Below are 56,850 nucleotides of genomic sequence, written 5' to 3' on the forward strand. Positions count from 1 at the left end.
GTGTGGGCGAGGTCGAGATCGCCGTCGCTGAGTACGTCGAATGGTTCAACCACCGCCGCCTGCACGGCGAGATCGGACACGTCCCACCCGTCGAGTACGAGAGCGCCTACTGGTCGACCCACACCGTCACCAGCTACCGTGAGAACCCGGTCCCCGCAAACGCTGGAACCAACTAACCGAGCCTCCAGCAAACCCGGGGCGATTCAGACCGGCCGGCGAGCGTTACGTCGAGTGACGACGTCGCCATCGGCAAGACCCCCACCAGGCCGGCCACTGCGAGAATCACCGCACCAACCGTGAGCCCGCCCGCCGCCAGCGTCAACGGCGGTAGCGCGATCCGGTCGTCGGCGGAGATCACGAAGTATGCCGCCGCACCCACCATCGCGATCAGGGCCCACAAGACACCGATCACGTCGGTGCCGACGTCACCGCGCAGATCGAGCACGAGTGCGAGACCTGCCAGCGCAATCACCGCACCCATGATGGTCAGCCGCCCGGGGCGTTGGCGGTGACGCAGCCACATCCAACCGATGACGGCCACGGGTGCGGTGTACTCGATCAGCAGCGCGACCCCCACCTGTAGGTAGGTCACCGCGTAGAAGTAGGCGAGCTGGCAGGTGGCCACGGCGAGAGCGCCGTAGGCGAGCAGGATCGGCCATGCGTGGCGCAGCGCACCCCAGCGGCCGCGCAGTGCGACGACTCCGGGAACGAGAAGAATCGCCGCGCCGAGCGCGATCCGTACGGTCACGGTGGCGCCGGCGGTCCACCCGGCATCGATCATTGCCCGGGCGAGCACGCCGGACAACCCGAAGGCGGCCGAGGAGCCCAGGCCGAGCACCAGACCCGTCGACGTGCGTGACCGGATTGTCACGACACCGGTCGGCGTGCATCATGCCCGGTACGGGGACACCATTGGCTCATCGGCACAATGTAGCGAAGCCGACGGTGCGGGCGAACCTTGTCACAGGGCGAGCGTGCACATCGGCACGACCGGTCAGCCGAGCGGACTCAGTGCGTCGGACGTTGCCGCGAGTTTCCCCGATTCGTGATCGCGCAGCAACGATGCGACGGTTTCGGCGGAGTCGGTCTTGTTGGTGCCGATGAAGCCCGAGGGACCGCGCTTGATCCACCCGGTCACGTACATGCCGGGGCGGGGCACACCGTCGTCTACGACGCGGCCGGCATCGTGCGGGATGACGCCGCGGACGTCGTCGAAAGGCAGGCCCGCGATGGCCACGCCGCGATATCCGATCGACGTGAGAATCAGCGATGTGTCGATCGATTCGGAGACGCCGGTGGGTTCGACGGCCCCGGAATCTCCGATGCGTGTGTGGTCGGTGACGAGGCCGCTGACGTGGCCGTCGGGGCCGAGGCGGACCGCCGACGGCGAACGGTGAAAGGCGAGCCGGATGCGAGGTCCGTCACCGGGTGGCCGACCGGCCACCTCTGCCAACACTTCCAGTTTCGCTCGCGTCGTCGCGTCGTCGACGACCAGGTCGGCCGCCGAGCCGAGATCGGCGGGGTCGATGACCACGTTGACGCCGGTGTCGACCAATCCCACCAGCTCGGGCAGGGTGAATGCGGCGTGCGCGGCACCGCGGCGACCCAGCACCACCACTTCGTCGATCGCGGAGTGTCGCAGGGCCGCCAACGCGCGCCGCGAGATCGTGGTGTCGGCGAGAGACGCCGGATCGGCCGTGAGGATTCGGGCCACGTCCAGGGCGACGTTGCCGTTGCCGATCACCACGGCCCGTCGGCTGGAGAGGTCCACATCGAGATCGGCGTGATCGGGATGGCCGTTGTACCAGCCGACCAGCGCGGTTGCGCTCAGGACGCCTGGGGCGTCGGCATTCTCGATGTCGAGCCGCCGGTCGGTGGGCGCGCCGCCGGCCCAGATGACGGCCTGATGACGGCGCTGTAGTGCATCCAACGTGACGTCAGCCCCCACGGCGACGTTGAGCCGGATGTCGCAGCGCGGTTCGCGTGCGATGTCATCAAACAGTCTCATCACCGATCGGGTGGCGAGGTGGTCGGGTGCCACCCCGAAGCGGGCCAGGCCGAACGGGCGGTCCAGACGTTCGTAGATGGTCACCGAGACCTGTGGATGCCGCAGCAACTCGTCGGCCGCGTACATCGCCGACGGGCCGGAGCCCACGATGCCCACCGACAACGGCGCATCGACACTCAGTTGCCTCGGCTTGCTGATGGGGGCCAGTGGGAGTCGTTGCGCGGTGTCGACCGGGAAGCGGACGGCATCTGCGGCGGGCCCATCGAAGTGGGCGGCGTTGATGTCGGCGAACCGTGCCTGTTCATCGGGGAGTCGATGGCCGGGCACGATGGCGCTCACCGGACATGCGCTCACGCAGGCACCACAGTCGACGCACGTCGACGGATCGATGTAGAGCATCTCCGAGGTGCCGAACCCGGGCTCCTCGGGAGTGGGATGGATACAGTTCACCGGGCATGCGTAGACACACGAGGCATCTCCGCAGCACGCCTGTGTGACGACGTGAGGCATTTCGGTTCCGTTGCAGCAGTGGGCGGGTGCGGTATCAGGCCGCGGTGTAGGTGGGCTCGCTGCGGAACCGTGACGGGCGTCCGCCGATACCCAGCAGCTTCCACAACAGGCGCGAGACGGGGTTCATCAGCCCGCACTGCTCGCCGAGCATCCGGACATCGCCGAATACGTTTCGTAGGAACTGCTTTGACTCCGGTGACCGCCAGAAGATGTCGCGCATCACCTCATTCGGGATGTCGAAACGCCGCTGGAACGACCTCGGCGGCACCACGATGGCACCGCACAGGATGCGCATGGTGAGCGGGAACATCAACGACAGCAGGAATCGCTGGACGCGACCCTTCTGCGGCACAGTCTCGCGCAGGAGGTGGTGCGCGAAGGAGATGTGGCGGGCCTCCTCAGCGACGTGCAGCTGCATCACCGCGGCCATGGTCGGATGCAGGTTGGCGCGCGTGCGTAGGAAATCTTTCTGGATGTGGTCGATCGGTTCCTCGCCGCCGAGCACACCGAAGAAGAACACCGTCGGGAAGATCGTCGACGCCAGAGGTACCAGCGGCGAGATCAGGCGATAACCGATCTTGGCGCCGGGCACGTCCATTCCGGAGCGGTTCACGAACTCCTGGAACATCAGGGTGTGATTGCACTCCTCCTTGGATTCGTGCGTGGTGTAGCGGAACTCCTTGGCGCCATTGGGCAATTTGAAGCTGTACTGCATGAGGCCGCGGATCAGAATCGATTCGAACTGCAGTCCGACCTTGGCGACATTGGCCTGTCGCCACATGCCGATCTCGATCTGCTTGTCGCGGGGTAGCTGCTGGTACCAGGGGTGTCGACCGACCGGGTCGACCTCGGCGGACAGAATCCAGCGCTCGTCATAGGGCACGATGGCCATCTCCGGGGAGTCCCAGTCGATATCGATGTAGGGGTCGAAATTCCGATGCACTGACGCGCTCGACAGGTCGTCGAGCACCTGTGTGTAGTCGTCTGCCGGCGCCTGGGGGGCCTCGGGGACGTAGGTGGCGCCGATGCGGTCGATGGCGTTCGTCATGATGGCTGCGGGTCCTTTGCGTGCTCAGAATCCTGCTGTCCGGGTCGGTTGACCAAGATCTCGACTCAGGTGGCCGAGAGCTCGGTCAATGGTTTCTGAACGTAGTTCGACGGCAGGTATATGTCAACATTCAATGTCACAATTCGCAATGGCACTGCGTGCCGCACCGGCATCGGCGATGCTGCGACAGGATGGTCGGCATGGAGAAAATCCTGTTCGTGATCCTCGCGGTGCTCGGCATTGCCGCCGCGCACGTCATCGGCCCGCGGATTCGCGTGGCAGCGCCATTGCTGCTGGTCGTTGCCGGCGCCATCATTGGTGTGCTGCCGTTCGTGCCGGAAGTAGAGGTCGATCCGGAATGGATCCTGATTGGCGTGCTACCGCCACTGCTCTACTCGGCGGCGGTGTCCATGCCGACGATGGACTTCCGGCGAGACTTCGCGGCGATCAGTGCGATGTCGGTGGTGCTGGTGGTCATCAGTTCGGTGGTCTTGGGTGTCTTCTTCGACCAGATCATTCCCGGCGTGGATCTGGCCACCGGGATCGCGTTGGGGGCCATCGTCTCGCCGACCGACGCGGTCGCGACGTCGATCGCCAAACGACTGGGCGTGCCTGGTCGGGTGATCGCCATCTTGGAGGGTGAGAGCCTGCTCAACGACGCCACCGCACTTGTGCTGCTTCGGGCTGCGGTCGCGGCAACCGCTGCCGGTTTCTCGTTCGGTCACGTGGCCGTCAGCTTTCTCTGGGCGGTCATCGCCGCGGTGGCGATCGGTGCCGTAGTCGGTTGGGGAAACCTCTGGGTTCGGCGCCGGGTCGGTGACGCCACCGTCAACACCGCGATCTCGTTCACAGTGCCCTATCTGGCTTACCTGCCGGCCGAGGAGCTCGGGGCCTCCGGGCTCGTCGCGGCGGTCACCGCCGGCCTGATCACCGGTGCCGGCGCGGTCCGCTACCTCTCGCCCCGTCATCGGGTTTCGGACGCGCAGAATTGGCGAACGGTGGAGTTTCTGGCCGAAGGTGGGGTCTTTCTCTTGATGGGGTTGGAGTTGTGGGCTCTGTTGGTCGACGTCCGTAATGACCACGGCGGCATCGTCACAGCTGTCTGGATCGGGTTGTCGGCGCTGGCCATGACCGCGGTGGTGCGGGCGCTCTACGTGACCCCGCTGATCGTATGGCTCGACCGGGTCGCACGTCGACGTACGGCAATGCGGCCATATCTGGAGAACATGGACGCCTCCATTGTCGAGAAGTCCCGCCGGGCGGCCGCAGATGGCACCGGGGTCGCGGCCACCAGTGCCGAGCGGGGACGACGGCCCTCGCTACGGTTCGGTCGGGCAAAACGGAACCGGGCGAGAGCCGAACAGCTGTCGACGGCCGCATTCGCCGAGAACCCCGAATCGGCGCAGCGGGTGCGTGACCGGATCACCCGTGCCATGGCCGATATCGACTACTACACCGCCTCGCCGATGGGCCCCAAGGAAGGCGCGATCATCGTTTGGGCCGGGATGCGTGGTGTCGTGACCCTGGCGGCAGCGCAGACCCTCCCGGCCGACACTCCGTCGCGAGAACTGTTGGTGCTCATTGCGTTCGTGGTCGCTGCGGCCTCGCTGATCGTGCAGGGTGGAACTCTCGGTTGGCTGATCCGGGTGCTGCGGTTGGCTGATGTGTCCGACGACCGCGCGGCCGAACGCACTCGCCTGCATGCCGAGTTGTCGCGGACTGCGTCGGAAACCCTCGCTAGATCCGATGTCGCGGGACGCTTTCCCTGGATTCGTGAACGGATCGAGAAGATGGAACGCCAGGCCGATGCCGACGACACCGTCATCGGCACCAACCTGGCTTTTCGGGCCGCGTTCGAGCAGACCCGCCGCGAGGTCATCGACGCTCAGCGGGAAACCCTCATGCGTATGCGGTCGACCGGCACCTACCACTCCAACCTGCTGAGTCACGAACTGGCGCAACTCGACGCGGAGGAGATCAGTCTGGACATGCGCGTCGACGACGATTGAGCTCGCAGTCAGCGTCGGGTGTCGTAGGGCAGTAGGGCCATTTCCCGGGCATTGCGGATCGCGGTGGCGACCTGGCGCTGTTGTTGGGGGGTCAGGCCGGTCACCCGGCGGCTGCGGATGCGTCCTTTGTCGGACAGGAACTGTCGGAGCAGGGCCACATCCTTGTAGTCGACGGGGTTGTTGCCGTCGACATGGATGCCGTGACCGTGCAACAGATTGCGCGCGCGTTTCGTCGGGATGTCTCGGGACGGTCGAGTTGGTTTGCGGGCCACTGTGTTACCTCGGGTTCGAATGGGTGATCACCAGCTGGACTTCTGGATGCCGGGGAGTTCGCCCCGGTGGGCGAGTTCGCGGAAGCGCACCCGGGAGAGCCCGGCCTTGCCGATGTAGCCGCGGGGGCGTCCGTCGACGGCATCGCGGTTGCGCAGCCGCGTCGGACTCGCATCGCGGGGTAGTCGCTGCAACCGGCGCTGGGCGTCTCCCCGTTGCCGGGGGGACGACGTCGACGCGGCGATGGTCCGTTTGAGCTCGGCGCGGGTCTGCGCATACCGGGCGACGATCTCGCGCCGTTGTCGGTCGCGGACGATCTTGGACTTCTTGGCCATCAGCGGTCCTCTCGGAAGTCGACGTGCTTGCGCACGACTGGGTCGTACTTGCGCAACACCATCCGGTCGGGGTCGTTGCGCCGGTTCTTGCGCGTGACGTAGGTGTAGCCGGTGCCGGCCGTCGACCGCAGCTTGATGATCGGTCGGATCTCGTTGCGGGCCATCAGATCTTCTCTCCGCGCGCACGGATCGTCGCGAGAACCGACTCGATTCCGACCTTGTCGATGGTCTTGATTCCCTTGGCGCTCACGCGCAGGGTCACGTAGCGGCCCTCGCCGGGCACGTAGTAGCGCCGGCGCTGGATATTGGGGTTCCACCGCCGCGACGTGCGGACGTGCGAATGTGACACCTGTTTGCCGAACCCGGGTTCGCGGCCGGTCACCTGACAGCGTTGGGACATTGAGGTGCTCCTCTCGTGCTATTGGAAATGATTGGCGTTTGTGTGGCTGTCACGGTACCGTCGGTCTCGACTAAATGGAAATTGTTGTCAAGAAGGTGGTAGACGGTGAACGACGGAGGACCGGCTCGGCGACGTGGCGCGCCATCGACGACCGACGAGCGGACGCCGATCGTGCTCGTGACGGGGCTTGAGGCGGCGGCGGTATCGCGGGTCGGGGATGCTCTCACGGGTGAGATGAGTTTGGATACCGCAGGGACCGTCCTGGTGCATCACGACTTCTCGCACGTCGCTGACGGCAGGGTGGCTCGGCTCATGAGCTGGGTTGACCCGGATGGGCGGCGACGCGAACGGACAATCGGCGTCGAACTCGCCCACGGATGCGTGCCTTGCACGCTTCGTGAGGATCTGCTCCCGCTGTTGCGCAGGCTCCATCGACGTTCGTCGGTGCGCCGGATCGTGTTGACCCTGGATCCGATCCTCGAACCCGAGCGCATCGCCTGGGCGATCGACGAGGTCGTGGTCGAGTCAATGCCCGGCTTCCTCGACGGTCCGGCATCGCGTGATGTCCGGATCGAGGCGACGATAGCCTGCGTCGCCGAGCAGGATTGGCTCGAATCGGCAACCGGCGACAACACACTCGCCGAGGCCGGGTTCGATCATGTCGACGACGACCGCACGCTGGCGCAGGTGGCAGTCGGCCAGGTGGCATTTGCCGACGCGCTCGTGGTGGCGGGCTGCGATCGGGCAATGCGCGACGCGTGGGAGTCCGCGCGGTTGACCGCTGTGCTCAAGCGGCTCGCCCCGAACGCACCCATCATGATCGAGTTGCCGCAGCGTCCGGTGACGACGATTCTCCTCGAACGCCTGCTCGCCGCGGTGGCGCCGATGTCGCGCCGGGGCCGTGTGGACGCCCCACACGACCCGTTGCTGCGCGGCGAGCCGCCACTGGACGCCGACTGCGGCGTGTCCTGGGTGGAATTCCACTCCGAACGGCCCATGCACCCGGGGCGACTGCACGATGCCATCGACGCCCTGCTCGACGGGGTGGTGACCGCACGCGGCAGGCTGTGGATCGCGACCCAGCCCGCAGAGGCCTTATGGCTCGAGTCGGCCGGTGGTGCCCTGCAGGTTGCCCGCGGTGGCGCATGGCTTGCCGCGATGGACGAGTCGGAGGTCGACCGGGAGCCCGCGGAACGACGCGCGATGGCGGCCCTGCGGTGGGACGAGCGCTACGGCGATCGGCACACATCTCTGGTGGCCCTGGTTCATCGCGCAGACGCATCCGAAATCCAGGACGCACTGCGGGATGCGTGTCTGAACGAAGTCGAATTCGCCGCCGGACAGGAGTTCTGGGCGACCCTCGACGATCCGTTCGGCGGATTTCATACCGATCCCTGCGACGATCTCGATCTGACCGACACCGCGACCGTCGACGCCGTGTCGATCACCGACAACACCGACCAACGAGAGGCCTGACCGATGAAACGAGACATCCACCCCGACTACCATTCCGTCGTCGTCCGCGATGCGTCCACGGGTTCGCAGTTCCTCACCCGATCGACCGCCACGTCCGACGATCACGTCGAGTGGACCGACGGCAACACCTATCCGCGCATCACCGTCGACGTGACCAGCGAATCGCATCCGTTCTACACCGGCGTGGCACGCGTACGCGATGTAGCCGGTCGAGTGGAGAAGTTCAACCGGCGCTACCCGAGATACGGTCGCTGACGCCGGCTGGAGAGGCGTCCTGTCTCAGCGAATCTGGTCACGAGGTGATCAGCGGGCCCACCCCGGACAAGAAGAAGATGAACATCGCCAGCAGGAACCATGCGGCGCCCTGCCAGATCTGCCACCGTCCACCGGAGCGCCAACTTCGGTAGGTGCGCCACAACGCGGTCAGCGCACCGATCAGCACCACGATCGGCGCGAGCACGATCAGTGCGGTCTCGGCGGTGCCGTCGGTGGCACCGGCGACCGTCGCCACGATCAGTGCGATCACCAGTGTCGCGACACCGTGCACGATGGCCGAACGCACCTCGTTGCCGCGCGGTGCGGGTCCGGTCCGCCCGAAGTCGTTGGGTGCCGCACGGTTCTCGTCGGACTCCGACGGTGCGGCCGGTGCCCTCCGCTCGCGGTGTAGTTGCTCATGGTTGGTCATCGCTCACCTCAACTCCACCCTACGCGGTCGGTGAAACCTCCTGTGACCGGGACTTTCTGCCCTTTGCTCGAACGGCCGCGCAGGGGCAGGATGGCAGGAGGACCTAGGTGGACACGAGTGAGGAGTGGTACCGAAATGAGTGCGATTCTCGTCGGTGTGGACGGATCGGATGCCTCGGACGCTGCCGTCCGTTGGGCTGCGAAGGCGGCCGTGACCGAAGGCGTGGAACTGAAGCTGGTCGGTGTCTATGACATCAGCACCAGCAACTACGCACCGGGCCTGATCATCCCGCAAGACGTCGTCGACGCGATCCGACAGGACGCCACCGACGCGGTACACGCTGCCGCCGAGCTGGCCAAGCAGACGGCTCCGGACGTGACCCTGCACACCTCGACCGCCGAAGGCGACGCCGCGCGTGTGTTGCTGGAGCTCGGGAAGGACGCCGGCACCATCGTGCTCGGTACCCGCGGATTGGGCTCGATCAAAGGCTTGTTCCTGGGATCGGTCAGTGTCAGTGTCGCCGCACACTTCCACGGCCGGGTCGTGGTGGTCGCCGGTGCCGGTGGCGACGGACCGGTGGTGGTGGGTGTCGACGATTCGCCGGTCAGCGATGTGGCGGTGGCCGAAGCCTTTCGGCAGGCCGCGCTGCGTAAGACCAAGCTCGTGGCCGTGCACACCTGGACACCCCTGGACGTGGACGCCCTGCACGGCTACGGCATCGAGCCCGCCGAGGTCACCCGGATGTCGGGCGAAGCTGTCGAAGCCGTCGCCGAACGCCTCGCCGGCTACTCGGCCGACAATCCCGACGTCGTCGTCGAACGGGTGGTGATCCCGGAGGAACCGGCCAAGGCCGTCCTCGATGCGGCGGGCGACGCACAGCTGATCGTGGTCGGGAGCAGAGGCCGCGGCGGCTTCACCGGGCTGTTGCTGGGCTCGACCAGCCAGAAGATCCTGCACCAGGCCGAGTGCCCGGTGATGGTCGTGCGGGAGTGATCTCGACTCGAGAGCTGCCGGATACCGGCAGCTCTCGGCTTTGGTGGGTGCCGACCTACGATGGTGGCGTGTCGCTGAAGAAGCTCGAACTGTCGGTGGGAGAGTTGGCGCAGCGGGCCGGCATCGCACCGTCGGCAGTGCGGTTCTACGAGGACCAGGGGCTGATCTTCAGTCGACGGACCTCCGGCAATCAGCGCCGATATCATCGCGCGATGCTGCGCCGCGTCGCCTTCATCCGCGCCTCGCAGACCGCCGGCATCCCGTTGGCCGTGATCGCCGACGTGCTCGGCGAACTCGGCGATCACGAGTCGCCGCCGAAGTCGATGTGGGAAGCCGCCTCCAAACGATGGATCGACGACATCAACAACCGCATCGCCCTGCTGGAGAACATGCGCGACATGATCGGCTCTTGCGTGGGCTGCGGTTGTCTGTCGCTGGGGGAGTGCCATCTGCTCAATCCCGGCGACGAGATGAACAAACTCGGCCCCGGACCGCGGCGGCTGATGCGTGACTGAGTGGTCCTGAGCGCCGACGATGATCGATGCCGCTGGGCATCGTGACGTCGCGGGTCGATAGTGTCGTGATCATCATGGGCCCAGATATCGACACGACAAGACCGGCATCGTGAGACAGATCCCCCGCGGAATCTGGGTTCTGCTGGCCGCCAACGTCGTCATCGCACTCGGATACGGCCTCATCGCGCCTGCGCTGCCGGCATTCGCGCGTAGTTTCAACGTCAGCTTCACCGCGGCATCGGCGGTCGTCTCCGCATTCGCAGTCATGCGGTTGCTGTTCGCCCCCACCACCGGTCGCCTCGTCACCGTCTTCGGCGAGCGTCGGATCTATCTCATCGGACTGCTCATCGTCGCGGGCAGCACGTTCGCATGTGCGTTTGCGCAGGGCTATTGGCAACTGCTGCTGTTCCGCGCGGCCGGTGGGGTCGGTTCCACGATGTTCACGGTGTCGGCGATGGCACTGCTGATCCGGATGGCGCCCGGCGAGATCCGCGGCCGCGTCTCAGGATACTTCTCGGCCGGATTCCTGATCGGAAACATCACCGGTCCGCTGATCGGCAGCGCCCTGGTCGGTTTCGGTCTGCGGATGCCGTTCGTCGTCTATTCGATCGCCCTGATGATCGCGGCGGCGGTGGTGGCCACACAGTTGCGCGATCAGGGCGGGCGGCCCGACCCGTCGTCGGCTCCGAGCGCCGGCGTCATCGCATTTCGGACCGCCCTGCGCAACAGCACCTACCGGGCCGTCCTCACGTCGAACTTCGCGCAGGGATGGGCGTCGATGGGGGTTCGGGTCGCGGTGGTGCCGCTGTTCATCACCGACGGACTCGACGAGGGCGCCGCGATGGCAGGGGTGGCGCTGGCCGTCTATGCCGTCGGAAACGTGGCCGCCATCGTCGTCGCCGGACGACTGTCGGACACCTTCGGCCGACGGCCGGTGATGCTGCCCGGCCTCGCCATCGCCACGATCGCCACCGGTGCGCTCGGCCTGTCGCCCAATCTGTTGGTGGCGCTGGGACTCTGTCTGGTCGCCGGAGTCGGCTCCGGCCTGTTTGCGCCGACACACCAGGCGGCGCTGGCCGACGTGTTGGGCAATCGGCAGCAGGGCGGGTCGGCATTGGCCGCCTACGGTATGTCGTCGGATCTCGGCGCGGTGAGCGGGCCGGTCGTGGTGGGCTTCGTCGCCGACCGCGCCGGATTCGGTCCGGCGTTCCTGTTGACCGGGGTCGTCACGGCGGTCGCGTTTGTCCTGTGGTCGTTCGCCGGCGAGACCGCCCCCGCGGTGGTGGGCAGCGGCCCACACCTGACCGAGGTGGAACGCGACCCGAACGATCCCTAACACGGGTGAGATCGCCGGTGACGAACTACCGTTGAGCCATGAGCATTATGGCAGCCGACTACCCGCTGGGATCGCGGTCCGAGGTCGGCAGGCTGCGTGCGGTGATGCTGCATCGTCCGGGCGACGAACTGCTCCGGCTGACCCCGCGCAACAACGATCAGTTGCTCTTCGACGGGCTGCCCTGGGTGGCGCGAGCTCAGGAAGAACACGATGCCTTCGCCGACGTGCTGCGGGCCAACGGCGTCGACGTTCACCTGCTGGGTGACCTGCTGACCGAGACGATCGGACACAGTGGCGCGGCGCGCATTCAGGGCATCAGTTCGGCGGTCAGTCCGCGCCGGCTGGGGACACACCTCGCCGAGGACCTCGCCGCGCACCTACGGGGTCTGCCGGCGGCCGAACTCGCGCATGTGCTGACGGCCGGGATGACCTTCGACGAGTTGCCGGTGACCCCGGCGGCCGCATCGTCGTCGTTGGTCCGACGGATGCACCACGGCCCCGAGTTCGCGATCGAACCGTTGCCGAATCTGTTGTTCACCCGGGACAGTTCGTTCTGGATCGGTCCGCGTTTCGCGATCACCTCGCTGGCACTTCCTGCGCGCGTGCGGGAGACGTCGTTGACCGACATCATCTATGCCCATCATCCGCGGTTCCGGGGCGCGCGGCGCGCCTATGAATCGCAGGTCGCTCCCGTCGAAGGTGGCGACGTGCTGTTGCTCGCGCCGGGAGTCGTGGCGGTGGGGGTGGGGGAGCGAACCACCCCGGCCGGCGCGGAAGCGCTGGCCCGCAGCCTCTTCGACGACGAGTTGGCGCACACCGTGCTGGCGGTCCCGATCGAACAGGCCCGTGCGTTCATGCATCTCGACACGGTGTGCACGATGGTCGACGTCGACGCGGTGGTGATGTATCCGAACATCGCCGAGACGATGTCGGCGTTCACGATCCGATCGGTTGGTGACGTGGTGAGCGTGTCCGGGCCCCGCCCTTTTGTGGACGCGGCGGCCGAGGCGATGGGAATCGAGAAGTTGCGGGTCATCGACACTGGGCTCGACCCGGTGACCGCCGAACGCGAACAGTGGGATGACGGTAACAACACGCTGGCGCTGAGCCCGGGCGTCGTGGTGTCCTACAACAGGAACGTGGAAACCAACCGCCGCCTGCGGGATTCGGGGATCGAGGTGTTCGAGATCGAGGGCCGTGAGCTCGGGTCGGGCCGCGGTGGACCGCGGTGTATGTCGTGTCCGCTGGCCCGCGACGAGCTGGGCGGGACCTGACAATGGATCTGGGTGAGAGTCTCACGATCGATCCCGACGGTGGCCCGCCGTTCGAACAGGTGCGCAGCGGCATCATCGAACTCATCCGGCGCGGCGACCTCCTGGTGGGGCAACGCATCCCGACCGTCCGTCGGTTGGCGGCCGATCTCGATCTGGCGCCCAACACGGTGGCCAAGAGCTACCGCGAACTGGAGTCCGCCGGGGTCATCGAGACCCGTGGTCGGCACGGTTCGTTCATCAAGGCCGGACAGGACACCGCCCGCGACCGGGCCCAACAGGCGACCGTGGACCATGTCGCAGCATTGCGGCAACTGGGTATCGACGACGACGCCATCGTGGCCCTGGTGCGTCAGGTCGTCAACGGGTGACCCAGTGGCCCCGTCGGTAAACAGCACCACTCAGCCCCAGCTGGGCAACCAGATCTGCTGTTGCCACTGCGCCGGCGAAATGGGACTGGCCGTGAGGATCGGCCACAGCCAGATGAAGTTGACCACCACCAGTGCCACGTAGACGGCAACGACGAGCACCGCCAGGGTGCGGCGTTCGGGGCGCCATCGGGCCGTTCGTCCTGCGGTGCGGAGCAGGTCGCCGCAGGCCAGTGCCAGGCCCATCGCCAGGAATGGTGCCATCACCGTTGCGTAGAAGAAGTACATCTGGCGGTCGAGGTCGGCGAACCACGGCAGCAGTCCGGCCAGGTAGCCGGTGAGTACCGCCGCATATCGCCAGTCGCGGCGCACGATCCATGACCACAACCCCCACAGCACCATCGGCAGGGCCAACCACCACATCGCGGGCGACCCGATCAGCATCTGCGCGCGGACGCACTCGCCTGCCCCGCACTGGTCGGGGCCGTTCTCGATGGCGTACAGCATCGGCCGCAAACTCATCGGCCAGGTCCACGGCTTGGATTCCCACGGGTGGTGGTTTCCCGCCGAGTTGGTGAGGCCGGCGTGGAACTGCAGGATGCCCGATTCGTAGAACCAGAACGAGCGCCACGCGCCCGGTACCCAGGAGAACGAGCCGCCGACCCCGATCTGATTGCCCACCTCGTATCGGTAGACCGCGGTCTCGCTGTTGAACCAGGGTATGAAGGTGACAAAGTACAGGACGACGGGCAGCACTGCGAGACTCATCCCGGCCGGGAACAGATCGCGCCGCAGTACCCCGAGCCAGGGGCGTCGTACGTGATAGGCCTTGCGCGCTGCCACGTCGAAACCGACTGCGAGGAGTGCGAAGAACACCACGAAGTACGCGCCCGACCACTTGGTACCGCAGGCCAGACCGAGCATGACCCCGGCGGTGAAGCGGTACCAGCGAAACCCCAGCCGGGGGCCGAACGCGCTGTCGGTGATCCGGCCCTCAACGTAAACCCGATGCATCCGGGCTCGGACCTGATCACGGTCGGCGATCAGCGCGGTGAACGCCGCCACCAGGAACGCCGCCTGGAAGATGTCGAGCATCCCCATCCGGGACTGGACGAACAGCACGCCGTCGCAGATGGCGAACACCCCGGCGATGGCGCCGACCAGCGTCGAGCGCGTCATACGGCGAACCGTGCAGTAGATCATCACCACGATGGCGATGCCGGCGACAGCCGGGGCGATCCGCCAGCCCACGGGCCCGTAGCCGAACATCGCCTCACCGGCCGCGAGCAACCATTTGCCCACCGGGGGATGGACGACGAGCCCATAGGCCGGGTTGTCCTCGATCCAGTTGCCGCCGGTCAGTACCTGCCAGGCCTGGGGGACATAGTGTTTCTCGTCGAAGACCGGTGTGCCCTGATCGGTCGGCCGGGCCAGCCCCCAGAGTCGGGTGATGGTGGCCACGGCCGCGATCACCACCCCGACCAGCAGACCGCGCCGGCGGTCGGGGGCCCCGAACACCGGGGTCGGGATCGACGGGCCGGGCGCGGTGCCCAGGTCCTCGGCCCGGCCGTGGTCGACAGGTGCGGGGAGGTCGCCGTCGGTCGGTGAGTCTCGGTCGAGGACGGCGGAGTCGGTCACCCGATCGATCGTAGTGGTCCCTCGTAAGCTGACTGATGATGAATGCAGGACGACACCCGGCCGGCGCACCGACACCACACCCATCCGACGACGATGAGGGCTGCCTGTTGTTGGCGGCGACTCCGATGGGGCAGGTCGAGGACGCCTCGCCGCGACTTCGCGCCGCGCTGGCGTCGGCCGACATCGTGGCCGCGGAGGACACCCGCCGGGCCCGGGCGTTGGCCAACGCGCTGGAAGTGTCGATCGGCGGCAAATTGGTGAGCTACTACGACCAGGTGGAGGCATCCCGCACGCCCGGGTTGGTCGGCGCTGTCTCCGAGGGGGCGACAGTGCTGCTGATCACCGACGCGGGCATGCCCTCGGTGAGCGATCCCGGCTACCGCATCGTCGCCGCATGCGCGCAGGCCGGGCTTCGGGTCACCTGCCTACCGGGGCCGTCGGCGGTGACGACGGCGTTGGCAGTGTCGGCGCTGCCGTCGGAGCGCTTTTGCTTCGACGGTTTCGCGCCCCGACGCCCGGGTGCGCGGCGTGACTGGCTCGCCGGCCTCGCCGACCAGCCTCGCACGACCGTCTTCTTCGACTCACCCCATCGGCTCGCCGACACCCTGGCCGACGCGGTCGACGTGCTGGGACCCGATCGCCGCGCCGTGGTGTGCCGGGAATTGACCAAGACTTACGAGGAGATCCGCCGCGGCACACTGGCCGAACTCGCGCAGTGGGCATCCGACGGCGTGCGCGGGGAGATCACCGTGGTCGTCGAGGGAGCCATCGCGCGGGCGCCCGACGCCACCGAACTGGTCGACGAGGTCGAGCGCCTCGTGGCCGGCGGCATGCGCCTCAAGGATGCGTGTGCGCAGGTGACCCACGCCGGCGGTGCTTCCCGACGTGAGGTGTACCAGGCGGTGCTGGAGCGGCGTCGGCAGGAGCCCGATCGATGACGGCGCCCTGGTCGGGTTGGTCGGTCGCGACGTGCAGGGTGACCCCGGGTGCGAGTCGGTAAGGCCGGCTGGTGATGAGGGCTCCCACCGCACGCCGCAACCGGGACATCTCGGCGCGCACCGTCACCGTGTGGCCGGTGTCGCCGAATATCAGTCGGCTCAGTCGGGCCGACGTGAGACCCGAATCAGCGGCCTCGGCCAGCAGGAGCAGGATCTGCGCGTGACGTCGGGTCAACACCGTGCGCCACTCGTCGCCGTCACCTTCGACGGTCAGCGACGGTTCCCCACGCAGGTCGAGTGAGGCCACGATCGGGTTCGCCGGACCGACGCGGCGCAACAGCCACCCGGTGCCGACCGGCTGGGCGATGCAGCTCCCGATGCCGGGGACGAATTGCGGCACGTCCTCCGACGGTGCCGCGACGGCCGCAGGCGAACTGCAGCCCCGGCTGTCGGCGACCCATCCATCGCGATCGACCAGCAGAGCGGGCCCGCGGATTCCGGTGAGGCTCGCTCCGGCGCTCCGGCGCAGTTCCGCGAGCGAACGGGCGTGGGCGGCGGCGATCTCGTGTTCACCCAGCGCAGCGAGACTGGTGGCGAAGGCGGTGGAGGACGGCTGAACTGCGGTCGCCGGCCCGGCCAAGCCGACGATGCCGGTCAAGACCCCGGTCCGGGGGTCGTGGACAGGGGCCGCGGCACAGTACAGCGACTGCAGCGCGTGGTTGTAGTGTTCGGTGCCGAACACCCGGATCGAGCGGTGTTCGGTCATCACCAACGAGACGGCGGTGGTGGCGGTGGACTGCTCGTCCCACCGGCTGCCCTCCACCAACTCCAGGGTGTCGGCGACGTCGAGCCAGCGTTGGGTTCCGCCGCGCCACAGCAACACTCCATCGGCGTCGAACACCCCCATCATCAGCTCGGAGTCGTCGGCGCTGTCGGCAAAGATCTGCTGCAGCCGTTCGACCCCGACAGCCAACGGATTGGCCGCCTGTCGGATCTCGACGTCGGAAGTCTCGAGATGGACCGGAGCATGCTGATCTGCCCGCGCGCCGGCCGCACTGACACGTCGCCAGGACGCTGCCACTTCGGTACGTTCGGTCGGCACCGGCAATTCGGCAGTGACCTCTATCGCTGATTCATCACCCCGACCGCGAGCCGACCCCGTACCTCCCGTACCGGGAAGTATGGAACCTCGCATTCTCACATGCTATCGCAGGGAGTTCGCTCGGCCGGATCGGCCACCGACCTCGCCGACGATGCTGGCAGCCTTGTCGAGGCACTCCTGCCATTCGTGGTGCGGGTCGGAATCGATGGTGATGCCACCGCCGACACCGAGAGCGGCCGATCCGTCGGGGGTCACCGTGACGGTCCGGATGGCGACATTGAGATCGAGCGCGTGGCCCGGCCCGGCCATTCCGACTGCGCCGCAATACACGCCACGCGCCTGTTGCTCCCAGTCGGCGATCAACTCCATCGCGCGCAACTTGGGCGTACCGGTGACCGACGCCGGTGGGAAGGTAGCCCGCAGCAACTCGGTGTTGCCCACCCCGGGATCGACCAGCGCCTCCACCCGCGAGACCAGATGCCACACCCCGGGCGCGGCGACCACCGACAGCAGATCGGCGACACGCACCGATCCGGTACGCGCGAGCCGGCCCAGGTCGTTGCGGACGAGGTCGACGATCATGACGTTCTCGGCGACGTCCTTGGCTGAGTCGGCCAGTGAGCTCGGGTCGGCAGAGGCTGCCCGAGTGCCCTTGATGGGTGCCGACGAGACGAGGTTGCCGGTCCGGCGCAGGAACGACTCGGGTGAAAAGCTTGCCACCGTCCCCCACGTTCCTTGTAGGAAAGCGGCTTTCGCGGGAAGAGTGGCGGCCGTGATGTCGCCGAAGAACTCGAGTGGTTCGCCGGTGACGACGCCCGTGAAGTGGGTGCACACGCAGGCCTGGTAGACCTCACCGGCGCGGATCGCCTCGAGACAGGCATCGATGGCGGCCAGATGGGGTTCGCGTGCCGGTGGTTGCCACCGCGCCGACCAGGCCGCGGTGGCATTTTCTGGGTCGGCATTGGTCGGGCCGGAGTCCAGCGCGTTCGCGATCCACGACGCGCACGCCGCTCCGTCGACGTGCTGGTGGGTCCAGCGGCCCTCGCGCAACACCAGGATCTCGTCGGTCATCCCACCCACGGCCGGTGGCAGCGGCGACTCGGTGGCGCGTACCGGAAAGCCGAGATAGCCGAGCCAGAAACGGTCCGGGTCATCGGGCGGGGCGAATCCCGGTCGCAGTCGGATCGACGGTGCGATGACCGCGTCGGCATCCCACCAGTCGCCGACGAGCGCGGCCGGTGGTGGCATTCCGGCCGCGGCCGTATGTGCGTGCAGCGCACGCAGAACATCGAGCGCCGGGGTGGTCACGCCTCGTGACGCGGGAAGATCGGCGCCGGCTTGGGCAGAGCGGTACCGGCGACGAGATGGTCGTCGACCGCGCTGAACTGTCGTTCGTCGTCAGCAACCGCGAGCAGATCGAGCATGCGACCGGTGGAGGCGGGCATCACCGGCTGGGCCAGCAGGGCCACCACGCGAACCACCTCGGCGCAGACGTAGAGCACGGTCGCCGTGCGCTCGAGGTCGGTCTTCGCGAGCTTCCACGGCTCGTTGGCGGAGATGTAGCGGTTGGTCTCGGCCAGTACCGACCACAGGGCCTCGATGCCGAGGTGGATGGCCTGTGCGTCGAAGTGATCGCGGACCCGGGGGAGGAGTTGCGCGACCCGGTCCAGCAGCGCCGCATCCTCGTCGGTGCGGGGACCGGCCGCAGGCACTGCACCGTCGAAGTACTTGCCGATCATCGACAGCGTGCGTTGGGCGAGATTGCCGAACTCGTTGGCGAGATCGGCGTTGATCCGACTGATGATGGCCTCGGTGGAGTACGAACCGTCCTGCCCGTAGGAGAACTCACGCAGGAAGAAGTACCGGACCGGATCGAGGCCGAACTCGTCGATCAGCACATCCGGGTCGACGACGTTGCCGACCGACTTGCTCATCTTCTCCCCGCGATTGAACAGGAAGCCGTGGGCGAACACCCGTCTGGGCAGATCGATACCTGCGCTCATCAGGAATGCCGGCCAGTAGACGCAATGGAACCGGATGATGTCCTTGCCGATGACGTGCAGATCGGCGGGCCAGTACCGGTCGAATGCGGCCTCGTCGTCGGGGAATCCGACACCGGTCAGATAGTTGGTGAGCGCATCGACCCACACATACATCACGTGCTCGGGATGACCGGGGACCGGAACACCCCAGTCGAAAGTGGTGCGGGAGATGGACAGATCGGTGAGACCGCCCTTGATGAAACTCACGATCTCGTTGCGGCGGGCCTCGGGCCCGAGGAATTCCGGGTTGGTCGCGAACAGGTCGAGCAACTTGTCCTGATATGCCGAGAGCCGGAAGAAATAGGTCTGTTCCTCGGTCCAGGTCAGGACGTGCCCATTGTCGGTGGCGACCCGGCTGCCGTCCGTGGCGATCGTCGTGTCCGCGTCGCTGTAGAACAGTTCGTCGCGGACGTCGTACCAGCCGGAGTACGTGTCGAGATAGATGTCGCCCGCGTCGGTCATCCGCTGCCAGATGGCTTCCGATGCGCGTTTGTGGTCGGCGTCGCTGGTCCGGATGAAGCGGTCGAAGCTCGACCCGAGCCGCTCCTGCAGGGCCTGGAACCGGTCTGAGTTGCGGTCGGCGAGCTCCGCGGTGGCGATGCCTTCGGCTGCCGCTGTCTGCTGCATCTTCTGGCCGTGCACGTCGGTGCCGGTGAGGAAGCGGACGTCATAGCCGTCGAGACGCTTGAATCGGGCGAGGGCGTCGGCCGAGATGTACTCGTAGGCGTGGCCGATGTGCGGGACGCCGTTCGGATAGGCGATGGCCGTGGTGATGTAGTACGGCCGGCCGGCGCCATATGAGGCGTGATCAGCGGATTCGGTGCGGGTCGAGTCGGTCATGGTGTCGCCAAGGATACTTGGTGGCCTGTCTCGCGCATCGCCCGTACCGCCATCGACGGATCCCGGTCGTCGCCTGCTCACTCGTTGCGACGGTACGGCTCGCAGCCCGGTGGGGCCTTCGGTGCGTCACGCTTGCGAAGTTCGGGTATCTCCTTGGTGACCGGATGTGCCTCGTGCAGGGAGAATTTCTCGCCGTGATGGGCGAGGTCGATCGAGGGGCCTGACAGCAGCCGATAGGTGGCACTGTCGCGATCCATCGCGACGACGATCTTCGAGTCGCCGACCGCCATCCGGAACGACAGGTAGGTGAGACGACTCGGCAACCGCGGCGCGAAGGTGATCTGGCCGCCGAAGTCACGCATCCCGCCGAACCCCGCGACGCAGTCGGTCCACGCGCCGGCCAGCGCTGCGATGTGCAACCCGCTCGACACGTTGTTGTGCAGATCGTGCAGGTCGGTGAACACCGACTCGCACATCAGGTCGTAGGACAGGTCGAGGTAGCCGACTTCGGCGGCGACCACCGCCTCACAGCACGCCGACAACGACGAGTCCCGCACGGTCAACGGATAGTAATAGTCGAAGTTGCGCAGCTTCTGTTCCGGGGTGAACGCCGCCCCGAACATGTACATGGCGAACACCAGGTCGGCCTGCTTGACAACCTGTTTGCGGTAGAGGTCGTAGTACGGGTAGTTCAACAGCAGCGGGTAACGCCCCACCGACGACTCGAAATCCCATGCGCCGAGCAGTGTGAATGATTCGCACTGTTGATGGACGCCGAGGGCGTCGTCGAACGGGATCGACATGTCGTCGGCACAGGACTCCCAGTGGGCGGCCTCGGCGTCGGTCACCCCGTATTCGCGCGCCAGGTCGGGTCGTCGGTGCACAGCGGCCACCGCATCCCGAAGATTCTGCTGCGCAGCCAGATTGGTGAACACATTGTTGTTGACCACCGCGGTGTACTCATCCGGGCCGGTCACGCCGTCGATACGAAACTTGCCGTTCACGTCGTGGTGTCCCAGACCCGCGAACAGCCGGGCGGTCTCCACGAGCAGTTCGACGCCGCACTCGGTCTCGAACTGCTCGTCGTCGGTGGCGCGCAGATACCGGGCCGTCGCGTTGGCGATGTCGGCGCTCACGTGCACGCCTGCCGTGCCCGCCGGCCAGTACCCCGAGCACTCGTCGCCGTTGATTGATCGCCATGGGAACATGGCACCACGTTGTCCCAGTTCGGCCGCGCGACTCTTGGCCTTGTCCATTGTGGAGTGCCGCCAACGCAGCTCCTCGCCGGCCGCGGCGGGCACCGTGTAGGTGAGCATCGGCAAAATGAAACTCTCGGTGTCCCAGAAGGTGTGGCCGTCGTAGCCGGGACCGGTCAGGCCCTTCGCCGGGATCGAACGGGACTGGCCGCGCGCACCGGCCTGCAGCACGTGGAACAGCGCGAAACGCACCGCCTGCTGCAGTTCGGGATCGCCGTCGAGTTCCACGTCGGCGTCGCGCCAGAAGTCCTCCAGATACTCGATCTGGTCGGCTTTGAGTGCCTCCCAACCGGTTTCCATCGCCATCGCCAGGGCGGCGTCGACCTGCGCGCGCAGGGCCGGTACCGATCTGCGCGCCGACCAGCCGTAACCCATGTACTTGGTCAGCGACAGCTTGGTGCCCTGCGGGACGTTCGCCGCCACGGTCAGGCGGGCCAGGTCGTCGTCTGCGCGGATGAAGGCGTCGGCGCGGTCGGGGAACTCGATCTCGTGATCCATTCCGGCCGCGATGTGCAGACCCGACTGCTTGGTGTGGTGAACCAGCATGCCCCAGTAGTTGCGGCACGCCGAGAGGTCGGAGACCAGCGGGGCCTCGAGCGCGGCCGCGAGCCGGGGATCGTTGCCCGGCGCCGGCACCGGCTCGTTGGCGAGCAGGTCCGACTGCAGCACCAGCTTCATGTCCTCGTCGATCGGCTCCACCTCATAGTGGATGGCAGCGATGGTGCGCTTGGTGAAGGAGACGAGCCGTTCGGAGCGGATGCGGACCGTGCGGCCGGTCGGCGAGGTCCACAGGGTGTGCCTGCGCAGTGTGCCCGTGCGGAAATCCAGCGTTCGTTCGTGTTCGACGGTGCGGCCGTAGCGCAGATCCATCGGCTCGTCCTCCACGAGCAACCGGATGATCTTGCCATCGGTCACGTTCACCACGGTCTGCCCGGATTCCGGGTAGCCGTAGCCGCTTTCGGCATAGGGCAGTCCGCGCAGCTCGTAGAAACCGTTCAGATAGGTCCCCGGGTGGTCGATCGGCTCGCCCTCTTCGAACGTGCCTCGTAAACCGATGTGGCCGTTGGACAGTGCGAACAGCGTCTCGGTGCGACCCAGCATGTCGACGTCGACGCCACGCCAGCGCAGCTGCCACGGGTGGACGTCGAACCCGTGTTCCATGGCGCCCGGGCTCACGCGGAGACCAACTCGTCGAGATCGGTCACGACCCGGTCGGCACCTGCCGTGCGCATCGCTGCGGCTTGTCCGCCGCCGACCCGGTCGATCGCGACGACATAGCCGAACTTTCCGGCCACGGCCGCCTGCACACCGGAGATCGCATCCTCGAACACCACGGCCTCATCGGGGGTCACCCCCATGAGTTCGGCGCCGAGCAGGAAGGAATCGGGCGCCGGCTTACCGCGCAGTCCGCGCGACACGATGTCGAGGCCGTCCACCCTCACCTCCACGAACTTCGTCAGGTCGGCCGCATCCAACACAGCTGCTCCGTTCTTCGACGACGTCACCACGGCGATCCGCAGGCCGGCGGTCCGGGCTGCTTCGAGGTATCGCACCGACCCAGGGTAGGGATCGACACCGTTGGTCTCCAGGGTCGACACGAACATCGCGTTCTTGCCGTTCCCGATCGCGGCGACGGTGTCGTCATCGACGTCGTCGATCCCGCGCGACCGCAGGAATGCGCGCACACCGTCGTCGCGCGGTCGGCCGTCGACGTGGTCGAGGTAGTCCTGCTCGGTGAACGGTTCGAAGTTCTCGGGATCCCGTTCGGAGAGGAAGGCATCGAACGCCTGCTTCCATGCGTCGCGATGTAGGACGGCTGTGGACGTCAGCACACCGTCGAGATCGAACAGTGCGACCGAGGTGCTTTCTGGCAAACCCAACACCCCACGAACGCTACCTGTCCGAGCGGGTGCTGGCGCGCTGTGCGCGGGTATTCGGACTCAGCGCACGTGCGGGCCGTGACTCAGGCGGAGGAGGCGGCGGTGTCGGAATCGATGTCGTCCCAGAAACCGATCGACTCCAACCGCTGCACCAATCGGTCGCGCGCGGCGGCGAATTGGGTGTGGATCTCCTCGCGAATCGCTCGGGTGTCGCCCGATCGCAAGTAGTCGATCAGGCGGCGATGACTGGCGACCGCCTCGTGCCCCCACTCGGTATCGCGGGCGTAGAGGTCGTAGGGGTTGTATTTGCTGGCCGAGAACACGAACCACGCGAGTTTCTTGCTGTTGGCGGCCAGGTTCACCTGACGATGGAATGCGTACTCCCGATTGAGTACCTGCGCGTCGTCACCGGTGTCCACCGCCAGTTCCAGCTGATCGACGATGGTCTGCATCTCGGCCAGATGCACCCCGAGTTCAGAGTTGTCGACGGCGTGGCAGGCCAACCGTGCGGAGAGTTCGGCCTGGATCCAGAAGATGTCGATGATGTCGCCGCGATTGAGCGGCTCGACGATGAATCCGCGATGTGGCGACGATCGGACCAGGCCCTCGCCGCGCAGGGTCACCAGCGCCTCGCGCACCGGCGTGACACTGCAGCCGAGCGTGGACGCGGTGTCATCGAGGCGGATGTACTCGCCGGGACGGAGGCTGCCGGTCATGATCCGGTTGCGCAGATGATCGGCCACCTCGTCGGTGAGCTGGGTGCGGCGTAGCGACACGCGACTCATGCCGTCTGCTGCCCGTCGCGGGAATCGTGATCCACGAACTTCTCTTTCACTCGTGATGCCGCCGTCGTGCATCGCCGTTGCGCCCGTCGTCGCCCGGCGACCACGGGTCCATCGACAACGGTACTTTTTCCGGCGCCCGAATGGGTGATCGAGTTCGGTGGGTCGTCGAGATCTGCTGGATCGATCGAGGACTGCCGGACATAGCGCCCTCTGCAGGGCCGCCCGGTGTCAGACCACCGACCAATCGTGTTTGATGCGAAGGCGCAGGTCGCGCATCAGCAGGCGGTTCCCGCCGAACCGGATCGGCTTCGGCAACGCGCGGTTGGTGGTGGAAACTGTCGCGAAGAGTCGGTTGAAACGTCGTTGGTCTCGCGCGCTCCACTCGAGTCCGAGTTGCTCGCGGAACAGCGGCGGAAGGGTCCCGATCGTCAGGAAGCGCAGCAGCGGGGCGAATGGGACCCGAAGCGCCGGACTGATCATCCGCAGGTCGATTAGATCGTTGAGGAACCGTTTCGTCGTCTCGTCGATGGCGACGCGACCGCTGGCGACGTTCCAGTAGTGATCGAATTCGGTTCGGGTGGCCGGCCACATGTCGTCGGGCACCTGCAGCGTGGTCCCCAGAGTCTTGGCCGATTGGTAGAACTCCTCAGCGTCGGCCGGGCTCATGATCCCGTGCAGCAGTTGATGGGTGTCCTCGATCCCGACGAACAAGCATGCCGCGACCCACATCTGGAGTTCGCGATCGAATGCGTTGTATGCCACCGGGCTCTTCTCGTCCGAGCGGACGTGTCGATGGGCGGCATTGACCGCGTCCCGGAAGGCCGCTTTCTCCTCGTCGTCGCCGAGGATCGCCACCGACAGGTACTGCGCGGTGGTGCGCGCCCGTTTCCACGGATGTTTCATCAGCGAACCGGACTCGACCTTGCTCTCCATCACGCCGTAGGCGACCTCGGGCCACCCGAGCTGCATGACCACATTGGCCGCTGCGCCGGCGAAGGCCCAGAAGTCGACCGCCTCCTGAATTCGTGCAGGCTTGCGACCGGTGGTCACCCGTTGCCTACGCGCGGGGATCGTGATCCGCGTCTGTGCGTTCGTCAACTCCGGTGTGGTGTCCGCCATGGACGCCAGATATCGCCCCGACATGATGTGGCCCCCTGTTCTGCATACCGCACAGTCACCCCGACCGTGACTGTGATCTATGTCGCGTACCTGGCAGGTTATCCCACCAGGTTTCATATATGAAACCTGAAACCGCGAAACCGGCCATCGGCGCTGGATAAAGAACTGGATGTGCGATGGCCGGATCGTGAGGATGGAGCGATGACGACTCGTCGCTTCGCTCAGGTGGATGTCTTCTCGACCGTGCCCGTCCGCGGCAACCCGGTCGCGGTCGTACTCGATGCCGAGGGGATGACCGACGAGCAGATGGCCTCGTTCGCGCGCTGGACCAACCTCTCGGAGACGACGTTTGTGCTGCCGCCGAGCGATCCCGCCGCCGACTATCGTCTGCGCATCTTCACCCCATCCGGTGAACTTCCGTTCGCCGGGCATCCCACCCTCGGCTCGGCCCACGCGTGGCTGGAGGCCGGCGGCGTGCCGAGTGGTGACCGCATCGTGCAGGAATGCGGCGTCGGGCTGGTGTCCATCCGGTCGGAGCAGGGTCGACTGGCGTTCGTCGCCCCGCCCCGCATCCGCTCCGGACCCGTCGACGAGGCGACGGTGCGGTCGGTGGCTGATGCGCTCGGCCTCGACCCCGACGAGGTGATCGCGGCCGAATGGGTCTCCAACGGCCCCGATTTCCTGGCATTGCTGTTGCCGTCCGGGGGCCGGGTGCTGGAGGTCAGACCCGACATGGCCGCGCTCGGCACACACGACGTGGGCCTGATCGGCCCGTACTCGGGCGGTCTGCCCGACGAACCCGAGGTGCTGTTCGAGGTCCGCGCGTTCGTTCCCGGTAGCGGCATTCCCGAGGACCCGGTGACCGGGAGTCTGAACGCGGGCCTGGCCGTCTGGTTGCGCCAGGCAGGCCGTGCGCCCGCCGGCTACGTCACCGCTCAGGGCACCGCGCTGGACCGGGCAGGGCGCGTTCACGTCTCCGACGACGGTACCGACATCTGGGTGGGCGGTGCGACCACCACGGTCATCGCTGGCACAGTGGTGCTGTGAGCGAGACAGCCGAGATCGCCGACGCGGAAGCCGCCGGAGTCGCCGCTACCGAGAGCAACAAGGCCGCACGCAAACGTCGTCGGCGGGAACCACCGCCGGACCCGGTGCCGCTGCCGGGGCTGGTGGACGCACACACCCACCTGGCCGCATGCGGCGGCCGCGACCCGGAATCGGTGCGCGCGATCCTCGATCACGCCGAACGGGTCGGCGTCGGGCAGGTGATCACAGTCGCCGACGACATGATCGATGCGCGGTGGGCCGTCGAGGCCGCTGCATGGGACCACCGGGCGTTTGCCGCGGTGGCCCTGCACCCGATGCATGCCGGCGAACTCGACGACGACGCGAAGGCCGAACTCGAGCGGATGCTGGCGGACCCGAGGGTCGTCGCAGTGGGGGAGACCGGCCTGGACCACTATTGGCCGAGTCGGTCCGACGACTGTGCTACGCCCGATGTACAGGCCGAGGCGTTCCGGTGGCACATCGACCTCGCCAAGCGCACCGGCAAGCCGTTGATGATCCACAACCGCGAGGCCGACGCCGATCTGCTCGACATCCTCGCCGCGGAGGGGGCGCCAGAGACCGTGATCATGCACTGCTTCTCCGGTGACCGAAACGTTGCACAGGAATGCGTCGATCGCGGTTACGTCCTGAGTTTCGCCGGCACTGTGAGTTTCGCCAACGCCGCCGAACTGCGTGTGGCCGCCGAAATCGTGCCCGATGAGCAGGTCCTGGTAGAGACCGATGCGCCGTTTCTGACGCCGCATCCCTATCGTGGCCAGCCAAATCAGTCCTATTGCCTGCCGTATACGGCCCGCGCGCTGGCCGAGGTCCGGGGTGTCGACGATGCGGCGATGGCGCGAATCCTGGGCGCCAACGCACGACGCGTCTACCGACTGCCTTTGCAGTAATCACGCCCGTTCGTTATCGTATTGTGATCCCGCTGCCTGGGGGCAGCGATTCCGGCCAGAGAGGGCTGTGCCGTCCGGGGGTTTCGGGGTCGCTGATGAGCGCAGTGCGGACGCAATTGTCCCCGACCAGGATGTTCCGCCTTGTCTCTCCTCGCCCACATCAACAACTCGAAGTCCACCCGTGCGCGGGTCGCTGTCGGCGCCGTGCTGACCACCCTCACCGCGGGCGGCGTCATGGGTGTCGCAATGCACAAGGACGTCGAGCTCAACGTCGACGGTCAGGTCCGCAACGTCTCGACCATGTCGATGTCGGTCGACTCGGTGCTGCGGTCGCAGGGTTTCGACCCGGAGTCCGGTGACCACGTCTCCCCGCCGCTCGACGCCGGGGTCGGTGACGGACAGACCATCACCTTCAACAGGCTCAAGGAAGTGGCCCTCGACGTCGACGGGCAACGGCAGATGGTCGAGACGACCGCCGCCGACCTGGATGACCTGCTCACCGAGCAGGGGCTCACCGACACCGCCACCGACACGAACTTCCCGAGCGGCAACGCGTTGCCGGTCGACGGCGCGGTCGTCGACGTCACCACTCCCAAGCCGGTTCGGCTGACCGACGGCGTGACGAGCTTCCGTCCGGTCGTCGCGGCCAAGACCGTCGGTGAACTCCTCGCCGAGACCGGCAAACCATTGTCCGGTGACGACGAGGTGGAACCCGCCGCCGACACTCCGGTCACCGAGAACATGAAGATCACGGTGACCCGTATCCGCACCGCGGACTCGACCGTCACCGAGGATGTGGCCCCGCCGGAGATCGAGAAGGAGGACCCCAACCTGGTCCGCGATCGCAAGGTCGTCGTCAACCCGGGCAAACCGGGTGAGGCCAAGGTCACCTATTCGGTCACCACGGTCAACGGCAAGGTCGTCAAGCGCGAGAAGCTCGACTCCGAAATGCTCACCGAACCACTGGCCGCCACCGTCCGCATCGGCACCAAGCCCGGCGCACCGTTCGTCCCTTCGGGTTCGGTCTGGGATGCGCTGGCGCAGTGTGAAGCCACCGGCAACTGGGCGATCAACACCGGCAACGGGTTCTACGGCGGCGTGCAGTTCGACCAGAACACCTGGGAACGGTGGGGTGGCACCGAGTACGCCCCGCGTGCCGACCTCGCATCCCGCGAGGAGCAGATCGCCATCGCCAAGAAGACCCAGGCAGCCCAGGGGTGGGGCGCATGGCCGTCCTGCTCATCGAAGCTGGGACTGCGCTGAGCGACTCACCACGCCTCCTCGGGCCCGCCCAGATCCGCACACTGGCCGCGGAGATCGGGGTGCGCCCCACCAAGACGTTGGGGCAGAACTTCGTCCATGACGCCAACACGGTGCGGCGCATCGTCGCCGAGTCCGGTGTCGGCGCCGACGACACCGTTCTCGAGGTCGGGCCCGGCCTCGGGTCGCTGACCCTGGCGTTGCTCGGCGCGGCCGGGCGCGTGGTCGCCGTCGAGATCGACCCCGTCCTCGCCGCCCGGCTCCCCGCCACCATCGAGGAGTTCGCACCGGTGCAGGCGGATCGCTTCACCGTCGTCACCGCGGACGCCATGACCGTGGGGCAGGCCGATCTCCCCGTCGCCCCGACCGCGCTCGTCGCGAACCTGCCCTACAACGTCGCCGTTCCGGTGCTCCTGCACCTGATGGCCGACTTCCCGACCATCGCAACTGCTCTGGTGATGGTGCAGGCAGAAGTGGCCGACCGGCTGGCCGCCGGGCCCGGTGGCCGGGTCTACGGGGTGCCGAGCGTGAAGGCCCGCTACTTCGGTACCGTCCGCCGCGCCGGCGCCGTCGGACGCAACGTCTTCTGGCCTGAGCCGAAGGTCGAATCCGGCCTGGTCCGGATCGATCGCACCCAAGCCCACCCCGACGACCCGGGAGTGCGGCGCAGCGTGTTCGCGGTGATCGACGCGGCGTTCGCGCAGCGCCGCAAGACGATGCGCTCGGCGCTGGCCGGCTGGGCCGGCGGCGCGGTGGAGGCAGAACGACGACTCCGGGCCGCCGGCATCGATCCCGGCATCCGTGGTGAACGCCTCGACATCGACGACTTCGTCCGGCTGGCGGCCGTCGACGCCTCCTGATCGCCGCGTCGGCGTCCGCGACCCGCGATGCCCTCTCGATTACCCTGATTACCTGTGTCTCGAGCGTCGTTGTCGGTGGTGTCCGATGCGGTCACCGTGCGGGTGCCGGCCAAGGTCAATCTGCACCTCGGCGTGGGTCCGCTACGCGATGACGGATTCCACGATCTGGTCACGGTGTATCAGGCGCTGTCGCTGTATGACGATGTGCGGCTGAGCCCCGCCGGTGAGCTCCGGGTGACCACCCGCGGGGAAGGGTCCGCCGACGTACCCGGCGACAGCACCAATCTCGCGGCCCGTGCGGTGGCCGAGGTGGCGCGGCGCGCCGACCGGAGCCCGCGGGTCGCCATCGACATCGACAAGCGGATACCGGTGGCCGGCGGAATGGCCGGCGGAAGTGCCGACGCCGCCGGCGCCCTGGTTGGGGCCGTGAATCTGTGGGGACTGGACATCGGGCGTGACGAACTCACCGAGATCGCGGCCGGTCTCGGTAGTGACGTGCCCTTCGCCCTGCACGGTGCGACGGCGTTGGGAACCGGTCGCGGCGAACAATTGATGCCGATCCTCGCCCGCGGTGAATTCCACTGGGTGCTCGCGATCGCACGATCGGGACTGTCCACGCCCGCCGTGTACCGCGAACTCGATCGACTGCGGGACAACCGCGCCGACACCGATGTCGCGGCGCGGCGACCCGATGACCTGATGGCCGCGCTCACCTCGGGCGATCCGCATACCGTGGCACCGCTGCTGCACAACGATCTCCAACCCGCCGCGCTGAGCCTGCAGCCGGTACTGCGGCGCACCTTGCGCGCAGGTATCGATGCGGGTGCGCTCAACGGGATCGTCTCCGGGTCGGGGCCCACCTGCGCCTTTCTGTGCGCCGACGAGACGTCGGCGGTCGACGTCGCCGCGGAACTGTCCGGTGCCGGGGTGGCTCGTGCGGTACGCACCGCCACCGGGCCGGTCCCCGGTGCCCGGATTCTGTCGGCCTGACCAGTCAACTGCCGAAGACGTTGATGGCGTTGCCGTAGGCGCGCAGCGAAGCGACGGATCCGTTGTATCGGTTGAGATCCACCGAAGTGGACACACCGGGTAGTCGACCCGAGCTGGTGAACTGCCAGAAGGTCCATGTCCGCCAACCCCCACGGGGCATCTGCGGTGCCGCGGCGCCGTTGTACGAGGCGATCCACAGCGGGTGGTCGGCGAACTCCCGGGTGGCACCCATCGCGGTGTTCCAGAAGTTCGGGTAGGTGTAGAGGATCGTCTTTCGCCCGGTCAACGGCTCGAGGACAGCGAAGAACTCGCGGACCCAGGCGGCCAGCGCGCGCGGGCCGAGGCCGCCGGAGTGTTCGAGGTCGAGTACCGGCGGAAGGTCCAGAATGCCGTTCTGGCCGAGCACTGTCGCGGCATAGAAGAGTGCCTGTTGTCCGGCCGGCCGGCTCGGATCGGCGTAGTGGTAGGTGCCGCGGATGAGACCTGCAGCGCGAATCGCCAGACTGTCGGGCACGAAATGCGGGTTCACGTACCACGTGGACTCGGTGGCCTTCACCATGGCCATCTGCTGTCCGGAGGCGCGCACCGCGAACCAGTTGATGGCCGCGCCGTCGGGATGCTGATGACTGGACACGTCCGGCCCTACCTGTGGGGCGGCACCGGCCTGCGGCGAATCCGTCATCGCAGCGCAGAGTCCGACGGAGGCCGCGGTCACCGTGGCCACGATCAGTCGCCGGAGGATCACGGCTCCACGCTATTGCATCGATGCAGGATCGCGCAGAATGTTTGTCGACTGGATCTGATGCCCGGGCGGTGTCGCCGGTCACCGGGGGTCCGTTGCTAGGGTCGTCCGAGTGGCACCCGCAAATCCCGTCGCGCTGATCAACGCGGACCGAATCAGCAAGAGCTACGGCATCAAGCCGTTGTTGGACTCGGTGTCCCTCGGCGTTCACGAAGGGCAGCGGATCGGGGTCGTCGGACTCAACGGTGGTGGCAAGACCACGTTGCTGGAGATCCTCGGTGGAATCACCGAACCGGACAGTGGGCGGGTCTCACGCGCCGGCGACATCCGCGTCGCCACGGTGACCCAGCGAGGTGAGCTGCCGGCCGGCGCGACCGTGTCCGACGTGGTGGTCGGCGGACCGCAGGTCGCAGTCCACGAGTGGGCGGGCGATCCCCGGATCCGGGGCATCCTCGCGGGCATCGGCGTCGATGAGCTGCTCGATTCCAAGGTCGACGAACTGTCCGGCGGGCAACGCCGTCGGGTGGGACTGGCAGCCGCGCTGATCTCGGAGGCCGACCTGTTGATCCTCGACGAGCCGACCAACCATCTCGATGTCGAGGGCGTGCAGTGGCTCGCCGAGCACCTCGTGGCGCGCCGCAGTGCCCTCGTCGTGGTCACCCACGATCGGTGGTTCCTCGACACCGTCGCCACCCGGACCTGGGAAGTGCACTCGGGTGGCGTGGACGAGTACGAGGGTGGCTACAACGATTGGATCTTCGCGCGCGCCGAACGATCCCGGCTCGCCGACGCCGCCGAAGAGCGTCGCCGCAACCTCGCCCGCAAGGAACTGGCCTGGCTTCGACGTGGACCGCCCGCGCGTACATCCAAGCCGCGCTACCGGATCGAGGCCGCCGAACGGCTCATCGCCGACGTCCCGCCGCCGCGGGACAGCGTGACGCTGTCGGCGTTCGCCAAGCGCCGGCTCGGACGAGTGGTGGTGGAGCTGGAGGACGCCCGGATCGCCACACCCGCCGGTGAGACGTTGGTGGACGATCTGACCTGGCGGCTGGCGCCCGGCGAGCGCATCGGCCTGGTCGGGGTCAACGGTTCGGGCAAGACCACCCTGCTGCGCGCCTTGGCCGGAGAGGTCGACGTGGCCCCCGGGCGCCGCGTCGAGGGCACCACGGTGACGATCGGATGGCTGCGCCAGGAGCTCGACGACCTCGACGAGGACCAGCGGGTGCTCGACGCGGTGGAGGATGTGGCCACGCGGATCATGGTGGGCGACAAAGAGATGTCGGCATCGCAGCTCGCCGAACGGCTCGGGTTCAGCCCGGCGCGGCAGCGCACACCGGTGGGCGATCTCTCCGGCGGGGAACGTCGACGCCTCCAGATTACGCGGGTGTTGATGGCCGAGCCCAACGTCCTGCTGCTCGACGAGCCCACCAACGACCTCGACATCGACACCCTGCAGCAACTCGAGGACCTGCTCGACAGTTGGGCGGGCACCTTGGTCGTCATCAGCCACGATCGCTATCTCATCGAGCGAATCTGCGACAGCACGTGGGCGCTGTTCGGCGACGGCGCGCTTACCAATCTGCCCGGCGGCATCGAACAGTATCTACGGCGTCGTCGCGAGATCGGTTCCACCGCAGCACGCCCCAAGAAGTCGTCCGCGTCGGAGGCGGATTCCGTAGACGTCGGTGCGACGGCATCTGCGGTGACCACGCCGACCGTCAGCGCCGCCGAACACCGCGAGGCACGCAAGACGATGAATCGTCTTGAGCGCCAGATGGATCAGCTCACCAAACGTGAGGAAAAGCTGCACGTCTCGCTGGCCGAGGCGGCCACCGATCCCGAACGCCTTCAGGAGCTCAACTCCGAACTGCGTCAGGTGGTTGCCGACAAGGAAGCTGCCGAGGCCGAGTGGCTCGACGCCGCGGAGAAAGTCGAGTGAGCGCCGGTGGTCAGCGACGGATGGCGCCGTTGACCATCGCTGCAATCGCCACGGCGCCTTGCTGGTTGATGTGATAAGGGTAGGCCAGACTGCCGTTGGACAGTGAGCTCTCATACCAGGGGGCGATCAGATTGCACGGGTCGTGACCGGCCGATCGGCGGTTGGCGTCGATGAATGTCCCGCCGACCGTGGACGTCGCCCGCCGCAATGCATCACCGGCGCGGTCGAACACCCGATTCATCCATCGGACGTCGGGATCACTGATCGGCACCATCGGCCAGCAACCGTGACTGCCCATGAACCCGCCGATGCCGACGACGATGATCTGGGCGTGGGGCGCCTTGGCGCGGATGGCCCGCAGCGCGGGGCGCACGCGGTTCTCCATCCGCGCGATCCGCCATCGAACCTCGTTCTCGAGGCGCGGATTGTGTCGACACCGACGATCGTTGAGCGGTGTCGTGTTGCAGTGGACCAGGATCGCACCCCAGCGCATGTCGTTACCACCGATGCTGACCGTGATGACCTGTGCATCACGCGGTACCAGGTGTGCTTGGGGTGGCTTGGTTCCACGGTTGGTGCGTTGGGTGGTGCGGTAGAGATCCGGCGCCTGCGCGCCGGCACACGAGGTGTCGATAAACCGGCGCGGTAACGTCATCACCGCGACTATCGCCGGATAGTTGAACGCCGAGCGTTTGCAGCCCAGGAAGTAGTCGGGGGTAGGGGAGAAGAAGCCGCCGGACGCGCGGGAATCGCCCATCGCGACGTAGGTGCCACCCGTGTAGCGAGCCGGTGTCGCATCCGCCGCCGGAGCCACCACGGTGCTCAGACCGGTCAGCAGCACGACCGCCAACAGCATCGACGTCAGCACGAGGCGGGCTCGCCGCCTCCCGGCCGGGATGGTGGGCAAGTGACGAGAAACCATGTGTGGTGCAACCCCCTGAATGTTCTTTGGGATTGTAGGGGACATCACTTCGTTCGCGCGGCCGTAATCCGGATCCGCCGCGGGGTCACACGGTTCGCAACGCGTCGCACCGGTGGGCGAATCGCGTGATCATCGCGGCCGTCTCGGCGGGCTGGATCAACGGGAACAGGTGGCTGGCCCGCGGAACCACGTGCACCTGCGCCAGCGGTGAGACAGAGGCGAAGCGCCGCTCATGGATGCGGAACTGGTCCCAGCCGCCGTTGAGAAACTCGATCGGACCCGGATACTGTGCGACCTCGCTCAGCGCATCGAGATCGGCCAGGGCGTCGACGACATCGCGAATGGAGTGCAGCGCAAGGCCGCCGGCCTCCATGTCACGGGCGACCTGACCACCCACGGCCATCCGGGTCAGGGCCTTGCTGATCGCCGCCGCCTGCCGGGGCAGGACGCTCGTCGCGGCGCCGAAGGCGCGGAAGGGGGAGGCGAGCAGACGGCTGGGCTGCGCGGTCGCGCACATCACCACCAGTCCGGCCACCGCATCGGGGTGGCGGCCGGCCGTGGCCATCGCGACGTAGCCGCCGAGCGACATACCGGCGACCACCGCAGGTCTGCCGAGTGAATCGATGGCGTCGAGCACCGCCTGCACCGCGCCGTCGATGTCGAATCGTTCGTCGGCTCGCGTTCCGTGCCCGGGGAGATCGGGGGTGGCCACCGGGCGGTCGGTGATACCGGCCGCGATGCGGTGGAGGGCCGAGCCGCTGACTCGGAGTCCGTGGACACAGACCACGGGAGTAGGTGAGACTTCCTGCGCTGCGCTCATCGGAGGCCAGTATGCCGTGGGCGTCACGGCTTGTCGCGGCCGGCGGGCCGCTCGACGCTCCGGTCGATGCCGATCCGGTCCAGGAACCCGTGGTCATGCGACACCACCAGCAGCGCACCTTGCCACTGCCGCAGGGCCGCGACGAGCTCTTCGGTGGTGTCGACGTCGAGGTTGTTGGTGGGCTCGTCGAGTATCAGCAGTGCGGGGACGGGATCGGCCAGCAGCGACATCGCCATGGCCACCCGTAGCCGCTCACCGCCGGACAACTCACCGAGAGCTCGGTCGGCACGCTTGCCGCGGAACAAGAATCGGGCGAGATGCGCGCGGATCGTCTGTTCGTCGACCTGCGGGTGCGTGACGGCAATCGCGTCGGCGATGCCCTGCCGGGGGTCGGCGAAGGTGATCTGCTGCGGCACATACGCATACGGAGCCAGTATGCGTCCATCGGTGATCAACTCGGCGATCAACGTGGTCTTTCCCGAGCCATTGGCGCCCACCAGCGCGACCCGCTCCGGTCCGTCGATCGTCAGCTGGTCGTCGTCGACGATGCGGGCCCGGGTCGCCACCTGCGCCACGGGCATCACGATGCGGGCGGTGCGGTCGTCGCGCACCCCGTCGCGTGCGGTGTCGAGTCGCTCCGATGCGGCGGATACATCGTCGCGGTGGGCGTTTCGCAGCTTTCCCGCCGACACCTGTGCGGCGTCCCGGCGCAGGTGGGCGACGATCTTCGGTACCCGCTTCTCCCGTTCGGCCGTGGCGGCCGTTCGGGCCCGCCGGTCGAGCTTGATCTGCGCCTCCTTCAGTTCACGGCGCTGTTTGCGCAGGTCGGAGGCTGCGTTGGTGACTGCGGCCTCGGCTGCCTGTTGCTCGGCGTCGAGGGTCTCTCGATACAGCGAGTAGGGGCCGCCGAACACGCGTACCGAGCCCCGATACAACTCCAGTGTCGAATCGGTCCGTTCGAGTAGCTCGAGGTCATGGCTGACCGCCATGACCGTGCCCCCGAATCGGTCCAACGCGTCGAAGAGGCGGGCGCGCGACGGTGTGTCCAGGTTGTTCGTCGGTTCGTCGAGCAGCAAGATCGACGGGCGTCGGATGAGCTCGGCGACGATCGCGAGCAACGTCGCCTCTCCTCCCGACAACGAACGGACCGTGCGATCGGTGTCGGTGGGCAGCCCCAGCGCGTCCAGGCTCGCTGCGACCCGTTCCTCGATGTCCCAGTCATCGCCGACGACCGCGAAATCGTGTTCGTCGATAGAACCGCTCTCGATGCGTCGCAGCGCGTCTCGGATGGCGTCGACGCCGAGCACCGCGGCGATGGTGCGTTCGGGTGCATCGTGGGGATGCTGCGTCACCACACCGACGTCTCCGGCCACGGTGACGCTGCCGGTGCGCGGCACGAGGTCGCCGGCGATCAATCGCAGCAGGGTGGACTTCCCGGCGCCATTGGCTCCGACGAGTGAGCAGACCCCGGTGGGGACGTGCATCGTCAGATGGTCGAAAACGACGGTGCCGTCGGGCCACGCGAACGAGACGTCGGACAGGGTGACGGCCGGCGACGGGTGATGGGTGGATGCGGTCATGGAGAGCTCCCTGAGGTGGTGAACGGTAGCCGGCGTGGCGTGATGAGCACGCGGGCGAGTCGGGCCGACCTCAGCGGTTCATGACCGGTGAACACTCCTCGTTGTCGGTGGTGGCGTGATGCCGATGACCTCACGATAGCGCCGCAGGTCCGGAAGACGCCAACTCTTTTCTGCCGACCGAGACGCTAACGTGGCCGATATGTCGTTCATCCGCACATCGATCGTCAACCGGGTCGGTGAGATCGTTCTCGACCGGCCTGCCGCCCTCAACGCGCTGGATCAGACCATGATCGACGACATGTACCGAGTGTTGTCGGACTGGGGAGACGACGACGGCGTCGACACGGTTTTGGTCACCTCGGCGAGCGAACGCGCTTTCTGCGCCGGCGGCGACATCCGCGCGATCCGCGACCATGCGCTGGCGGGAGAGGCAGACGCGGTGAGCCACTACTTCGCGAGTGAGTACCGGCTCGATCAGCTCGTGGCCGAGTATCCCAAGCCGTATGTGAGTGTGATCGACGGCGCGGCGATGGGGGGTGGACTCGGCATCAGTGTGCACGGAGAGGTGCGCGTGGTGACCGAGAGGGCGGTACTCGCCATGCCGGAGACCGCGATCGGGTTCGTCCCCGATGTCGGTTCCACCTACTTCCTGCCCCGGCTACCGGACGGAGTGGGCATGTGGCTCGGGCTGACCGGCTCACGGATCGGTGGCGCCGATGCCGTCGAGGTCGGTATGGCAACGCATTTCGTCGATTCGGCAGAGATCGACGACGTCACCGAGGAAATCCGCACCGGGGTGCCGCTGATCGATGTCCTCGGTGGTCGGCGGCATCGTCCGGCCGCGGAGTTGCCGCTGGCCAAGATCAAGGAGTACTTCGTCGACGACAACGTCACCGGCATCGTCGGCGGTTTGCGGGGTGCGCTCGGCGACCCGTGGGCCGAGCGGATGGTCGACATGATCGAACAGGCGTCACCGACGAGTCTCTGGGTGACCGCGGCAATGCTCACCGCCGGTGCGCATTCGGTGCTCGACGAATGCCTGGAGCGCGAATTGCATGCCGCCGAGCAGATCACCGCGACCGCCGACTTCGCCGAAGGTGTGCGCGCCGTCCTCGTGGACAAGGATCGTCGGCCCCGATTCGATCCGGCATCCATCGATGACGTCGATCCGGAATCGGTGGCGCGCATCGTGGGAGCGGCCTGAGCCGCTCGGTCACGGCGTCGTCTCGAACCACCCCGAGAGTGTCACACTGGCGTCGCTGACGGTGGTTTCGGTTTCGGAGTCCTCGTCGATGTCCTCGTTGGGTGCGAACGGGTTGCTGTGCGATCGTGTGGCCGCCGAGCAGGTGAAGGTGCCGGCGGCCCGCTCCGACGACATCGCGGTGACCGTCAGCGGACATGTCGCGGAGTGATAGTACGTGCCCCCCACCGTGACGCCGACCGACGAATCGATGGGGGCGTCGAGCGGGCCCACCCGCGGACGAACGCCGCCGATCGGTGGCAGGACGCCACCGGTGAGGTCACCCACCAGTAGTTCCAGCTGTGCACCGTCGTCACCCGGTCCGGTGAACACGAACAACAGGCTGTCCGGCGGCACCGACGGATCGGCGTTACCCCACTTGGTGAATCCGTAGCAGGCCGATCCGGCCGCACCGTCGGCACCTGTGCCGGCGATGGCTACGTGCATACTGCCGGAACGGAACTCGAGATCATGGCCGGCTCGGTCGATTCGTCCCCCGGCCGGTCGTTCGCGGCATTCGGCGGCGTCGACCGGGGCAACCGCGGCCGTGGCCGGTCTCGAACTCGATGGGCCGTCCGGGTCGTGATCGCCGGACCCGCATCCGGTGAGCGGACCGAGCGTGACCGCCGCGGCCGCAAGCGCGATCACCGGTGTCGAAACCCGTCGTGCGGGCTCAGTCCGCAGCGGCGACAAGGGGTTCGAGCATCAGGTCGGGATGTTCCTTCTGGATGAACTGCAGTCGCCACTTGTCGCTGAACAGAGCCAGGAGCGCTCCGTCGGTGCGAGTGAACACCTCAACTCCGCGTTGGCGGCCGAGATCGGCGGCGCTGTCGGCGTCGGTACGCCGGGCCAATGAGTAGCCGAGCGGTTCGATGGTGGTGTCGACGTTGAACTCGGATTTCATCCGGGCCGTGACCACCTCGAACTGCATCGGCCCGACGGCGGCGAGGACGGGCGAGGCGTCGCCGCGCAGTTCGTTGCGCAAGACCTGAACCACGCCTTCGCTGTCCATCTGCTCCATCGCCTTGCGGAACTGCTTGTACTTGTCGGCGGTGTTGACGCGGATCGCCGAGAAGTGCTCGGGCGCAAACGACGGGATCGGTGGGTACTGCACCTTCGAATCGATGTACAACGTGTCGCCGGGCGCCAACGCCATCGCGTTCACCAGGCCCACGACGTCACCCGGGTAGGCTCGGTCGACGGTGGAGCGGTCCCGACCGAATACCGCCTGGGCGTACTTGGTGGCGAAGGGTTTTCCGGTCTGTGCGTGTGTCACCACCATGCCGCGCTCGAATTCGCCGGACACGATCCGCATGTAGGCCAGGCGATCTCGATGACTGGTGTCCATTCCCGCCTGCACCTTGAAGACCACGGCGCTGAACGGGTCGGTGACCGACCGAACCGATCCGTCGATATCGGCGCGACCGGCCGGGGGTGGTGCGAGTTCGACCAGCGTCTCGAGCAGTTGTCGCACACCGAAATTGAGCATGGCCGACGCAAAGATCATCGGCGACGTCTGGCCGGCCAGGAACATCTCCTGATCGTGGTCCTGGCCCATCTCGCCGAGCAATTCACTCTCCTCGAGCGCTGCCGTCCACTCGTCGCCCTCGCGTGCGGCAGCCGCGTCGCCGTCGAGGATCTCCTCCGGGGCCACCTTCGCCCCACCGGCGGTACGGGTGAAACGGATGTACTCGCCGCTGCGGCGGTCGAGGAGTCCTCGGAAGTCGCCGGCGATGCCGACCGGGAAGTAGAGCGGTGTGGGGATGAGGCCGATGCGTTCGGTGATCTCGTCGATGAGTTCGAGCGGCGTCTGGCCGGGCCGGTCCCATTTGTTGATCACGGTGATCACCGGGATGCCGCGATGGCGACAGACCTGGAACAGCTTGAGGGTCTGCGGTTCGAGGCCCTTGGCGGCGTCGATCAGCATGACCGCGGCGTCGACGGCTGTCAGCACCCGGTAGGTGTCCTCGGAGAAATCGGCGTGACCGGGGGTATCCACGAGGTTGATGACGTTCGGGACGTCGTCGGTGGAGTGCTCGGAGGCGTAGTTGAACTGCAGCGCGGTGGAACTCACCGAGATTCCGCGCGCCTTCTCCATCTCCATCCAGTCCGATACCGTCGACTTGCGGCCGGCCTTGCCGTGGATGGCGCCGGCCTCGCTGATCATGCGCGCGTGCAGCGCCAGCGCCTCGGTCATCGTCGACTTACCGGCGTCGGGATGACTGATGATGGCGAAGGTGCGACGCCGCTTCACCTCGTGGGACACGGTGGCAGCATCTGAACTCACCCGACGAGGCTACCGCCCGGCGCGCTCACCGGGCAAAATCGCGCGCCGGGTCCGAACGTGGTTCGGTTCTCGCACGTCCACCGTGGTCGCGCGCACGACGCTGCGCGCGCGAACAAGTGGTGGACGCGCGAGGAAGGTGGTGGCTATTCGAACGGGACCGGCGGCATCTTGACGACCTGTGCGGCGTAGCTGAGGCCGGCGCCATAGCCGAGCAGCAGCGCGGTGTCGCCGGGCTTGGCGGCACCGGTGGACAGCAGTTCTTCCATGGCCAGCGGGATCGACGCGGCCGAGGTGTTGCCGGTGTGCTCGATGTCGTTGGCGACCGGAACGCCCTCGCGCAGGTGCAGCGTCTTGGCGAGCAGGTCGTTGATGCGCGTGTTGGCCTGGTGCGGGACAAAGACGTCGACGTCTTCGGAGCCGATCTTGGCGGCCTCGAGCGCGCGCTGGGCGACCTTGCCCATCTCGAAAGCGGCCCAGCGGAACACCGCAGTTCCCTGCAGCCGCACGTACGGCCGCTGGGTGCGGTCGCTGTCGAGGAAGGTGACCCAGTCGATGTCCTGGCGGATCGCGTCGAACTGCGAGCCGTCGCTGCCCCAGACGACCGGCCCGAGCTGCTGATCCTCGGTCGGCCCGACCACCACGGCGCCGGCACCGTCGCCGAAGATGAAGCAGTTGCTGCGGTCGGTCATGTCGAGCGTGACCGACAGCTGCTCGGCGCCGATCACCAGGACGTGGGTAGCGCTTCCGCCGCGCACCATGTCCGACGCCAACGCCATCGCGTAGCCGAAGCCCGCACAGCCCACGGTCACGTCGAATGCGGGAACGCCGTTGGCGCCCAGTTCGGTGGCGACCCTGGTCGCTCCGGCCGGCGTCAGCAGCAGGTGGGTGTTGGTGGCGAGGATGACCGCGTCGATGTCGGAACCGGACAGCAAGGCGTTGGCGATCGCTGTGCGGCCGGCGTGGACGGCCATTTCGGTAACGTCCTCGTCGCGGCGGGCGAAGCGGCGGGTCTTGATGCCGGTCCGGGTGTAGATCCACTCGTCCGACGAGTCGATGTGTTCACAGATCTCGTCGTTGGTGACGACCCGTTCGGGCCGATAGGCACCGATGCCGAGCATCCCGATGTTGTTGATCCCGGTGGTGTCCGCGATGACAGCCATGCGTGTCCCTTTCCCTATGCGACCCGACATAGACGGTCTCACATTGCGGCCCTACTGGGAAGTAGCCCGTTCGTCGTTGCCGGCGTGTACACGGTGTTGCGGGGGACACGGCCGTGTGCTGGACGGGGAGCGGGCGGGTTTCGTGATCTCGATACGCCGCGGGCTCGCTGCGCTCGCTCGCGTCTACTCGATCACCGGGTGGCGGCGAGTCCTCTGTATCGAAACCCTTGGGTTGAGTAGGTGACGAGCGTAGCGAGGAGCCGTATCGAAACCCACCCCACACCTCAGCGCAAGCTCGTCTCCGTCGGCGCCGGCGGAAGCGTCACGACCGCGCCGGCGTAACTCAGTCCGGCACCGAACCCGAGGAGCAGGGCGGTCTGGCCGCCGGTGGCCTTGCCGGTCGCGAGCATCTCTTCCATCGCCAGCGGGATCGAGGCGGCCGACGTGTTGCCGGTGTTCTCGATGTCGTTGGCCATGGGGATCTCGTCGGCCAGGCCGAGGTTTTTCTTCATCAGCTCGTTGATCCGGGCATTGGCCTGATGTGGCACGAAGACCTCGATGTCCTCGATGCCGACGCCGGAGGTCTCCAGCACGGTCGTCAGGGCCTTGGGCAGGGTGATGGCGGCCCAGCGGAAAACACGTGGCCCCTGCATGGTCACCACCATCCGCCCGACCGGGTCGGTGGCGGGGTCCTTGTGCTGGAACTCCTGTGCACGGTCCATGTACTCGGGGATGTCGTAGTTCTGACCGATGGCCTCCGCATTCTCACCGTCGCTACCCCAGACCGTGGGCGAGATTCCGTTGAGTTCACTTGGCCCGACGACGACGGCGCCGGCCCCGTCGCCGAAGATGAAGGCGGTGTTGCGGTCGGTGGGTTCCATCACCACCGACATGGTCTCCACCCCGACCACCAGGACATACTCCGCGGAGCCTGCGCGCACGGTGTCGGCGGCGATGCCCAGGCCGTAGCCGAAGCCGCCGCAGCCGGCCGCCACATCGTAGGCGGGAATGCCGTTGAGCCCGATGTCCAACGCCACGATCGGGCCGCCGTGCGGGATCTTCGTCTTCCAGCTGTTGGTGGCCAGGATGAGGGCACCGATCTTCTCCTTCGGCACCCCGGAGTTGCGGATCGCCCGCTCGGCGGCGGCCGCCGCCATCGAGCGCGCCGACTCGTCGCCACTGATCCATCGACGGTTGCGGATACCGCTGCGCTCAAAGATCCACTCGTCGTTCGAGTCGAGTACTTCGCAGACCTCGTCGTTGGAGACCAGCCGGCGCGGCCGGTAGGCGCCGATGCCCAGCATCGCTACGTTCTGGTGGCCGGTGTTTGCCGCAATGCCCACGCTGACTCCGTTCGTCGTTGATCGGACGCTGCGATTGTAGGCATGTCTTTACCGGGAAGTAACCACGCCGCCGGCCAACGGCAGATCAGTGTTCGGGAGGGTGTGCGGCACGCGCGACCTGCTACAGCGGCCAGAACACCGGTATCAGCAGGACCGCGATGACCAGCCAGCACGCCATCACGATCACGCCGAGTCGCCAGTAATCCCCGAACCGGTATCCGCCGGGATTCATCACGATCATGTTCGCCGGAGTGGCGATCGGTGTCAGCACCGCCGCGGCGGCCGCGGTACACACCAGCATCAGGATCGGCCGGGGATCGACACCGATGTCGGCTGCTGCGGCCAGCGCGATCGGGATCACGATCAAAGTCGTGGCGGCGTTGCTGATGAACTGCCCGAGAATGGCGGTGAGCAGGAACAACACGATCAGCAACAGGTAGGCGCTGCGGTCGGCCACCAGGTCCACGATCGGCTGGGCGATCAGTTCTGCTCCGCCGCTGTCGGTGATCGCAGACGACATCGGGATGAGTGCCGCGATGAGCACCACCGTCGGCCATGACACTGCGCGATACGCCTGTTCGGAGGTGATGACCTTGCTGACGACCATGGCCAGCGCGGCGAGCAGCCCGGCCACCACCGGAGGTACCGCACCGCTGGCGAGCAGGGCGATCATCGCCACCAGGATCACGCCCGCACGTGGCGCGCTGTGGCCGAGAGCGACGGTCTGGCGGCGTAGCTGCTCGGAGGAGCCGACGACCAACACCTGCTGGTTGTCGGCGAGGGCATCGATGGCACGCCACGGGCCGTGCACCAACATGGTGTCGCCCTCGACGAGTTCCACCGACCGCGGGCCGACGTCCTTGTTGCGCCGGCGGATCGACATGACCAGCAGGCCGTCCTCGGAACGCACCATTCCGGGGCACACCTTGCTGCCGATCCACTCCGAACGTGGCGGAATGACCACCTCGCTCACGCCGGCATCGCGATCGATCAGTCGTCCGGACCGGGCATGCCGTCCGGCCACGTCCTCGACGGTCAACTCGCAACTGCGCGCGAAGTCGTCGACTGCCTGCCCGGATCCGGACACCACCAGGACATCGCCGTTCTGGAGCCGATGCCCGGATTCGACGAGACCGGCGCCGAGACCGCCCTGCGCGGCGATCGGCAGCACGTCGCGGGTGTCCGACGCCACGGCATCGCGTACCGGCGTGCCGACGCAGCTCGACTCGGCCCCGACATGCAGACGGTAGACGCGTTCACCGAGTCCGTAATGGTCCACCACGGTGCCGAGATAGTTGCTGAAGTCGGCGGGCAGCGCCGTGGAGCGGCGGTCCGGAAGCAGCCGATCGCCGAAGATCGCGATCACCGCGAACGTGACTATGACCAGGGGAATGCCGATGAGGCCGAATTCGAAGTAGGAGAATCCGTTGCCGGTGGCGGTGCGGGCCGCGTCGTTGACGATGACGTTCACCGGACTGCCGCTGAGGGTGAGCATCGACCCGGCGCTGCACGCATAGGCCAGTGGGATCAGCACTTTCGACGGCAGCATGAATGCGTGCCGTGCCACGGCGACGGTCACCGGCACCAATGCGGCGGCGGCACCATTGATGGTGATGAGCGCGGACAATATCGCCGACAGAATGGTGATCGCTCCGAGCACCCGCACCCGGCCGGTACCGGCCGCCCGGGTCAGTAGTCGTCCGGCCCACGCGGTGATGCCGGAGGCCTCGAGTCCTTCGCTCACCACGAACAACGCCGCGATGAACACGATCACGTTGTCGCCAAGGCCGGTGGTGAGACCGGCCAGGTCGATCAGTCCGCAGAAGTAGAGAGCCAGCGCCGAGGCGATGGCGACCACGCCGACGGGCAGCCGATTCCAGACGAACAGCACGATGGTGACGGCGAGGATCACCAGGCTCAGCGTGGCGTCGGACACCGTCTCATCGTTGCATCACGGTCGCCTGTCCGCAGTTGATGTCACGCAGGACCGGGGACACTCACCACGCGTGGACGGTGTTCTGTGCGGCTTCGAGGCCGTGTGAGACCAGGAGTTCGGCGGCGTCGATGCCGCGGCCGATCAGCAACTCCACTTCCGTGCGCGCTGCCGAGGGAAACGGCTTCAGCACGAAGTCGGCCGGGTCTTGACGTCCGGGGGGCCGCCCGATGCCGAGGCGAATTCGGAGGTAGTCGCGTGAACCGATGGCCTGACTGATCGAGCGCAGACCGTTGTGCCCGCCCTCGCCACCGCCCTGCTTGAGACGTAGCTGCCCGAAGTCGATGTCGAGTTCGTCGTGCAGCACGATCAAGTCGGCGGCCGGTACGGAGTAGAACTTCGCGAGTGGGCCGATCTGACGGCCGCACTCGTTCATGTAGTTGCGTGGTTTCGCAACGAGCGCCTGATGGCCGGCGAGGGTGATCGGGGCGAGTTGCGCGCCCGACTTCTTGTGCAGTTTCCACCGCTCGCCGGCCGAGGCGACGAGGCCATCGGCGACCATCGCGCCGATGTTGTGCCTCGTCTTCTCGTACTTCGGACCGGGATTACCCAGCCCGACAATCAATTTCATTCTCGACGGACGCCGGTGACTACTCGGCCGACTCTTCGGCGGCCTCATCGGTACCGGGGGTCTCGGCACCGGCCTCTTCGGCCTCTTCTTCCAGCGCCGAGGCCGACGGGGCCTCGTTGATGGCGACGACGAGGGTGTCGGGATCGCTGATCAGCGTGACGCCCTCGGGCAGGGCCAGATCCGAGGCGTGCACGGCGTTGCCGGCCTCGACACCCTCGACGTCGACGGTGATCTGCTCCGGGATCGAGAGCGCGTCGGCCTCGATCTCGATGGTGCTGGCGTCCTGGGTGACCAGGGTGCCCGGCGCTGCCTCACCCTCGACGACGACGTAGACCTCGACGGTGACCTTCTCGCCGCGGCGGATGACGAGCAGGTCCGCATGCTCGATGTAGTTGCGGATCGGGTGGACGTCGACCTGCTTGGTCAGTGCGAGCTGGCTGGAGCCCTCGATGTCGAGGTCGACGACCGCATTGACGCCGTTGGCGCGCAGGATGGCGGCGAACTCGAGCGCCGGCAGGCTGAGGTGCTGCGGGTCGGTGCCGTGGCCGTACAGTACGGCGGGAACCTTACCCTCGCGGCGTGCGCGACGAGCCGCGCCCTTGCCCTTTTCGGTACGGGTGGTGACAGTCAGTTTGGAGGCCTGAGTCGCCATTGTTCTTCTCCTCATTCGGTCGGTTCGGGGTGAACCGTGGTTGTTCGGGTCGGTCGCGGCGAGCGACGACGACCCCGAACCAACATGCAGGAGTCATATGACCTGCGGAGAAGATTCGCGGTGGTCGCGCCGATAACGGTGGATGCCCACCCTCGCCGTGACAACGACGGCAAGGATAGCCGATGGTCAGGGCGAATGTCACATGCGCGCTGGTCGGGACGGTCTGCTGGTCGCGGGGTGCCCCCGACCCCCTTAGCGCGCGGCGGTTTATCTCTCGCGCGGCTGTCGTGCTCCCGCGCGCGAACCTTCACGCGCGGGAGGCAAATCGGCGCGCGGGAAGGGCGGTAGGACGTGAGGCGCTGGTCGAGCCGCCGACGAGCCCGCGAGGATGCGTATCGAGGTCACCCACGGCGGTCCACGGTGCGTCCGCCGAAATCGATGGAACCGATCGCGGGTACGGTGCGTCCAAGTCTGTGAGCGAGTGAGAATCGGGCAGATCGAGTTGGGGGAACAAGCGGGGGCATGGGGGAAACGTTCAGAGCCGAGCCGGCGGAGATTGCTGGTTTCGGGAATTTCGTCGGGGAGAACTACGCGGACTTCGGGCGGGCGCGAGACCTGCTCAACACGGCCAATGCGTCATCCGGGTTCGAGGGCCTGCTGGGCATCGTGAGCGGGCCGATCAACGAACTGCACTTCAGCACCCACCACCGGTGGGGAACCATCTCCACAAATCTGGCGACGATGTCCACTGGATTGCGCAAGACCGCCTGGTTGTTCAGCCAAACGGATCAAGAGAACGCCGATGCCTTGCGGGCACATACGCACTCCGTTGACCGCGGCCCGGGCGAGAACGGCCCGCACATCGAGGTGGACCCATCCAACAGCCGCAAGAAGCTCGTCGTCGAGGACTACCCCGACCCGGTGAGCTACGGGACTCCCACGCCGATCGATGTGACGGAGCCGCCGAAGGGGGAGGCAGACGTCCGCGAGTTGGTTCGGGAGAAGGCGGGCTGGCTGGCCGACATCGACGCGAAGGTCGAGACCTACGCCGGGTGGAGCCCGGTGAAGCACGCGCTCGAACCGCTCGTCGGCAATTGGGAGGAGCTCCGCAGGATCGGCGCCACCTACGGAACGTCGGGCACGGCCATCGGAACGATCGGAAACGACGTCACGGACGGCACTGCGAAGCTCGAACCGTCGTGGGACGGTCTGTCCGCCCAGGCTTTTGCGGAGTATGCGCAGAACACCGCGAACTACATCGAGTGGGAGGCCGCGCTCGGCCGAATGTTGCAGGAGGGCCTGGACAAAGCGGCCACCCAGTTCGAAGAGTCCGTGCAAGCGGTGGTCAACGCCATCGTCGAGGAGTTCGCGCGGTTCGTCGACCTCGGCGAGAAAAAGGGCGTGGTGAAGGCGCTCGCCAAGGCCATCCCCGGAGTCGGTGTTGTCGCCTGGGCAGACACGTTGATCAGCCTGCTGAAGGCAATCGGCGACGTCATCCTGCCTGCCGTACAAGACATCGAGAATGCGATCGATGACTTGCGCGCGTTCATCGAATTCGCTCAGGACCCGGTGGGGTATCTGCAGGAGCGGGGTGAGGCCGAAATTGCGGCTCAGCTTGAGCCCTACAAGCATCAGGTTGCCGAGATCGATCGCCGACGCCAGATCGGCCAGGACGTGATCACCCTGGCCAGGACCGAACATCTCACGGACCGCGAAGAATCCGGATACCGCGTTGAAGAAGGGGAATCAGCATGGCAAGACGGACGATGAAGCGTCGGGTGGCTGTTGGGGGGATGATTCTGGCGATCGGCTTGTCGACGGTGGCGTGCGGTTCGGAGACAGATTCGGCGGTCAGCACGTCCGCGACCACGACCTCACACGCCGGCGGCAGCGTGACGATGACAGGGAACTGCGCTGTGCTCAACGCGGATGAGGTCAGTGAGTTGATCGGTGAAGCGCAGGTGGTCGAGGCGAGTGAAACGACCGATGGCTGTGAATGGTCAGGTCGCAATGGGGCAGCGTCTTACTCGATCAGATCGTCGTCGAGCGCGCCCATGCAGGCCGGCGGACAAGAGCTTGCGATACCGAGCGGCAAGCTTCTCGTGAATGCAGCCACCATCCCGGACCAGGATTGTCTCGGGGTGCTCGTGCCGGAAGACGCGGAAGGCGGTGGTGAGTCGGTCGATATCGTCGTCATGCCCGCTGCGGCATCAGGTGTCGGTGAACCGTCGGCCACTGCGAGTCCGACGAGCGTGTGCCAGCAGTTCATCCCGCACTTCGAGAAGCTCCTGCACAACACCGGACTGACCCCGTGAGCAACCTACCCCCGGAGTTCGAGAGCGCGAAGCGGCGGCTCTTCGAATCGCTTGACCGGCTTGGAACCACGACAGCGCGACTGCAAGCCCACGCCGACCGTCTCGAACACGAGCGTCGCGAACGCGAACGGGCAGAGCAGGACCGGCAGGAGAGCGAACGGCTCGAGACGCAGCGACAGGCAGCCCTTGCGCAGTCCGAGTTCGAGGATCGCGCGGAACAGGCCTACCGTGATTCCCGCCGTAGCGGATGGCTGACCTCTGAGTGAGACAAGGAGAGTTGCTGCCGTGACGCATCGGTGGACCGTGCGAACTGCGATATCGCTGGCGTGCGTATTCGTCGCCGCAGCAGCGGCATCGGGTTGTGCCGCCGAGCGCGCTGCGTCTCAAGACGCAGCCAGCGGCCAGGGTTTCGGCGTCGGTGGGGCCTGCGACCTGGTCTCGGCTGGGGGAAATGACAGGCGGATGTGGTTCACGTGACGCCTCGTCACAGGCATACTGACCCCATGACATCGCAGACACCGATCGACATCGTCACGACCTTCCTCGACGATCTCGCGCGCTCCGACACGGCCGCGGCTCTGGAGAACGTCGACGAGAACATCGCCTACACCAATGTCTCGCTGCCGACCGTGCACGGCAAGCGGAAGGTGGCCGGCATTTTCTCCGGGATGGACAGGTATTCATGGGTCGGCTTCAACTACCGGATGGTCAACGTCACGGCCGACGGTCCGGTGGTGCTCACCGAACGCGTCGATGAACTCCGGTTCGGGCCGGTCGTCATGCAGTTCTGGGTCTGCGGTCGCTTTGAGGTCCGCGAGGGGCGGATCACCGTGTGGCGGGACTACTTCGACTACTACGACATGACCAAGGCGCTCGTACGGGGACTGCTTGGCGCCGTGATCCCACCCCTACGCAAACCGCTGCCGCCGAAAGTCGTTGCCGTCTAGGGCAGTCGGTCAGAGAATCTCGTCGATCGTCTCCAGCGGTCGCCCCAACCGGGTTCCCTTGTCGGTCACCACGAACGGGCGCTCGACGAGAACCGGATGCGCCACCATGGCGTCGAGAACCGCGTCCTCGGAGGCATCGGCCAGTCCGAGTTCCTTGTACAGCGACTCACGCTTGCGAGCGGCCTGATGAGCCGTGACGCCCGCGTCGGCGAACATCGTCGACAACTGTTCGCGAGTGTAGGGCTGATCGAGGTACTTGACGATCGTCGGCTCGACGCCCGCCTCCCGCAACTTCTGCAGCGCCTTGCGGGAGGTCGTGCACTTCGGGTTGTGATAGATCGTCGCGTCCACGCAGCACACCATACCTGGTGCGGCGTCAGCCAAGTCGTGAGTATCGGGCCTACGCGCTGCCGTTGAACAGGCTCGTCACCGAACCGTTCTCGAAGACCTCGCGGATCGTCTGGGCGAGCAGTGGCGCGATCGACAACACCGTCAGGTTCTCGAACTGCTTGTCCTCGCCGATCGGCAGGGTGTCCGTGGCGATGACCTCTTTGGCGCCGCAATTCGCGAGCCGTTCGGCGGCCGGGTCGGAAAACACACCATGGGTGGTGGCGATGATGACGTCGCCCGCACCGGCGTCCTTGAGGACCTTGACGGCGCCGGCGATGGTGCCGCCGGTGTCGATCATGTCGTCGATCAGCACGCAGGTGCGGCCCTCGACCTCACCGACCACCCGGTTGGACTTCACCTGGTTGGGCACCAGCGGATCACGGGTCTTGTGGATGAAGGCCAGCGGCGCCCCGTTGAGGGAGTCGGCCCACTTCTCCGCCACCCGCACACGACCGGAATCGGGCGAGACGACGGTGACGTTGTCGGTGCCGTAGTTGTCCCGGACGTACTCGGCGAGCTGACCCTGTGCATGCATGTGATCGACGGGACCGTCGAAGAAGCCCTGGATCTGGTCGGTGTGCAGATCGACGGTGATGATGCGGTCGGCGCCCGCGGCCTTGAGTAGATCGGCGATCAGGCGCGCGGAGATCGGCTCACGACCGCGATGCTTCTTGTCCTGACGCGCGTACGGATAGAAGGGAAGGATCACACTGATGCGCTTGGCCGATCCACGCTTGAGCGCGTCGATCATGATCAGCGCCTCCATCACCCACTGGTTCAACGGGTACGGGCAGCTCTGCAGGACGAATGCGTCGGAACCCCGGACGGATTCCTCGAACCGGACGAAGATCTCACCGTTGGCGAAGTCGCGCGCGGTCTGCGGGGTCACCTTGATGCCGAGCTCGTCGGCGACGGCCTGAGCGAGGTCGGGATGCGCGCGGCCAGAGAACAGCATCAAGTTCTTCTGGTTGTCCGTGGTCCAGGTCATGAAAACTCTTCTGCTAGAGGTGTGCTGCGGTCAGGCACCGGGCTGGTGACCCGCCGGGCGGTCGGTCTGTTGGGCATCGAGTGCAGCGCGTGCCGACTCGGTGTCCGGGCGCTTACGCACCACCCAGTTCTCGATATTCCGTTGTTGTCCTGCCGACACCGCGAGCGCGCCGGGCGGGACATCGTCCCGCAAGACCGTACCCGCTCCCGTGTAGGCGCCGTCCCCGACCTGCACGGGTGCGACAAACATGTTGTCAGACCCGGTACGACAATGGGACCCGATCACCGTACGGTGTTTCGCCACGCCGTCATAATTCACGAACACGCTGGACGCGCCGATGTTGGATTGCTCACCGATCGTCGCGTCGCCGACGTAGGTGAGGTGCGGGATCTTGGAGCCGGCGCCGATGTCGGCTTTCTTCGTTTCCACGAAAGTGCCGATCTTGCCGCCCAGTCCGAGGCGGGTGCCGGGGCGCAGATAGGCGAACGGTCCGACGGTGGCGTCGGCGCCGATCTCGGACTCGCTGCCGTGAGTGCGGATCACCGAGGCGCCGGACCCGACAGTGACATCGCGCAGGGTGCAGTCGGGGCCGATATGCGCGTCGTCGGCGATGGTGGTGGCACCGTGCAGCTGGGTGCCCGGTTCGATCCGGACATCGGTGCCGATGGCCACCTCCACATCGATCCATGTGGTGGCCGGGTCCACCACGGTTACCCCGGCGAGCTGATGGCGGCGGATGATGCGTCGATTGAGCTCGGCGGCGAGGTCGGCGAGCTGCGCGCGGTCGTTGCAGCCGGCGACGAGCATCGGGTCGTCGACGGTGAACGCGCGGACCGTGTGCTCGGCGGTGCGGGCGATCTCGATGACACCGGTCAGGTAGAACTCGCCCTGCACGTTGTCGGTCGACAGTTCGGCGAGCGCAGACCGCAACAGCGCCGCGTCGAAGGCGTAGATCCCGGCATTCACCTCGGTGATCGCGCGCTGCTCGGCGCTGGCATCCTTGTGCTCCACGATCGCCTGCACGAGGGAATCGTTGGTCCGGATGATGCGGCCGTACCCGGTCGGGTCATCGGCGATGAAACTCGTCAGGGTCACCCCGGCGCCACCATCGGCGGTGTGGGCGGCGACGAGCGCGCGCAGGGTCGCCGCGTCGAGCAGTGGCACGTCGGCGGCAGTGACGACGACGGTCCCGGCGAAATCGTCGGGAAGCCCGGCCAGACCCGCACGCGCCGCGTCACCGGTGCCCAGAGGTTGTTCCTGCACGGCCACCGAGACGGTGCAGGCCAGATGCGCCCCGATCTCGGTGACCGCTGCGGTCACCCGTTCACGTTCGTGACCGACGACGGCGATCAGATCCGACGGATCGATCCCGGCGGCGCCATGCAGAGCGTGCCCGACCAGTGACCGTCCGGCCAGGCTGTGCAGTATTTTCGGTGTCTTCGACTTCATCCGCGTGCCTGCGCCGGCGGCGAGGACGATGACAGCGGTCGAGGGGGTGGACGTCTCCGTCATGTGGCCCGATAGTACGCAGTCGCCGTACCGCCGAGGCCCGGACCCGCCACGCGATACCGAGCGATTGATCGGGCCTGATAGAAACAGTGAGGCGACAGACCGCCCCAGACCAACGGAGGTACACCCATGAGCACTCAGAAAGTCGCGATCGTCACCGGAGCCGCGCGGGGCATCGGCGCGGGCGTCGCCAAGCGTCTGGCGACCGACGGGCTCGCCGTCGCCGTTCTCGACCTGAACGCGGACTCTTGCGCCGATGTCGTCAAGGCCATCACCGACGCCGGCGGCAAGGCCATCGCGGTCGGCGCCGACGTGTCGAACGAAGAGTCGGTAGCCGCGGCCGTCGCGAAGGTCGCCCAGGAACTGGGCCCGCCGACGGTGCTGATCAACAACGCAGGCATCATCCGCGACAACATGCTGTTCAAGATGACCGTCGACGACTGGGATGCGGTCATGGGTGTGCACCTGCGCGGTGCGTTCAACATGAGCAAGGCCTGCCAGAAGCACATGGTCGACGCCGGCTGGGGTCGCATCGTTAACTTGTCGAGCACCTCGGCGCTGGGAAACCGCGGCCAGGCCAATTACTCGGCCGCCAAGGCGGGCATGCAGGGCTTCACCAAGACCCTCGCGATCGAGCTGGGCAAATTCGGCGTCACCGCCAACGCGATCGCCCCCGGCTTCATCGCCACCGAGATGACCGCCGCGACCGCCGAGCGCATGAAGGTGTCGTTCGACGATTTCAAGGCCGCCGCCGCGAAGGAGATCCCGGTGAACCGCGTGGGCGCACCGGAGGACATCGCGCACCTCGCCTCGTTCTTCGTCAGCGAAGGCGCCGGCTTCATCTCCGGCCAGGTGGTCTACGCCGCGGGCGGTCCGAAGGACTGATCTCGTTTCGGCCGCACCTGCGGGTTCCGGCTTGCGGTGGACACCGCGGCCAGACCCTGCAGGTGCGGCCAGAAGCGTGGGCGGTGCCTGTGGCACAATCGTCTGCGCGTAATCCCCCATGGTGTAATCGGCAACACTTCTGATTTTGGTTCAGGCATTCCAGGTTCGAGTCCTGGTGGGGGAGCACTGACTTTCGTCGCATCCGTAATTTCTCGAGGCGGACGGTCCACAGCGGAATCCGACATTTGTCGGGATACTGAGACCTCCGACAGCACCAGCGCCGTCGCCGGCCCCGGCGATCGCCCGCGCCCGAGGAACAGGGGAATGCGTGACAGAGGTTATCGCCGTCTATCTCGTCGTCACCTTCGGTCTGGGCGGCCTCGCCATGGCGCTGCGGCTGCCTCCGTTGGTCGGCTTCCTGGCCGCCGGATTCGTGCTCAACGCGATGAACGTCGAGGATCTGCCCCAGCTGGACGTGCTGGCGGATCTGGGTGTCACCCTGCTGCTCTTCGCGATCGGACTCAAACTCGACGTCCGGATCCTGCTCCGGCGCGAGGTGTGGTTGACGACGTCGGTGCACATGGTGATCAGCGTGGTGCTCGGCAGCATCGCGATGTGGGTGGCGGCCGTGGCAGGGATGGCGATGCTGGCCGGTCAGAGTGTGCAGACGATCGCCCTTCTCGCCTTCGCGCTGTCGTTCTCCAGCACGGTGTTCGTGGTCAAGATCCTCGAGGAACGTGGCGAATCACATTCGCTGTACGGCCGCATCGCCATCGGCATCCTGGTGATGCAGGACATCGTGGCGGTGGTCTTCCTGACCGTGAGTGGCGGGCACCCGCCGAGTCCGTGGGCGCTGACCCTGATCGCGTTGTGGCCGTTGACCCAGGTGTTGCGCAAGATCTGGGGGCGCCTCGGACACGGCGAGATGCAGTCGCTGTTCGGCATCGTGATGGCGTTGGTTCCGGGCTACGCGTGGTTCACCGCCGTCGGGCTCAAGGGCGACCTCGGCGCACTCATCGTCGGCGTTCTGCTGGCCTCGCATCCCGCCTCATCGGAGTTGGCGCGGTCGCTGTTCCATCTCAAGGAACTGCTGCTCGTCGCCTTCTTCGTGTCGATCGGTCTGACGGGGCTGCCGGATCTGCCCACCATCGGCGTCGCGCTGCTGATGGTGTTGCTGCTGCCGTTCAAGGCGGCCTGGTACGTGGCGTTGCTGTCGATGCTCAAGCTTCGCTATCGCACCGCAATCCTCGCCGGGCTCGGATTGATGAACTACTCGGAGTTCGGCCTGATCGTGGTGTCCGTCGGGGTGACCACCGGGCTGCTCGCCGAGGCCTGGCTGGTGGAGATGTCGATCGCGGTGGCCCTGAGTTTTGTGGTATCGGCGCTGGTCAACGGGCGCGGCCACCTGATGGTGGAGAAGATCGCCACTCGGCTGCCCGCCCAGGACGAACGCACCCTGCACCCGGAGGAGCGTCCCGGCGACGCCGGCGATGCCGAGGTTGTGGTGATCGGGATGGGACGCGTCGGCTTCGCCGCATATCAGCGGCTGACCGACCATTACGGCCTACGGGTGGTGGGTGTCGACTACGACGGGCCACGAATCGGGCGACTCGCCGACGCAGGCCTGCGGGTCATCGAGGGAGACGCCACCGACCTGGACTTCTGGAACCAATTGCGGCATTCGGATTCGGTGCGGATCGCCGTGCTGGCGATGCCGCGTCACGGCGCCAACGTGACTGCGCTCGAATGCCTGCGCGAATCGGGATTCAGCGGCCGGGTTGCCGCGGTGGCCCGCTACGACGATGAGGTGCAGTGGGCCAAGGACCATGGCGTCGGCATCGCCTTCAACGTCTATGCGGGCGCCGGCCTGGAGCTGGCCGATCAGGTCGCCGGCGATGGCGATCGCGGCGACGAACCGCCGGACCCGCCGACGACGGAGAGACACTCCGGCGAGAACTCGTGATCCGCCGGCGCGCCACGATCGTCACGCCGTAACCCGACTTCGGCGCTGTACCACCGGATCCGGGTACGGCACCGCGTCGACGAGAGCCTTGGTGTACGGGTCGGTCGGGACGGTGAGTACAGTTCGCGCATCGCCGGTCTCGACCACCCGGCCACCGCGCAACACGACCACTCGATCGGCCACCCGTTCGACCACGGCGAGGTCGTGGCTGATGAAGACGGCCGCGAACCCGAACTCCTCCTGTAGGTCGGCAAAGAGGTCGAGCACCCGCGCCTGCACCGACACGTCGAGTGCGCTGGTCGGTTCGTCGGCGATCAGCAGTTCCGGGTCGGCCGAGAGTGCACGGGCCAGCGCCACCCGCTGGCGTTGACCGCCGGACAGTTCGTGCGGCAGACGGTCGGCGAACGGGCGGGGGAGTGCCACCGCGGACAGGAGTTCGGCGACCCGCGTGTCGCGCTGGGCGCGCGTGCCGATGTCCTGGATCTCGAGTGGTTCGCGAATGGACTCCGCGACGGTGAATCGCGGATCGAGGGACGCGCTCGGGTCCTGCGGTACGAAGGCGAGCTTGCGGCGTAACTCGCGCAGCCGCGTTCGGGACAATGTTGCGATGTCCTCGCCGTCGATCAGGATACGGCCGGCGCGGGCGGGAACGAGACCGCCGATGGCACGTCCGAGTGTGGTCTTGCCCGAGCCGGATTCACCCACCACGCCCACCACCTCGCCGCGACCGATGCTCAACGACACCGCATCGAGCGCGGTGCGCGGTGGCGAACCGAGACGACCGGGATGGGTGACCGTGACGTTCTCGACGGTGAGGACCGGCTGCTCTGTGACATCGGTGATCGTCGGCGCGCAGGTGTCGGATATCGGGTCGTCGTCGAGACCGTCGGGCAGTCTCGGCACGGCGGCAAGCAGTTGTCGGGTGTAGGGCTGCGTGGGGCGTGCGAAGATCTCGTGCACGTCGCCGGTCTCGACGACCTCACCGAGCTGCACCACCACGACGCGGTCGGCGATGTCGGCGACGACGCCGAGGTTGTGGGTGATCAACAGGATTCCGGCGCGGGTACGGTCGCGCAGCCGACGTAGGAGTCCCAGGATCTCTTGCTGCACCGACACGTCGAGCGCCGTCGTCGGTTCGTCGGCCAGCAGCAACACCGGATCATTCGCCAACGCGAGCGCGATCACCACGCGTTGCTTCTGCCCACCGGACAGCTGGTGGGGATACTGGTCGACCCGAACCTCCGGTTCGTCGATCTCGACCAGCGTCAGCAGCTCGACTGCTCGTCGGCGTGCCTGCGTCCGTGTCACCCGCCGGTGTGCGCGGAGGGCCTGTCGCAGCTGCCATCCCACTGTCTGCGACGGGTTGAGTGCGGTCTGCGGTTCTTGGAAGACCATCGCGACACGATTGCCACGCAACGCTCGCAACTGTGGTTCCGTTGCGTCGAGTACCTCGATCCCGTCCACCTTCACCGACCCTGACGCGTGCGCGGCGGCCGGCAGCAAGCCGATGGCCGCTTGTGCGGTGATCGTCTTGCCGGAGCCGGATTCGCCGACCAGTGCGAGGATCTCGCCGCGATCGACCGACAGGCTGATACCCGACACGGCCGGTCGGGGGTAGTCGAAGCGGACTCGCAGGTCGTCGACGGTGAGCGCGGGCGGGGTCAGGTCGGCGGTCATCGGCGAATCCTCCGGTCATGTGAAATCGATTGGGCGATCAAGTAGAAGCCCAGCACGAGGATCGAGACGACGATCAGCGGTCCGAGCGAGAACCATGGGTTGGTTTCCAGGTATCCGTTGCCCCCGGCCAGAATCGACCCCAGCGACGGGGCCGGGGCGACCACGCCCACACCGAGATAACTGAGCGCGCCCTCGATGAAGACTGCAAGCGACAGCGACAGGGCGAACTGCACCGACAACGCCTCCAGTGAGTGGGGGAGAACGTGGCGCAGCAGGATGCGTGACGTGGTCGCACCGCTCACCCGGGCCGCCTCCACGTAGGGGAGTTCCCGCACGCGCAGTACCGAGGTGCGGGTGAGACGGCCGAAGATCGGGATCTCGGCGAGCGCGATCACGACCCCTACCGTCACGGCTCCCGGCCCGAGTACCGCGGTCATGGTGATCCCCAGGATGAGCGCGGGAAACGCGAGGATCACGTCGAACACGCGCTGGGCGATCACGTCGGTGACGGGGTGGGCGACGGTGAGCAGACCCGCGATCACACCCAGCGCGGCACCGATCGGGACCGCGAGGAAGATGATCAGCAGGTCGGTACGGATCCCGTAGAGGACCCGGGTCGCGATGTCGCGGTTGACGTCATCGGTACCGAACCAGTGATCGAGGCCGGGCTGCAGCAGGTAGGCGCCGTCGATCTGCTGCGTGGGCCCGTATGGGGTGAACAGCGGACCGAGCGTCCCCACCAGGATCACGGTGAGCACGAGGATGCTGCCGACCAGTCCGGTGCCGTGCAATAGGCTGCGCCACAGCGGTGTTCGAGGATGTCGCGCCTCCCGGTCGCCGGGACTCTCCGGGAGCAGGCCGGGAACCAGATCGGGATCGGGCTGGGTCGAGGTCGTCGGCGACGTGTCGGTGGTGGACACACTGCTGGGATGGGTGGTCATCGGTCACCTGCCAGTCGGATTCGGGGGTCGAGCCAGGCGTGGACGATGTCGGCGAGGAGCTGGATGATCACGAACACCGCGACCGACAAGAGGATCA

At 66.8% G+C, this 56,850-nt stretch carries 56 protein-coding genes and 1 tRNA gene (1 of these 57 only partly in view); 24 read left to right on the top strand and 33 right to left on the bottom strand.

Annotated elements, in window-relative coordinates:
- The first annotated feature begins 2 nt into the window (after positions 1-2).
- Positions 3-176 carry an IS3 family transposase gene (locus tag L1892_RS19430; protein WP_014928951.1) on the top strand — a complete coding sequence of 58 codons (174 nt, stop codon included), beginning with the start codon at positions 3-5 and terminating at the stop codon, positions 174-176.
- Here L1892_RS19430 and L1892_RS19435 read toward each other — a convergent pair.
- The 3 genes from L1892_RS19435 to L1892_RS19445 form a co-directional block, all read right to left on the bottom strand.
- On the bottom strand, positions 173-871 hold the full coding sequence (locus tag L1892_RS19435) for an EamA family transporter (protein ID WP_308191727.1): 699 nt from the start codon (positions 869-871) through the stop codon (positions 173-175). The two genes, L1892_RS19430 and L1892_RS19435, sit on opposite strands and share 4 nt — an antisense overlap.
- Before the next feature lie 123 nt (positions 872-994).
- A complete protein-coding gene (locus L1892_RS19440) occupies positions 995-2,518 on the bottom strand; it encodes a 4Fe-4S binding protein (RefSeq protein WP_235725292.1) in 1,524 nt (507 codons plus the stop codon).
- Positions 2,519-2,552: 34 nt separating this feature from the next.
- Positions 2,553-3,566, bottom strand: a complete 1,014-nt coding sequence (locus tag L1892_RS19445; protein ID WP_235725293.1) for an AurF N-oxygenase family protein — start codon at positions 3,564-3,566, stop codon at positions 2,553-2,555.
- Between the two features lie 200 nt (positions 3,567-3,766).
- Between L1892_RS19445 and L1892_RS19450 the strand changes: the two genes are divergently transcribed.
- Positions 3,767-5,575: a cation:proton antiporter gene (locus tag L1892_RS19450; protein ID WP_235725294.1), complete on the top strand. Its 1,809-nt coding sequence runs from the start codon at positions 3,767-3,769 to the stop codon at positions 5,573-5,575.
- 8 nt (positions 5,576-5,583) lie between these two features.
- On the opposite strand, the gene rpsR is transcribed toward L1892_RS19450, so the two are convergent.
- Genes rpsR through rpmB form a run of 4 tightly spaced genes read right to left on the bottom strand, consistent with a single transcriptional unit; the run spans position 5,584 to position 6,580 of the window.
- A complete protein-coding gene (rpsR, locus tag L1892_RS19455) occupies positions 5,584-5,847 on the bottom strand; it encodes a 30S ribosomal protein S18 (protein WP_372475271.1) in 264 nt (87 codons plus the stop codon).
- A gap of 27 nt (positions 5,848-5,874) precedes the next feature.
- A complete protein-coding gene (gene rpsN, locus L1892_RS19460) occupies positions 5,875-6,180 on the bottom strand; it encodes a 30S ribosomal protein S14 (RefSeq protein WP_235725295.1) in 306 nt (101 codons plus the stop codon).
- A complete protein-coding gene (gene rpmG / locus L1892_RS19465) occupies positions 6,180-6,344 on the bottom strand; it encodes a 50S ribosomal protein L33 (protein ID WP_235725296.1) in 165 nt (54 codons plus the stop codon). The genes rpsN and rpmG overlap by 1 nt, the downstream gene beginning before the upstream one ends.
- Positions 6,344-6,580, bottom strand: a complete 237-nt coding sequence (gene rpmB / locus L1892_RS19470; protein WP_235725297.1) for a 50S ribosomal protein L28 — start codon at positions 6,578-6,580, stop codon at positions 6,344-6,346. The genes rpmG and rpmB overlap by 1 nt, the downstream gene beginning before the upstream one ends.
- A 168-nt stretch (positions 6,581-6,748) precedes the next feature.
- On the opposite strand from rpmB, the gene mrf reads away from it, so the two are divergent.
- Together mrf and L1892_RS19480 are read left to right on the top strand one after the other, a co-directional pair.
- A complete protein-coding gene (gene mrf / locus L1892_RS19475; RefSeq protein WP_372475298.1) occupies positions 6,749-8,056 on the top strand; it encodes a ribosome hibernation factor-recruiting GTPase MRF in 1,308 nt (435 codons plus the stop codon).
- A 3-nt stretch (positions 8,057-8,059) separates the two neighbouring features.
- The gene (locus tag L1892_RS19480) at positions 8,060-8,311 is read left to right on the top strand and encodes a type B 50S ribosomal protein L31 (protein ID WP_235725299.1); all 252 of its coding nucleotides are present in this window, start codon (positions 8,060-8,062) and stop codon (positions 8,309-8,311) included.
- 37 nt (positions 8,312-8,348) lie between these two features.
- Here L1892_RS19480 and L1892_RS19485 read toward each other — a convergent pair whose 3' ends face one another.
- Positions 8,349-8,741: a hypothetical protein gene (locus L1892_RS19485; RefSeq protein ID WP_235725300.1), complete on the bottom strand. Its 393-nt coding sequence runs from the start codon at positions 8,739-8,741 to the stop codon at positions 8,349-8,351.
- Positions 8,742-8,876: 135 nt separating this feature from the next.
- Here L1892_RS19485 and L1892_RS19490 point away from each other — a divergent pair, with 135 nt between their 5' ends.
- The 5 genes from L1892_RS19490 to L1892_RS19510 all read left to right on the top strand — a co-directional run bounded on the left by L1892_RS19490 (position 8,877) and on the right by L1892_RS19510 (position 13,227).
- Positions 8,877-9,734 (top strand): universal stress protein, encoded by an 858-nt coding sequence (locus L1892_RS19490; protein ID WP_235725301.1) that lies wholly within the window; start codon positions 8,877-8,879, stop codon positions 9,732-9,734.
- 68 nt (positions 9,735-9,802) lie between these two features.
- Entirely contained in the window at positions 9,803-10,249 is a 447-nt protein-coding gene (gene soxR / locus L1892_RS19495) for a redox-sensitive transcriptional activator SoxR (RefSeq protein ID WP_235725302.1), read from the top strand.
- A gap of 109 nt (positions 10,250-10,358) precedes the next feature.
- Positions 10,359-11,585: an MFS transporter gene (locus tag L1892_RS19500; RefSeq protein ID WP_235725303.1), complete on the top strand. Its 1,227-nt coding sequence runs from the start codon at positions 10,359-10,361 to the stop codon at positions 11,583-11,585.
- Positions 11,586-11,623: 38 nt separating this feature from the next.
- A complete protein-coding gene (locus L1892_RS19505) occupies positions 11,624-12,859 on the top strand; it encodes an arginine deiminase (protein WP_235725304.1) in 1,236 nt (411 codons plus the stop codon).
- A 2-nt stretch (positions 12,860-12,861) separates the two neighbouring features.
- Positions 12,862-13,227, top strand: coding sequence for a GntR family transcriptional regulator (locus L1892_RS19510; RefSeq protein ID WP_235725305.1), 366 nt, complete (start codon positions 12,862-12,864; stop codon positions 13,225-13,227).
- 30 nt (positions 13,228-13,257) lie between these two features.
- Here L1892_RS19510 and L1892_RS19515 read toward each other — a convergent pair whose 3' ends face one another.
- Positions 13,258-14,862, bottom strand: a complete 1,605-nt coding sequence (locus tag L1892_RS19515; protein WP_372475275.1) for a dolichyl-phosphate-mannose--protein mannosyltransferase — start codon at positions 14,860-14,862, stop codon at positions 13,258-13,260.
- Between the two features lie 38 nt (positions 14,863-14,900).
- Here L1892_RS19515 and rsmI point away from each other — a divergent pair, with 38 nt between their 5' ends.
- The gene (rsmI, locus tag L1892_RS19520) at positions 14,901-15,800 is read left to right on the top strand and encodes a 16S rRNA (cytidine(1402)-2'-O)-methyltransferase (protein ID WP_268900493.1); all 900 of its coding nucleotides are present in this window, start codon (positions 14,901-14,903) and stop codon (positions 15,798-15,800) included.
- Here the strand turns inward: rsmI and L1892_RS19525 are convergent.
- The 7 genes from L1892_RS19525 to L1892_RS19555 all read right to left on the bottom strand — a co-directional run bounded on the left by L1892_RS19525 (position 15,700) and on the right by L1892_RS19555 (position 24,848).
- A complete protein-coding gene (locus tag L1892_RS19525) occupies positions 15,700-16,881 on the bottom strand; it encodes a helix-turn-helix domain-containing protein (RefSeq protein ID WP_235725306.1) in 1,182 nt (393 codons plus the stop codon). The two genes, rsmI and L1892_RS19525, sit on opposite strands and share 101 nt — an antisense overlap.
- A 123-nt stretch (positions 16,882-17,004) precedes the next feature.
- The gene (locus L1892_RS19530; protein ID WP_235725307.1) at positions 17,005-18,210 is read right to left on the bottom strand and encodes an aminodeoxychorismate synthase component I; all 1,206 of its coding nucleotides are present in this window, start codon (positions 18,208-18,210) and stop codon (positions 17,005-17,007) included.
- Entirely contained in the window at positions 18,207-19,784 is a 1,578-nt protein-coding gene (gene metG, locus L1892_RS19535; RefSeq protein ID WP_235725308.1) for a methionine--tRNA ligase, read from the bottom strand. The genes L1892_RS19530 and metG overlap by 4 nt, the downstream gene beginning before the upstream one ends.
- 77 nt (positions 19,785-19,861) lie before the next feature.
- A complete protein-coding gene (locus tag L1892_RS19540; RefSeq protein ID WP_235725361.1) occupies positions 19,862-22,201 on the bottom strand; it encodes a glycoside hydrolase family 65 protein in 2,340 nt (779 codons plus the stop codon).
- 11 nt (positions 22,202-22,212) lie between these two features.
- A complete protein-coding gene (locus tag L1892_RS19545) occupies positions 22,213-22,923 on the bottom strand; it encodes an HAD family hydrolase (RefSeq protein WP_235725309.1) in 711 nt (236 codons plus the stop codon).
- An 80-nt stretch (positions 22,924-23,003) separates the two neighbouring features.
- The gene (locus tag L1892_RS19550) at positions 23,004-23,705 is read right to left on the bottom strand and encodes a GntR family transcriptional regulator (RefSeq protein WP_235725310.1); all 702 of its coding nucleotides are present in this window, start codon (positions 23,703-23,705) and stop codon (positions 23,004-23,006) included.
- 228 nt (positions 23,706-23,933) lie between these two features.
- The gene (locus L1892_RS19555; protein ID WP_235725311.1) at positions 23,934-24,848 is read right to left on the bottom strand and encodes an oxygenase MpaB family protein; all 915 of its coding nucleotides are present in this window, start codon (positions 24,846-24,848) and stop codon (positions 23,934-23,936) included.
- A gap of 177 nt (positions 24,849-25,025) precedes the next feature.
- Here L1892_RS19555 and L1892_RS19560 point away from each other — a divergent pair, with 177 nt between their 5' ends.
- The 5 genes from L1892_RS19560 (at position 25,026) to L1892_RS19580 (ending at position 29,889) form a co-directional block, all read left to right on the top strand.
- Positions 25,026-25,871, top strand: coding sequence for a PhzF family protein (locus L1892_RS19560; protein ID WP_235725312.1), 846 nt, complete (start codon positions 25,026-25,028; stop codon positions 25,869-25,871).
- Positions 25,868-26,779 (top strand): TatD family hydrolase, encoded by a 912-nt coding sequence (locus L1892_RS19565; protein WP_235725313.1) that lies wholly within the window; start codon positions 25,868-25,870, stop codon positions 26,777-26,779. Before L1892_RS19560 ends, L1892_RS19565 begins: the two co-directional genes overlap by 4 nt.
- A 141-nt stretch (positions 26,780-26,920) precedes the next feature.
- Positions 26,921-28,042 carry a resuscitation-promoting factor gene (locus L1892_RS19570; RefSeq protein WP_235725314.1) on the top strand — a complete coding sequence of 374 codons (1,122 nt, stop codon included), beginning with the start codon at positions 26,921-26,923 and terminating at the stop codon, positions 28,040-28,042.
- On the top strand, positions 28,006-28,899 hold the full coding sequence (rsmA, locus tag L1892_RS19575; RefSeq protein ID WP_235725315.1) for a 16S rRNA (adenine(1518)-N(6)/adenine(1519)-N(6))-dimethyltransferase RsmA: 894 nt from the start codon (positions 28,006-28,008) through the stop codon (positions 28,897-28,899). The genes L1892_RS19570 and rsmA overlap by 37 nt, the downstream gene beginning before the upstream one ends.
- A 54-nt stretch (positions 28,900-28,953) precedes the next feature.
- Positions 28,954-29,889, top strand: coding sequence for a 4-(cytidine 5'-diphospho)-2-C-methyl-D-erythritol kinase (locus L1892_RS19580; RefSeq protein ID WP_235725316.1), 936 nt, complete (start codon positions 28,954-28,956; stop codon positions 29,887-29,889).
- Positions 29,890-29,893: 4 nt separating this feature from the next.
- Here L1892_RS19580 and L1892_RS19585 read toward each other — a convergent pair whose 3' ends face one another.
- On the bottom strand, positions 29,894-30,634 hold the full coding sequence (locus L1892_RS19585; RefSeq protein WP_372475279.1) for a glycoside hydrolase family 25 protein: 741 nt from the start codon (positions 30,632-30,634) through the stop codon (positions 29,894-29,896).
- A 109-nt stretch (positions 30,635-30,743) separates the two neighbouring features.
- Here L1892_RS19585 and L1892_RS19590 point away from each other — a divergent pair, with 109 nt between their 5' ends.
- Positions 30,744-32,570, top strand: coding sequence for an ABC-F family ATP-binding cassette domain-containing protein (locus L1892_RS19590; protein ID WP_235725317.1), 1,827 nt, complete (start codon positions 30,744-30,746; stop codon positions 32,568-32,570).
- A 10-nt stretch (positions 32,571-32,580) separates the two neighbouring features.
- On the opposite strand, the gene L1892_RS19595 is transcribed toward L1892_RS19590, so the two are convergent.
- The 3 genes from L1892_RS19595 to L1892_RS19605 all read right to left on the bottom strand — a co-directional run bounded on the left by L1892_RS19595 (position 32,581) and on the right by L1892_RS19605 (position 35,892).
- Positions 32,581-33,426 (bottom strand): SGNH/GDSL hydrolase family protein, encoded by an 846-nt coding sequence (locus L1892_RS19595; protein WP_235725363.1) that lies wholly within the window; start codon positions 33,424-33,426, stop codon positions 32,581-32,583.
- Positions 33,427-33,577: 151 nt separating this feature from the next.
- Complete coding sequence (locus L1892_RS19600; RefSeq protein WP_235725318.1) at positions 33,578-34,312, bottom strand: alpha/beta fold hydrolase; 735 nt, start codon at positions 34,310-34,312, stop codon at positions 33,578-33,580.
- A gap of 23 nt (positions 34,313-34,335) precedes the next feature.
- On the bottom strand, positions 34,336-35,892 hold the full coding sequence (locus L1892_RS19605) for an ABC-F family ATP-binding cassette domain-containing protein (RefSeq protein WP_235725319.1): 1,557 nt from the start codon (positions 35,890-35,892) through the stop codon (positions 34,336-34,338).
- A 199-nt stretch (positions 35,893-36,091) separates the two neighbouring features.
- On the opposite strand from L1892_RS19605, the gene L1892_RS19610 reads away from it, so the two are divergent.
- The gene (locus L1892_RS19610; protein ID WP_235725320.1) at positions 36,092-37,096 is read left to right on the top strand and encodes an enoyl-CoA hydratase/isomerase family protein; all 1,005 of its coding nucleotides are present in this window, start codon (positions 36,092-36,094) and stop codon (positions 37,094-37,096) included.
- A 9-nt stretch (positions 37,097-37,105) separates the two neighbouring features.
- Here the strand turns inward: L1892_RS19610 and L1892_RS19615 are convergent, their stop codons facing one another.
- The 7 genes from L1892_RS19615 to L1892_RS19645 form a co-directional block, all read right to left on the bottom strand.
- Positions 37,106-37,780 carry a hypothetical protein gene (locus tag L1892_RS19615; protein ID WP_235725321.1) on the bottom strand — a complete coding sequence of 225 codons (675 nt, stop codon included), beginning with the start codon at positions 37,778-37,780 and terminating at the stop codon, positions 37,106-37,108.
- Positions 37,781-37,805: 25 nt separating this feature from the next.
- Complete coding sequence (locus L1892_RS19620; protein ID WP_235725322.1) at positions 37,806-39,419, bottom strand: peptide chain release factor 3; 1,614 nt, start codon at positions 39,417-39,419, stop codon at positions 37,806-37,808.
- A 143-nt stretch (positions 39,420-39,562) separates the two neighbouring features.
- Complete coding sequence (locus L1892_RS19625; protein WP_235725323.1) at positions 39,563-40,579, bottom strand: beta-ketoacyl-ACP synthase III; 1,017 nt, start codon at positions 40,577-40,579, stop codon at positions 39,563-39,565.
- A gap of 284 nt (positions 40,580-40,863) precedes the next feature.
- Positions 40,864-41,883, bottom strand: coding sequence for a beta-ketoacyl-ACP synthase 3 (locus L1892_RS19630; RefSeq protein ID WP_235725364.1), 1,020 nt, complete (start codon positions 41,881-41,883; stop codon positions 40,864-40,866).
- A 160-nt stretch (positions 41,884-42,043) separates the two neighbouring features.
- Positions 42,044-43,858 carry an SLC13 family permease gene (locus L1892_RS19635; protein ID WP_235725324.1) on the bottom strand — a complete coding sequence of 605 codons (1,815 nt, stop codon included), beginning with the start codon at positions 43,856-43,858 and terminating at the stop codon, positions 42,044-42,046.
- A gap of 61 nt (positions 43,859-43,919) precedes the next feature.
- Positions 43,920-44,486 (bottom strand): aminoacyl-tRNA hydrolase, encoded by a 567-nt coding sequence (gene pth, locus L1892_RS19640; protein ID WP_235725325.1) that lies wholly within the window; start codon positions 44,484-44,486, stop codon positions 43,920-43,922.
- A 19-nt stretch (positions 44,487-44,505) separates the two neighbouring features.
- Positions 44,506-45,138: a 50S ribosomal protein L25/general stress protein Ctc gene (locus L1892_RS19645; protein WP_235725326.1), complete on the bottom strand. Its 633-nt coding sequence runs from the start codon at positions 45,136-45,138 to the stop codon at positions 44,506-44,508.
- A gap of 522 nt (positions 45,139-45,660) precedes the next feature.
- On the opposite strand from L1892_RS19645, the gene L1892_RS19650 reads away from it, so the two are divergent.
- The 4 genes from L1892_RS19650 (at position 45,661) to L1892_RS19665 (ending at position 48,400) form a co-directional block, all read left to right on the top strand.
- Positions 45,661-46,908: a WXG100 family type VII secretion target gene (locus L1892_RS19650; RefSeq protein WP_235725327.1), complete on the top strand. Its 1,248-nt coding sequence runs from the start codon at positions 45,661-45,663 to the stop codon at positions 46,906-46,908.
- A gap of 146 nt (positions 46,909-47,054) precedes the next feature.
- Positions 47,055-47,453 (top strand): hypothetical protein, encoded by a 399-nt coding sequence (locus L1892_RS19655; protein WP_235725328.1) that lies wholly within the window; start codon positions 47,055-47,057, stop codon positions 47,451-47,453.
- Complete coding sequence (locus L1892_RS19660; protein ID WP_235725329.1) at positions 47,450-47,719, top strand: hypothetical protein; 270 nt, start codon at positions 47,450-47,452, stop codon at positions 47,717-47,719. Before L1892_RS19655 ends, L1892_RS19660 begins: the two co-directional genes overlap by 4 nt.
- A gap of 237 nt (positions 47,720-47,956) precedes the next feature.
- The gene (locus tag L1892_RS19665; RefSeq protein ID WP_235725330.1) at positions 47,957-48,400 is read left to right on the top strand and encodes a limonene-1,2-epoxide hydrolase family protein; all 444 of its coding nucleotides are present in this window, start codon (positions 47,957-47,959) and stop codon (positions 48,398-48,400) included.
- A 9-nt stretch (positions 48,401-48,409) separates the two neighbouring features.
- On the opposite strand, the gene arsC is transcribed toward L1892_RS19665, so the two are convergent.
- From arsC to glmU, 3 genes are read right to left on the bottom strand one after another with little or no spacing between them, the layout of a single operon-like run.
- Complete coding sequence (gene arsC / locus L1892_RS19670) at positions 48,410-48,751, bottom strand: arsenate reductase (glutaredoxin) (RefSeq protein ID WP_235725331.1); 342 nt, start codon at positions 48,749-48,751, stop codon at positions 48,410-48,412.
- A gap of 49 nt (positions 48,752-48,800) precedes the next feature.
- Entirely contained in the window at positions 48,801-49,778 is a 978-nt protein-coding gene (locus tag L1892_RS19675; protein ID WP_235725332.1) for a ribose-phosphate diphosphokinase, read from the bottom strand.
- A 30-nt stretch (positions 49,779-49,808) separates the two neighbouring features.
- Positions 49,809-51,290 carry a bifunctional UDP-N-acetylglucosamine diphosphorylase/glucosamine-1-phosphate N-acetyltransferase GlmU gene (gene glmU / locus L1892_RS19680; protein WP_235725333.1) on the bottom strand — a complete coding sequence of 494 codons (1,482 nt, stop codon included), beginning with the start codon at positions 51,288-51,290 and terminating at the stop codon, positions 49,809-49,811.
- 126 nt (positions 51,291-51,416) lie between these two features.
- Between glmU and L1892_RS19685 the strand changes: the two genes are divergently transcribed.
- The 3 genes from L1892_RS19685 to L1892_RS19695 all read left to right on the top strand — a co-directional run bounded on the left by L1892_RS19685 (position 51,417) and on the right by L1892_RS19695 (position 54,135).
- Positions 51,417-52,172 (top strand): SDR family oxidoreductase, encoded by a 756-nt coding sequence (locus L1892_RS19685; protein WP_235725334.1) that lies wholly within the window; start codon positions 51,417-51,419, stop codon positions 52,170-52,172.
- Between the two features lie 112 nt (positions 52,173-52,284).
- A tRNA-Gln gene (locus L1892_RS19690) sits at positions 52,285-52,356 on the top strand.
- Between the two features lie 144 nt (positions 52,357-52,500).
- The gene (locus L1892_RS19695) at positions 52,501-54,135 is read left to right on the top strand and encodes a cation:proton antiporter domain-containing protein (RefSeq protein ID WP_287015533.1); all 1,635 of its coding nucleotides are present in this window, start codon (positions 52,501-52,503) and stop codon (positions 54,133-54,135) included.
- 21 nt (positions 54,136-54,156) lie between these two features.
- On the opposite strand, the gene L1892_RS19700 is transcribed toward L1892_RS19695, so the two are convergent.
- The 3 genes in view from L1892_RS19700 to L1892_RS19710 are tightly spaced (each overlapping or abutting the next) and all read right to left on the bottom strand, a layout consistent with a single transcriptional unit that may run on beyond the window.
- Positions 54,157-55,812, bottom strand: a complete 1,656-nt coding sequence (locus L1892_RS19700; RefSeq protein WP_235725335.1) for a dipeptide ABC transporter ATP-binding protein — start codon at positions 55,810-55,812, stop codon at positions 54,157-54,159.
- On the bottom strand, positions 55,809-56,753 hold the full coding sequence (locus L1892_RS19705; RefSeq protein WP_235725336.1) for an ABC transporter permease: 945 nt from the start codon (positions 56,751-56,753) through the stop codon (positions 55,809-55,811). The genes L1892_RS19700 and L1892_RS19705 overlap by 4 nt, the downstream gene beginning before the upstream one ends.
- A protein-coding gene (locus L1892_RS19710; protein ID WP_235725337.1) for an ABC transporter permease crosses the window boundary here: on the bottom strand, positions 56,750-56,850 show its final stretch. The gene runs 859 nt beyond the window's last position; the window shows 101 of its 960 coding nt (coding positions 860-960); its start codon lies off the right edge, out of view; its stop codon occupies positions 56,750-56,752. The genes L1892_RS19705 and L1892_RS19710 overlap by 4 nt, the downstream gene beginning before the upstream one ends.

The organism is Gordonia tangerina, assembly GCF_021556435.1.
In the GTDB taxonomy this organism is placed as follows: Bacteria; Actinomycetota; Actinomycetes; order Mycobacteriales; family Mycobacteriaceae; genus Gordonia; species Gordonia tangerina.

What these genes read in the sequence shown, in the direction of transcription:
- L1892_RS19540 (WP_235725361.1), bottom strand. Translation starts at nt 22,201, where the DNA reads ATGGAACACGGGTTCGACGTCCACCCGTGGCAGCTGCGCTGGCGTGGC.
- L1892_RS19645 (WP_235725326.1), bottom strand. Translation starts at nt 45,138, where the DNA reads ATGGCGACTCAGGCCTCCAAACTGACTGTCACCACCCGTACCGAAAAG.
- L1892_RS19675 (WP_235725332.1), bottom strand. Translation starts at nt 49,778, where the DNA reads ATGACCTGGACCACGGACAACCAGAAGAACTTGATGCTGTTCTCTGGC.
- glmU (WP_235725333.1), bottom strand. Translation starts at nt 51,290, where the DNA reads ATGACGGAGACGTCCACCCCCTCGACCGCTGTCATCGTCCTCGCCGCC.
- L1892_RS19685 (WP_235725334.1), top strand. Translation starts at nt 51,417, where the DNA reads ATGAGCACTCAGAAAGTCGCGATCGTCACCGGAGCCGCGCGGGGCATC.
- L1892_RS19445 (WP_235725293.1), bottom strand. Translation starts at nt 3,566, where the DNA reads ATGACGAACGCCATCGACCGCATCGGCGCCACCTACGTCCCCGAGGCC.
- rpmB (WP_235725297.1), bottom strand. Translation starts at nt 6,580, where the DNA reads ATGTCCCAACGCTGTCAGGTGACCGGCCGCGAACCCGGGTTCGGCAAA.
- L1892_RS19705 (WP_235725336.1), bottom strand. Translation starts at nt 56,753, where the DNA reads ATGACCACCCATCCCAGCAGTGTGTCCACCACCGACACGTCGCCGACG.
- L1892_RS19550 (WP_235725310.1), bottom strand. Translation starts at nt 23,705, where the DNA reads ATGAGTCGCGTGTCGCTACGCCGCACCCAGCTCACCGACGAGGTGGCC.
- L1892_RS19665 (WP_235725330.1), top strand. Translation starts at nt 47,957, where the DNA reads ATGACATCGCAGACACCGATCGACATCGTCACGACCTTCCTCGACGAT.
- rpmG (WP_235725296.1), bottom strand. Translation starts at nt 6,344, where the DNA reads ATGGCCCGCAACGAGATCCGACCGATCATCAAGCTGCGGTCGACGGCC.
- L1892_RS19600 (WP_235725318.1), bottom strand. Translation starts at nt 34,312, where the DNA reads ATGAGCGCAGCGCAGGAAGTCTCACCTACTCCCGTGGTCTGTGTCCAC.
- L1892_RS19630 (WP_235725364.1), bottom strand. Translation starts at nt 41,883, where the DNA reads ATGCTGGGCATCGGCGCCTACCGGCCGCGCCGGCTGGTCTCCAACGAC.
- L1892_RS19625 (WP_235725323.1), bottom strand. Translation starts at nt 40,579, where the DNA reads ATGGCTGTCATCGCGGACACCACCGGGATCAACAACATCGGGATGCTC.
- rsmI (WP_268900493.1), top strand. Translation starts at nt 14,901, where the DNA reads ATGAATGCAGGACGACACCCGGCCGGCGCACCGACACCACACCCATCC.
- L1892_RS19555 (WP_235725311.1), bottom strand. Translation starts at nt 24,848, where the DNA reads ATGTCGGGGCGATATCTGGCGTCCATGGCGGACACCACACCGGAGTTG.
- L1892_RS19485 (WP_235725300.1), bottom strand. Translation starts at nt 8,741, where the DNA reads ATGACCAACCATGAGCAACTACACCGCGAGCGGAGGGCACCGGCCGCA.
- rsmA (WP_235725315.1), top strand. Translation starts at nt 28,006, where the DNA reads ATGGCCGTCCTGCTCATCGAAGCTGGGACTGCGCTGAGCGACTCACCA.
- L1892_RS19510 (WP_235725305.1), top strand. Translation starts at nt 12,862, where the DNA reads ATGGATCTGGGTGAGAGTCTCACGATCGATCCCGACGGTGGCCCGCCG.
- L1892_RS19700 (WP_235725335.1), bottom strand. Translation starts at nt 55,812, where the DNA reads ATGACCGCCGACCTGACCCCGCCCGCGCTCACCGTCGACGACCTGCGA.
- L1892_RS19505 (WP_235725304.1), top strand. Translation starts at nt 11,624, where the DNA reads ATGAGCATTATGGCAGCCGACTACCCGCTGGGATCGCGGTCCGAGGTC.
- rpsN (WP_235725295.1), bottom strand. Translation starts at nt 6,180, where the DNA reads ATGGCCAAGAAGTCCAAGATCGTCCGCGACCGACAACGGCGCGAGATC.
- L1892_RS19560 (WP_235725312.1), top strand. Translation starts at nt 25,026, where the DNA reads ATGACGACTCGTCGCTTCGCTCAGGTGGATGTCTTCTCGACCGTGCCC.
- L1892_RS19450 (WP_235725294.1), top strand. Translation starts at nt 3,767, where the DNA reads ATGGAGAAAATCCTGTTCGTGATCCTCGCGGTGCTCGGCATTGCCGCC.
- L1892_RS19480 (WP_235725299.1), top strand. Translation starts at nt 8,060, where the DNA reads ATGAAACGAGACATCCACCCCGACTACCATTCCGTCGTCGTCCGCGAT.
- L1892_RS19490 (WP_235725301.1), top strand. Translation starts at nt 8,877, where the DNA reads ATGAGTGCGATTCTCGTCGGTGTGGACGGATCGGATGCCTCGGACGCT.
- L1892_RS19605 (WP_235725319.1), bottom strand. Translation starts at nt 35,892, where the DNA reads ATGACCGCATCCACCCATCACCCGTCGCCGGCCGTCACCCTGTCCGAC.
- L1892_RS19650 (WP_235725327.1), top strand. Translation starts at nt 45,661, where the DNA reads ATGGGGGAAACGTTCAGAGCCGAGCCGGCGGAGATTGCTGGTTTCGGG.
- L1892_RS19595 (WP_235725363.1), bottom strand. Translation starts at nt 33,426, where the DNA reads ATGCTGTTGGCGGTCGTGCTGCTGACCGGTCTGAGCACCGTGGTGGCT.
- L1892_RS19440 (WP_235725292.1), bottom strand. Translation starts at nt 2,518, where the DNA reads ATGCCTCACGTCGTCACACAGGCGTGCTGCGGAGATGCCTCGTGTGTC.
- metG (WP_235725308.1), bottom strand. Translation starts at nt 19,784, where the DNA reads ATGACCGACTCGACCCGCACCGAATCCGCTGATCACGCCTCATATGGC.
- pth (WP_235725325.1), bottom strand. Translation starts at nt 44,486, where the DNA reads ATGAAATTGATTGTCGGGCTGGGTAATCCCGGTCCGAAGTACGAGAAG.
- L1892_RS19610 (WP_235725320.1), top strand. Translation starts at nt 36,092, where the DNA reads ATGTCGTTCATCCGCACATCGATCGTCAACCGGGTCGGTGAGATCGTT.